Source organism: Paenibacillus sp. Y660 (genome assembly GCF_057221575.1).
Map to the genome: position 1 here is coordinate 1 of NZ_JBXBBJ010000024.1, position 57,671 is coordinate 57,671.

51 protein-coding genes and 1 pseudogene (1 of these 52 running past the window's edge) are annotated in these 57,671 nt (G+C 48.9%); 27 read left to right on the forward strand and 25 right to left on the reverse strand.

Translation table 11 applies throughout. The annotated features are described in order from the left end of the window. Positions 1-570 precede the first annotated feature (570 nt). The 5 genes from AC2TDN_RS21095 (at position 571) to AC2TDN_RS21115 (ending at position 3,876) form a co-directional block, all read left to right on the forward strand. Positions 571-1,023, forward strand: coding sequence for a MarR family winged helix-turn-helix transcriptional regulator (locus tag AC2TDN_RS21095; protein ID WP_482066109.1), 453 nt, complete (start codon positions 571-573; stop codon positions 1,021-1,023). A gap of 161 nt (positions 1,024-1,184) precedes the next feature. Next, positions 1,185-1,586 carry a DoxX family protein gene (locus AC2TDN_RS21100; protein ID WP_482066108.1) on the forward strand — a complete coding sequence of 134 codons (402 nt, stop codon included), beginning with the start codon at positions 1,185-1,187 and terminating at the stop codon, positions 1,584-1,586. 65 nt (positions 1,587-1,651) lie between these two features. Beyond that, complete coding sequence (locus tag AC2TDN_RS21105) at positions 1,652-2,599, forward strand: ring-cleaving dioxygenase (RefSeq protein WP_484690087.1); 948 nt, start codon at positions 1,652-1,654, stop codon at positions 2,597-2,599. Beyond that, on the forward strand, positions 2,599-3,210 hold the full coding sequence (locus AC2TDN_RS21110) for an alpha/beta hydrolase (protein WP_484690130.1): 612 nt from the start codon (positions 2,599-2,601) through the stop codon (positions 3,208-3,210). Before AC2TDN_RS21105 ends, AC2TDN_RS21110 begins: the two co-directional genes overlap by 1 nt. A gap of 51 nt (positions 3,211-3,261) precedes the next feature. Next, entirely contained in the window at positions 3,262-3,876 is a 615-nt protein-coding gene (locus AC2TDN_RS21115; RefSeq protein WP_482066106.1) for a flavin reductase family protein, read from the forward strand. A 68-nt stretch (positions 3,877-3,944) separates the two neighbouring features. Here AC2TDN_RS21115 and phnE (AC2TDN_RS21120) read toward each other — a convergent pair whose 3' ends face one another. From phnE (AC2TDN_RS21120) to AC2TDN_RS21135, 4 genes are all read right to left on the reverse strand, one after another. Continuing rightward, entirely contained in the window at positions 3,945-4,748 is an 804-nt protein-coding gene (gene phnE / locus AC2TDN_RS21120; protein WP_484690088.1) for a phosphonate ABC transporter, permease protein PhnE, read from the reverse strand. Beyond that, positions 4,745-5,536 (reverse strand): phosphonate ABC transporter, permease protein PhnE, encoded by a 792-nt coding sequence (phnE, locus tag AC2TDN_RS21125; protein ID WP_484690089.1) that lies wholly within the window; start codon positions 5,534-5,536, stop codon positions 4,745-4,747. Before phnE (AC2TDN_RS21125) ends, phnE (AC2TDN_RS21120) begins: the two co-directional genes overlap by 4 nt. After that, entirely contained in the window at positions 5,533-6,306 is a 774-nt protein-coding gene (gene phnC / locus AC2TDN_RS21130; protein WP_482066103.1) for a phosphonate ABC transporter ATP-binding protein, read from the reverse strand. The genes phnE (AC2TDN_RS21125) and phnC overlap by 4 nt, the downstream gene beginning before the upstream one ends. Before the next feature lie 120 nt (positions 6,307-6,426). Next, a complete protein-coding gene (locus AC2TDN_RS21135) occupies positions 6,427-7,407 on the reverse strand; it encodes a phosphate/phosphite/phosphonate ABC transporter substrate-binding protein (RefSeq protein ID WP_482066102.1) in 981 nt (326 codons plus the stop codon). A gap of 173 nt (positions 7,408-7,580) precedes the next feature. On the opposite strand from AC2TDN_RS21135, the gene AC2TDN_RS21140 reads away from it, so the two are divergent. Next, positions 7,581-9,170 (forward strand): bifunctional metallophosphatase/5'-nucleotidase, encoded by a 1,590-nt coding sequence (locus AC2TDN_RS21140; RefSeq protein ID WP_484690090.1) that lies wholly within the window; start codon positions 7,581-7,583, stop codon positions 9,168-9,170. Between the two features lie 69 nt (positions 9,171-9,239). Here the strand turns inward: AC2TDN_RS21140 and AC2TDN_RS21145 are convergent, their stop codons facing one another. Beyond that, positions 9,240-10,067: a helix-turn-helix domain-containing protein gene (locus AC2TDN_RS21145; RefSeq protein WP_482066291.1), complete on the reverse strand. Its 828-nt coding sequence runs from the start codon at positions 10,065-10,067 to the stop codon at positions 9,240-9,242. Between the two features lie 120 nt (positions 10,068-10,187). On the opposite strand from AC2TDN_RS21145, the gene AC2TDN_RS21150 reads away from it, so the two are divergent. The 8 genes from AC2TDN_RS21150 (at position 10,188) to AC2TDN_RS21185 (ending at position 22,042) form a co-directional block, all read left to right on the forward strand. Continuing rightward, positions 10,188-12,443 (forward strand): FAD-dependent oxidoreductase, encoded by a 2,256-nt coding sequence (locus AC2TDN_RS21150; protein WP_484690091.1) that lies wholly within the window; start codon positions 10,188-10,190, stop codon positions 12,441-12,443. 69 nt (positions 12,444-12,512) lie between these two features. Beyond that, positions 12,513-14,054 carry a response regulator transcription factor gene (locus tag AC2TDN_RS21155; RefSeq protein WP_484690092.1) on the forward strand — a complete coding sequence of 514 codons (1,542 nt, stop codon included), beginning with the start codon at positions 12,513-12,515 and terminating at the stop codon, positions 14,052-14,054. Between the two features lie 35 nt (positions 14,055-14,089). After that, positions 14,090-15,868 (forward strand): cache domain-containing sensor histidine kinase, encoded by a 1,779-nt coding sequence (locus AC2TDN_RS21160; protein WP_484690093.1) that lies wholly within the window; start codon positions 14,090-14,092, stop codon positions 15,866-15,868. Between the two features lie 218 nt (positions 15,869-16,086). After that, a complete protein-coding gene (locus AC2TDN_RS21165; RefSeq protein WP_484690131.1) occupies positions 16,087-17,019 on the forward strand; it encodes an ABC transporter permease in 933 nt (310 codons plus the stop codon). After that, complete coding sequence (locus AC2TDN_RS21170; RefSeq protein ID WP_169084203.1) at positions 17,013-17,873, forward strand: carbohydrate ABC transporter permease; 861 nt, start codon at positions 17,013-17,015, stop codon at positions 17,871-17,873. The genes AC2TDN_RS21165 and AC2TDN_RS21170 overlap by 7 nt, the downstream gene beginning before the upstream one ends. A gap of 69 nt (positions 17,874-17,942) precedes the next feature. Then, positions 17,943-19,499 carry an extracellular solute-binding protein gene (locus AC2TDN_RS21175; protein WP_482066097.1) on the forward strand — a complete coding sequence of 519 codons (1,557 nt, stop codon included), beginning with the start codon at positions 17,943-17,945 and terminating at the stop codon, positions 19,497-19,499. A 75-nt stretch (positions 19,500-19,574) separates the two neighbouring features. Beyond that, the gene (locus tag AC2TDN_RS21180; protein WP_482066096.1) at positions 19,575-20,384 is read left to right on the forward strand and encodes a phytanoyl-CoA dioxygenase family protein; all 810 of its coding nucleotides are present in this window, start codon (positions 19,575-19,577) and stop codon (positions 20,382-20,384) included. Positions 20,385-20,797: 413 nt separating this feature from the next. Continuing rightward, positions 20,798-22,042 (forward strand): hypothetical protein, encoded by a 1,245-nt coding sequence (locus tag AC2TDN_RS21185; protein ID WP_484690094.1) that lies wholly within the window; start codon positions 20,798-20,800, stop codon positions 22,040-22,042. Between the two features lie 153 nt (positions 22,043-22,195). Here AC2TDN_RS21185 and AC2TDN_RS21190 read toward each other — a convergent pair whose 3' ends face one another. Further along, positions 22,196-22,918 (reverse strand): NPCBM/NEW2 domain-containing protein, encoded by a 723-nt coding sequence (locus AC2TDN_RS21190; RefSeq protein WP_484690095.1) that lies wholly within the window; start codon positions 22,916-22,918, stop codon positions 22,196-22,198. Between the two features lie 730 nt (positions 22,919-23,648). Then, positions 23,649-24,617 (reverse strand): MraY family glycosyltransferase, encoded by a 969-nt coding sequence (locus AC2TDN_RS21195; protein WP_482066287.1) that lies wholly within the window; start codon positions 24,615-24,617, stop codon positions 23,649-23,651. A 258-nt stretch (positions 24,618-24,875) separates the two neighbouring features. Here AC2TDN_RS21195 and AC2TDN_RS21200 point away from each other — a divergent pair, with 258 nt between their 5' ends. From AC2TDN_RS21200 to AC2TDN_RS21215, 4 genes are all read left to right on the forward strand, one after another. Continuing rightward, positions 24,876-25,781: an NAD(P)/FAD-dependent oxidoreductase gene (locus AC2TDN_RS21200; RefSeq protein WP_484690096.1), complete on the forward strand. Its 906-nt coding sequence runs from the start codon at positions 24,876-24,878 to the stop codon at positions 25,779-25,781. A gap of 197 nt (positions 25,782-25,978) precedes the next feature. Next, entirely contained in the window at positions 25,979-26,788 is an 810-nt protein-coding gene (locus AC2TDN_RS21205; protein WP_484690097.1) for a GNAT family N-acetyltransferase, read from the forward strand. A 53-nt stretch (positions 26,789-26,841) separates the two neighbouring features. Continuing rightward, positions 26,842-27,756 (forward strand): helix-turn-helix transcriptional regulator, encoded by a 915-nt coding sequence (locus AC2TDN_RS21210; RefSeq protein WP_484690098.1) that lies wholly within the window; start codon positions 26,842-26,844, stop codon positions 27,754-27,756. Between the two features lie 64 nt (positions 27,757-27,820). Further along, positions 27,821-28,303 carry a GyrI-like domain-containing protein gene (locus tag AC2TDN_RS21215; RefSeq protein ID WP_484690099.1) on the forward strand — a complete coding sequence of 161 codons (483 nt, stop codon included), beginning with the start codon at positions 27,821-27,823 and terminating at the stop codon, positions 28,301-28,303. A 214-nt stretch (positions 28,304-28,517) separates the two neighbouring features. Here the strand turns inward: AC2TDN_RS21215 and AC2TDN_RS21220 are convergent, their stop codons facing one another. The 4 genes from AC2TDN_RS21220 to AC2TDN_RS21235 all read right to left on the reverse strand — a co-directional run bounded on the left by AC2TDN_RS21220 (position 28,518) and on the right by AC2TDN_RS21235 (position 33,382). Next, the gene (locus tag AC2TDN_RS21220; protein WP_484690100.1) at positions 28,518-29,084 is read right to left on the reverse strand and encodes a beta-class carbonic anhydrase; all 567 of its coding nucleotides are present in this window, start codon (positions 29,082-29,084) and stop codon (positions 28,518-28,520) included. 75 nt (positions 29,085-29,159) lie between these two features. Then, positions 29,160-31,310, reverse strand: a complete 2,151-nt coding sequence (locus tag AC2TDN_RS21225) for a YhgE/Pip domain-containing protein (protein WP_484690101.1) — start codon at positions 31,308-31,310, stop codon at positions 29,160-29,162. A 173-nt stretch (positions 31,311-31,483) separates the two neighbouring features. Next, positions 31,484-32,512 (reverse strand): LLM class flavin-dependent oxidoreductase, encoded by a 1,029-nt coding sequence (locus AC2TDN_RS21230; RefSeq protein ID WP_484690102.1) that lies wholly within the window; start codon positions 32,510-32,512, stop codon positions 31,484-31,486. 150 nt (positions 32,513-32,662) lie between these two features. Next, positions 32,663-33,382, reverse strand: a complete 720-nt coding sequence (locus tag AC2TDN_RS21235; protein ID WP_482066082.1) for a 3-ketoacyl-ACP reductase — start codon at positions 33,380-33,382, stop codon at positions 32,663-32,665. 171 nt (positions 33,383-33,553) lie between these two features. On the opposite strand from AC2TDN_RS21235, the gene AC2TDN_RS21240 reads away from it, so the two are divergent. The 3 genes from AC2TDN_RS21240 to AC2TDN_RS21250 all read left to right on the forward strand — a co-directional run bounded on the left by AC2TDN_RS21240 (position 33,554) and on the right by AC2TDN_RS21250 (position 34,600). Beyond that, positions 33,554-33,691: a hypothetical protein gene (locus tag AC2TDN_RS21240; RefSeq protein ID WP_484690103.1), complete on the forward strand. Its 138-nt coding sequence runs from the start codon at positions 33,554-33,556 to the stop codon at positions 33,689-33,691. Between the two features lie 98 nt (positions 33,692-33,789). Beyond that, the gene (locus AC2TDN_RS21245) at positions 33,790-34,218 is read left to right on the forward strand and encodes an SRPBCC family protein (protein WP_484690104.1); all 429 of its coding nucleotides are present in this window, start codon (positions 33,790-33,792) and stop codon (positions 34,216-34,218) included. Position 34,219: 1 nt separating this feature from the next. Further along, a complete protein-coding gene (locus AC2TDN_RS21250) occupies positions 34,220-34,600 on the forward strand; it encodes an ArsR/SmtB family transcription factor (RefSeq protein ID WP_484690105.1) in 381 nt (126 codons plus the stop codon). Between the two features lie 108 nt (positions 34,601-34,708). Here AC2TDN_RS21250 and AC2TDN_RS21255 read toward each other — a convergent pair whose 3' ends face one another. The 9 genes and pseudogenes from AC2TDN_RS21255 to AC2TDN_RS21295 form a co-directional block, all read right to left on the reverse strand. Continuing rightward, a complete protein-coding gene (locus tag AC2TDN_RS21255; RefSeq protein WP_484690106.1) occupies positions 34,709-35,644 on the reverse strand; it encodes an alpha/beta fold hydrolase in 936 nt (311 codons plus the stop codon). Positions 35,645-36,019: 375 nt separating this feature from the next. After that, positions 36,020-36,859 (reverse strand): 1,4-dihydroxy-6-naphtoate synthase, encoded by an 840-nt coding sequence (locus AC2TDN_RS21260; protein ID WP_484690107.1) that lies wholly within the window; start codon positions 36,857-36,859, stop codon positions 36,020-36,022. Beyond that, on the reverse strand, positions 36,856-37,563 hold the full coding sequence (locus AC2TDN_RS21265; RefSeq protein WP_484690108.1) for a futalosine hydrolase: 708 nt from the start codon (positions 37,561-37,563) through the stop codon (positions 36,856-36,858). Before AC2TDN_RS21265 ends, AC2TDN_RS21260 begins: the two co-directional genes overlap by 4 nt. Positions 37,564-37,644: 81 nt before the next feature. Next, positions 37,645-39,012 (reverse strand): TrkH family potassium uptake protein, encoded by a 1,368-nt coding sequence (locus AC2TDN_RS21270; RefSeq protein ID WP_484690109.1) that lies wholly within the window; start codon positions 39,010-39,012, stop codon positions 37,645-37,647. Positions 39,013-39,049: 37 nt separating this feature from the next. Next, positions 39,050-40,645: a histidine kinase N-terminal 7TM domain-containing diguanylate cyclase gene (locus tag AC2TDN_RS21275; protein WP_482066074.1), complete on the reverse strand. Its 1,596-nt coding sequence runs from the start codon at positions 40,643-40,645 to the stop codon at positions 39,050-39,052. A 137-nt stretch (positions 40,646-40,782) separates the two neighbouring features. After that, positions 40,783-43,050: a PAS domain S-box protein gene (locus AC2TDN_RS21280; protein WP_482066073.1), complete on the reverse strand. Its 2,268-nt coding sequence runs from the start codon at positions 43,048-43,050 to the stop codon at positions 40,783-40,785. A 166-nt stretch (positions 43,051-43,216) separates the two neighbouring features. Further along, complete coding sequence (locus AC2TDN_RS21285) at positions 43,217-43,702, reverse strand: hypothetical protein (RefSeq protein WP_482066072.1); 486 nt, start codon at positions 43,700-43,702, stop codon at positions 43,217-43,219. A 231-nt stretch (positions 43,703-43,933) separates the two neighbouring features. Continuing rightward, positions 43,934-44,437, reverse strand: a complete 504-nt coding sequence (locus tag AC2TDN_RS21290) for a hypothetical protein (protein WP_482066071.1) — start codon at positions 44,435-44,437, stop codon at positions 43,934-43,936. Between the two features lie 116 nt (positions 44,438-44,553). Further along, positions 44,554-44,940 (reverse strand): annotated as a pseudogene (locus AC2TDN_RS21295) (multicopper oxidase domain-containing protein); the annotation flags it as partial. Positions 44,941-45,188: 248 nt separating this feature from the next. Here AC2TDN_RS21295 and AC2TDN_RS21300 point away from each other — a divergent pair. After that, positions 45,189-45,686 carry a hypothetical protein gene (locus AC2TDN_RS21300; RefSeq protein ID WP_484690110.1) on the forward strand — a complete coding sequence of 166 codons (498 nt, stop codon included), beginning with the start codon at positions 45,189-45,191 and terminating at the stop codon, positions 45,684-45,686. Positions 45,687-45,793: 107 nt separating this feature from the next. On the opposite strand, the gene AC2TDN_RS21305 is transcribed toward AC2TDN_RS21300, so the two are convergent. Then, entirely contained in the window at positions 45,794-46,132 is a 339-nt protein-coding gene (locus AC2TDN_RS21305) for a hypothetical protein (protein WP_482066069.1), read from the reverse strand. Positions 46,133-46,539: 407 nt separating this feature from the next. On the opposite strand from AC2TDN_RS21305, the gene AC2TDN_RS21310 reads away from it, so the two are divergent. The 4 genes from AC2TDN_RS21310 (at position 46,540) to AC2TDN_RS21325 (ending at position 52,993) form a co-directional block, all read left to right on the forward strand. Then, entirely contained in the window at positions 46,540-46,758 is a 219-nt protein-coding gene (locus tag AC2TDN_RS21310; protein WP_484690111.1) for a hypothetical protein, read from the forward strand. A gap of 153 nt (positions 46,759-46,911) precedes the next feature. Beyond that, on the forward strand, positions 46,912-48,366 hold the full coding sequence (locus AC2TDN_RS21315; RefSeq protein ID WP_484690112.1) for an MATE family efflux transporter: 1,455 nt from the start codon (positions 46,912-46,914) through the stop codon (positions 48,364-48,366). 54 nt (positions 48,367-48,420) lie between these two features. Then, a complete protein-coding gene (locus AC2TDN_RS21320) occupies positions 48,421-50,610 on the forward strand; it encodes a GTP-binding protein (RefSeq protein WP_484690113.1) in 2,190 nt (729 codons plus the stop codon). A gap of 325 nt (positions 50,611-50,935) precedes the next feature. Further along, positions 50,936-52,993, forward strand: coding sequence for a GxGYxYP domain-containing protein (locus tag AC2TDN_RS21325; RefSeq protein WP_484690114.1), 2,058 nt, complete (start codon positions 50,936-50,938; stop codon positions 52,991-52,993). A 92-nt stretch (positions 52,994-53,085) separates the two neighbouring features. Here the strand turns inward: AC2TDN_RS21325 and AC2TDN_RS21330 are convergent, their stop codons facing one another. Further along, a complete protein-coding gene (locus tag AC2TDN_RS21330) occupies positions 53,086-53,652 on the reverse strand; it encodes a hypothetical protein (RefSeq protein WP_484690115.1) in 567 nt (188 codons plus the stop codon). Between the two features lie 1,244 nt (positions 53,653-54,896). Here AC2TDN_RS21330 and serS point away from each other — a divergent pair. Next, positions 54,897-56,177 carry a serine--tRNA ligase gene (serS, locus tag AC2TDN_RS21335; protein ID WP_484690116.1) on the forward strand — a complete coding sequence of 427 codons (1,281 nt, stop codon included), beginning with the start codon at positions 54,897-54,899 and terminating at the stop codon, positions 56,175-56,177. An 86-nt stretch (positions 56,178-56,263) separates the two neighbouring features. On the opposite strand, the gene AC2TDN_RS21340 is transcribed toward serS, so the two are convergent. The 3 genes from AC2TDN_RS21340 to AC2TDN_RS21350 all read right to left on the reverse strand — a co-directional run. Beyond that, positions 56,264-56,728 carry a hypothetical protein gene (locus AC2TDN_RS21340; protein ID WP_484690117.1) on the reverse strand — a complete coding sequence of 155 codons (465 nt, stop codon included), beginning with the start codon at positions 56,726-56,728 and terminating at the stop codon, positions 56,264-56,266. Between the two features lie 261 nt (positions 56,729-56,989). After that, complete coding sequence (locus tag AC2TDN_RS21345) at positions 56,990-57,409, reverse strand: DUF1284 domain-containing protein (RefSeq protein ID WP_484690118.1); 420 nt, start codon at positions 57,407-57,409, stop codon at positions 56,990-56,992. Between the two features lie 106 nt (positions 57,410-57,515). After that, a protein-coding gene (locus AC2TDN_RS21350; protein ID WP_484690119.1) for a DinB family protein crosses the window boundary here: on the reverse strand, positions 57,516-57,671 show its 3' end. 363 nt of this gene lie beyond the right edge of the window; the window shows 156 of its 519 coding nt (coding positions 364-519); its start codon lies beyond the right edge, outside the window — the gene reads right to left on this strand; it ends in the stop codon at positions 57,516-57,518.

The window sequence follows — 57,671 nt, forward strand, 5'->3', positions numbered from 1 at the left end:
TTGATTAATACGGTGCGATGATTTAAACTTCATAGTAGAGCGTCCTCCTTGGATGATAGGTAATAAGGGCTTTGACCCCGTGCAACCCTATCGTACCAGAGGCGCTCCTTTTCATTCAAAGGCTATTTCTTAGCACCTACAGGAATTTTATCTCCATTTAAACGAGGTTAAAATGGTTTTTTTGAGTGAATAGCGGAACCTGAGTCCGCGAACGCTACAATAATTGCTGAATTAGAAAAATAAAGGATTCTCTGTCCGCTGAAGACCTCATTTAAACCACCGTCTCGTTCCTGATTAGTTACAATCGAAGATTTTGGAACCTATTGCTTGCTCATACTGATCAAGCAAGAAACAGGAGTGAAGCACATTACTGCTACAGATTTTCCGATAGCTCAAAGGATTTCTTTGGAGCAGCGTACGTTTATCGCTATTAATATTATTGAAGCTTGCTTAACTCAATCCATTTGGTCACCCATTTAAAAAACAGTTGACAACTGTTTTAAATTGAGTTATCTTTAATTCAAGATAATTAACTTAAAGATAAATGCAGCGCAGAAGGGAGTGATAATCATGACAATCGAAAACCAAAAACAAAATGATTCATTAGATCTCTTCATCGCGCTGTCTAGAGCGACCCAATGGGTGAACGCACATGCGGATCGCGATATACGTAAAAATGGCTTGAACCGGACGGAATTCGGCGTGCTTGAGCTGTTGTATCACAGAGGGCCGCAGCCCTTGCAGCAAATCGGCGAGAAGGTGCTGATGAGCAGCGGGAACATTACTTATGTGGTCGACAAGCTGGAGAAGAAGCAGGCGGTTCGCCGCAGAGCCTCAACCGAGGATAGACGTCTTATCTACGCCGAGCTGACCGATCAGGGCAAGCAATTCGTGGAGGAAGTATTCCCCGCACATCAGGCCACGATCGAGCAAGCGGTGAACGGTCTTACACCTGAAGAAAAGCAAGTGGCAAGCAAGCTTCTGAAGAAACTGGGCAAGTTTGCGCAGGAGAATTACAAGTAGCTGGGATGTTCTAAAATGAGCAGCGATTTCATTCTTTTCAAAGCGAAGCAGGCTGTTATCGTTATAGGCGGAATTAGCCGCTCCTGCTCGTCCTATATCTTAAATTAAAGACTCTTTAATTCACGATAAAACAAAAAACAAAAAAAATGGAGGAATTTAAAATGAGTTTAGCATTAGGATTGTTGGTTGTTCGTGTAGTCGTAGGTTTGTTGTTTGTAGGGCATGGCGCGCAGAAGCTGTTCGGGTGGTTTGGCGGATACGGTCCAAAAGGAACGGGCGGCTGGATGGAGTCGATTGGCATTAAGCCGGGGGTAGCCATGGCCGTCGCAGCCGGGCTGATGGAGCTGGTAGGCGGACTGTTGTTCGCAGCAGGACTGCTTACACCGCTTGCTGCAGCACTCATCGTGCTTGCGATGCTGGGCGCTATTGTGAAGGTGCATGGTCCGAACGGCCTATGGGCTACAGCTAATGGTTATGAATATAATTTGGTGTTAGTTGCCATTGCTATAGGTGTTGCTTTAACAGGTGCCGGCGACTATTCGATTGATGCGCTTATCCGTTAATCTGTGAATTGGTTCGTTACATTACTTTTAAACTAAACTAATATAAAATAGGGAGTGTGTTCGATATGACAACGCAAACGACTGGCATTCATCATATAACTGCTTTTGTAAGAAATCCACAGGTTACGGCTGATTTTTACGCAGGGGTGCTTGGCCTGCGCTTGATTAAAAAAACGATCAACTTTGATGCACCTGAGGTTTATCATCTGTACTTTGGCAATGAAATCGGAAGTCCGGGCACGATCATTACGTTTTTCCCTTGGGAAAACTCACGCAAAGGCAAAGTTGGCGGCGGTCAGGTTGGTTACACGACCTATGTCGTGCCTGCTGCTGCGTTCGATTTCTGGAAAGAACGGCTGGCAAAGCTGAATGTAGCTGCCGTGCAAACGTCGAGATTCGGCGAGCAGTATTTGCAATTCGTTGATCCGGACGGCTTAAAGCTTGAAATCGTTGCCCGTGAGCAAGGCGCGTTAAGCAAATGGGCATTTGGCGGAGTTCCAGCGGATAAAGCGATCAAAGGGTTCGGGGGCGCGATTCTGTACAGTACTGCTCCTGCCCAAACGGCTGAGCTTCTTGTAAAAGTGATGGGTCTTGTGAAAGTCGGAGAAGAGGGCGGCTATGCACGCTTTCAAGCGACAGGAGATCTGGGCAACCTGATCGACGTTAATGTCGAAAGCATGGAACAGGGACATGGCGGCGCTGGCACCGTCCACCATATCGCATGGCGGGCAAAAGACGATGCGGAGCACGCGCTATGGAGAAGCCATGTCGAGAGCAATGGGTTCCAGCCTACGCCAATCGTGGATCGTCAATATTTTAACGCGATCTACTTCCGCGAAGCCGGAGGCATTTTGTTCGAGATTGCAACGGATTCTCCGGGCTTTGCCCGCGATGAAGAGCCTGCGCATCTCGGCGAGAAGCTGATGCTTCCCGCTTGGTATGAAGAGCATCGCACACAAATCGAGCAATTATTAACGCCATTTGATATAAGGGTATTGGAGGAGGATAAATGATGAAGCATCTATTTAAACAAGGAACCGATCAATCCGCGCCAGTATTGCTACTTCTGCATGGCACGGGAGGCACAGAGCGGGATTTGCTCCCGCTCGCAGAGCTTATATCGCCAGAATCATCCCTGCTTAGCGTAAGAGGGAATGTGCTGGAGAACGGCATGACGCGTTATTTCCGCCGATTGGCCGAAGGCGTCTTTGACCTGGAGGATTTGGTGTTCCGCACGAAGGAGCTTAACGATTTTCTAGACAGCTCCGCAGTCGAGTACAGCTTTGACCGCAGCAATATGGTAGCGATAGGCTACTCCAACGGTGCCAATATTGCCGGAAGCCTGCTGTTCCATTATGAAGGGGCGCTGAGCGGCGCGATTTTGCATCACCCGATGGTGCCGATCCGCGGCCTGGAATTGCCAAATCTGGCTGGCGTGCCTGTCTTTATCGGCGCAGGCTCTAACGACCCGCTTTGCACGCCGCAGGAGACCGAAGAGCTTGATCGTTTGCTGCAAGGAGCTGGAGCGCCCGTCACTGTTCACTGGGAGCAGCATGGCCATCAGTTGACAAGCTCAGAAGTGGCAGCCGCTGCCGCTTGGTATAAGGAAACCTTCAAGGTCTAATCGAAGCAGGCAGATATAAGTAAACATCATGCTGTGAAAGGGGAGCTGGCTGTGCTATCCATTGATCCAACGAGCCAAAGCGTGCAGGATAATTACAAGCTGCTGATCGGCAGCATTGTGCCAAGGCCTATCGCTTTCGTAACGACACTTACGAGCGAAGGAGTGCTGAATGCGGCGCCGTTCAGCTTCTTTAATATCGTAACGGCTAATCCGCCGATGGTTGCGGTATCGGTGCAGCGCAAGCCGGGCGGTGTACAGAAGGACACCGCCCGAAATGCTGCCGCCGCAGGCGAATTCGTCGTACATATTTCCGACGAGAGCTACATTGCAGCGATAAATGTGACAGCGGCGAATGTACCGCCCGAGGAGAGCGAAGTGGCTTTAGCCGGACTGACGGCGATAGCGAGTGAACAGATCCGTGTACCTGGCGTGGCCGAGGCGAGAATACGAATGGAATGCGTATTGGAGCAATCGCTCCCGCTTGGCGGTATCGATGCATCGCCAGCATGCGACCTGCTCATTGGGCGCGTTGTACGCTTTCATATCGATGAAGCGCTGTACGAGAACGGCCGGATCAACGCTGAGGCTTTAAAGCCAGTCAGCCGCTTAGCCGGCAGCGATTATGCGAAGCTGGGCGATCAGTTTTCCATTGAGCGTCCTGTTTGATGAAGTATACGAAACAGCCCGTACCTTGTAAACTTTCACTGGTACGGGCTGTTTTTTTGACATGGCAGCTAAATAAGCCGCTTCCGGACCATGCCGGAAATGATATCTATAATCGTAATAAGAATGACGATGCCGAGCAAAATAATGCCGACGCGATCCCAGTTGCGGGTGCTGAGGGCGAAGATGAGCGGCGTGCCGATGCCGCCTGCCCCAATGACGCCGAGAATGGTCGCAGAGCGCATATTAATCTCGAAGCGGTACAGCATATACGATAGGAAGCCGGGCAGCACCTGCGGAATGACGGCAAACCACAAAATTTGCAGCCGATTCGCGCCGGAAGAGATAAGTGCCTCTACCGGTCCTTTATCCATATTTTCCACTTCATCGGCAAACAGCTTGCCCAGCATGCCGACCGAATGCAAGCCCAGCGCGAGCACGCCGGCGAAGGAGCCCGGCCCGACAGCCTTAATGAACATGAGCGCCAGCACAATTTCGGGAACGGCCCGAATGAAGCTGAGCACCATTTTGCCGGAGCCTGACACCATTCTTGACCCGCTTATATTAACCGCAGCCCAGAAGGCAAGCGGCAGACAGAGCAGCGCAGAAATAACGGTGCCAAGGATCGATATAGCAAGCGTCTCAAGCAAGCCTCTCAGCAAATCCTCGCCTTCAGGCAAATAAACGAAATCCCAATCCGGCGAGAGGATGCCGGTTACGATCGAGCTCGTAATTTGAGCGGCGGTATCTTTAAAGCCAGTAAACGGTATGCCTGCAAACGCCCAAATATAGACAGCAGCAAGCGCTAGATAGATCAGCCAGCGGTAACGGTTAGTTTTAGGTTTGTGAACGATCGTGTTCCTGGGTTTAGTCATAGCAGCTTCTCCCGCAGCTTCGTGCTTGAATAATCAATGAGCAAGACGATGGCTAGTGTAAATATAATGATGACGCTCGTTTTGTCATATTCCAAGAAACCTAGCGTAATTTCATAATAATGACCGATGCCGCCAGCGCCTACAAGTCCAAGCACGGCTGCCGCGCGAACGTTAATCTCAAACGTATAAAGCGTAAATGACATGAAATGAGCTTGAATTTGCGGGATAACCGCATATAGAATGCGCTGCAAGCCGGTTGCTCCAACTGCGGTCATCGCTTCGAGCGGTCCGCGGTCGATCGCCTCCAGAGCCTCATAGGTTAGCTTGGCGATTAAGCCTAATGAGAAAATGGTCAGCGCCATCATGCCCGGCAGCGGGCCGATGCCAACGATAGATACAAAGATAGCCGCTAGCAGCAGATCGGGAATGGTGCGGATCAGATTGAGCACGAAGCGCAAAGGATAACGAAGCCACCCGCTCTTCGTGATGTTGCTGGCGCTAAGCAAAGCGACCGGAATGGCGAGTATAGCGCCGATTGTCGTGCCGATGAGCGCCATTCGAATCGTTTCCAGCATCGCGCCGACGATGTTGTCGAAATAGGTCCATTTTGGCGGGAACATCTCCTTAAGCAGGTCGAACATATTCGGAAAGCCTTCAATAAGCTCCCCAAACGTTGCATCGGTCTGGACGGAGCTGCCCCACAGCAGCAAAATAATGATAATAGCCGTTAAATAATGCTTGAGCCTGCTTGGCGCCTTCGGACGATTATGCTCCGTTTGTGTGCTCATGCGTGTCGTTCTCCCAGCAGCTCGGCTTCCTCAATCGGTCGTCCGTATATTTCCGCAAAACGCTCGTCCGTCGCTTCTTCAACTGGGCCGTCAAATACGACTTGTCCAGCGCGCAAGCCGATGATCCGCGTAGCGTATTGCCTCGCCAAGTCCACATAGTGCAGATTAACAATCGTTGTAATGCCCAGATCGATATTGATTTTCTTCAGATCATCCATGACCTGCTTTGTCGTAAGCGGATCTAAAGAGGCAACGGGCTCGTCTGCCAAAATAATTTTCGCTTCCTGGGCGAGTACGCGCGCGATCGCTACCCGCTGCTGCTGTCCGCCGGACAGCTCATCGGCGCGCGAATAAGCTTTCTCGACGATGTTGACGCGATCCAGCGCTTCGAATGCAATGTTCATATCCTTCTCGGGAAATCGTCCCGTTAACGTTCTTAGAGTGGAATGATAGCCTACGCGGCCCGCGAGCACGTTGCGCAGTACGGAAGAACGCTTGACGAGGTTGAAGCTTTGAAAAATCATGCCGATGTTGCGGCGGATCAAACGCAGCTGCTTCCCCTTTGCGCTCGTAATGGATTGTCCTTCGATGAGAATATCGCCCTCCGAAATATCGTGAAGACGGTTTATCGATCGCAGCAGCGTCGATTTTCCGGCGCCGGATAGTCCAACGATGACGATAAATTCCCCTTTTGCAAAACGTAAATTAATGTTGTCTAAGCCTTTTGTCCCGTTTGGGTACAATTTCGATACATTCTGAAGTTCTATCACGGGAGGACCATTCCTTTGCTCAATATCGTCGTAATAAAGGGATAGCCAGTCCGGGCGCAAGGGCCGCGAACTGGCTTTCGGTACACGATAATAGATGATTTTTTTGCGGGGATGGAAAGTCTACTCGGTCTTAACCTTCTCGCCATATTCGCGAACGATATTGAAGATGCTGTCCTCGGATTTCACATAGCCTTGGTGGGAGTAGATGTCAAAAATAATTTTACGGGTAGCTTCTTCACCGCCCAGCGCAATAAAGGCATCCTGAATTTTTGCAATCCATTCTGCATTCATGTCTGAACGAACGGTTACCGTGTCATTCGGAATTTTTTCGGTATACGTCAATACGCGCGTATCTTCGATCACAGTCGGGAAATCCTTCGCTACGATTGTACGGGCATCTTGGAAAATAGCTGCCGCGTCAACATCGCCGTTCAATACGGCAATAACGGCTTGGTCATGGCCTTTTACGGTAACAGCCGTTACATCCTTAAGCGGATCAATTCCAGCTTCGATCAACTTGCCTGCCGGCCATACGAAGCCTGCGGAGGAGGTTACGTTTTGGTAAGCGATTTTTTTGCCTTTCAAGTCTTCAAGCGATTTAATAGGGGAATCCTTCTTCACGATAATCATCGATTTGTAGAAATCAACGAGCTGGTCTGTCGGAGCGCCCGTGTCGTCTTGAACGCCAAAGCGCTGCGCTTGAAGAATAACTTCAGCGGCACCCTTTTCCTTAGCTAATACATAGGCAGTCGGGGGAAGGAAGCCTACATCTACTTTTTGCGAAGCCATCGCTTCGATAATGGTGTTGTAGTCGGTGGAAATGCTTACTTCAACAGGGATGCCAAGCTTGTCGGAGAGCAGCTGCTCAAGCGGCTTTGCCTTTGCTTCCAGCGTATCTGCATTTTGCGAAGGGACGAATTGTACGGTCAGCTTCTCTGGCACGTAACCTTCGGCTTGTTCGGTAGCAGCTGGAGCGATTGTAGCATTTGCAGCAGCATTGTTAGTTGCCGCGGCTTCGTTATTCGTTTTGTTAGCGCCACAAGCACTGAGCAGTGATACGGACAATAGCAATGGTAAAACAAACTTAGCGATTTTTTTCAAACGATAACCCTCCAAAAATTCTAATTTATGGTACTTGCTTAACTATAAGGACGGTTTATTATCAGACCGTAAAACAGGGGATAAGCTTTTGTAAACTTGGGAGATTTTGGTTTGTGCTCCTGGCTTAGCTGTTAAAATAGAAGGATTAAGGCAGGCTGGAGGGAAGTCATCGAATGGAACGAAACGACGTATTTACGTATGAGATGATGGTGACAAGCGATATCCACGGACATATTCAGCCGGTCGATTATCGCACGCGCGAGGAGAGTCATACGGGGCTAGCCAAAATCGCAACGCTTGTAAAAGCGGCAAGGCAGCAGGCGCCGGAGCTGCTGCTGGTGGATAATGGGGACTTGCTGCAAGGCACGCCATTTTCCTACTATTCCGTCACGGCGGGCAAGGAGCTGCCGAATCCAGCTATTGCTGCGCTGAATGAGCTGAACTACGATGCGGCGGTGATCGGCAACCATGAATTCAACTATGGCTTGGAGCTGCTAGGCAAAGCGGTGAACGATTCCAGCTTTCCTTGGCTGTCGGCAGGGATTGTAGATCGCGATACGAATAAGCCTGCATTTGGCAAGCCCTATATCGTGAAAATATTAAGTCAGGGCATAAAAGTAGCTTTGTTAGGCATTACGACACACTACATTCCGAATTGGGAAAACCCTTCCCATATTAGAGGATTAACCTTCATGGATGCGCTGGGCACGGCCAAGGAATGGGTCGCCCATATTCGAAAGGAAGAAGCACCGGACCTGCTCGTCGTCGCCTATCATGGCGGTTTCGAGCGCGACCTAGCAAGCGGCGAGCCGACGGAGAAGCTCACGGGGGAAAATCAGGCCTATGCCATGTGCACGGAGCTGGAAGGAATCGACGTGCTGATTACCGGGCATCAGCATCGTTTTATCGCAAGTGAGCTTGGCGGCGTTGCCATCCTTCAACCCGGCTGCAACGGACAAGCAGTAGGCAAAGTCAGCGTTACGTTCCAGAGAGGGCAAAGCGGATGGACTATTGTTGAAAAGAAGGCGGAGCTGCTGCGATTAGATGAGACGGTTGCCGCTGACCCCGCCATCCTGGCGCTGACGCAGGAGGTGGAGTCGCAGACGCAGCTCTGGCTGGACCAGCCAATCGGGCAAGTATCGGGCGATATGACGATAGCAAGTCCGCTGCTCTGCCGCAGCGCGGATCATCCTTTTATCGAGTTTATGAATAAGGTGCAGATGGCTGCGGCTGGTGTTGATGTCTCGAATGCTGCGCTGCTGAGCAATGAATCCGAAGGTTTCCGCGGAGCTGTGACGATGCGGGATATATTGACGAATTTCATGTATCCGAACACGCTGACCGTGCTGAGGCTTGCCGGAGCGGATGTAAGAGCGGCGCTTGAGCTGACGGCGGCGTATTTCCAAGTGAATGAGGACGGTACATTAGGCGTCAACCCAGCCTATATTGAGCCGAAGCAGCAGCATTACAATTACGATATGTGGGAAGGCATCGAGTACGAGCTGAACGCGGCGATGCCGATCGGCCAGCGGGTCACGAAGCTGCTGCGGAACGGGCAGCCCTTGCAAGAAGACGAGGAGCTGGACGTCGTCATGAACAATTACCGGGCAGCCGGCGGTGGGGATTATGACATGTATCAAGGGAAGCTGGTCGTGCGCGAGGTGCAGATCGATATGGCGGAGCTGGTCGCTCAGTATTTGCAGAAGCATGGCGTAGTCGAGGCAACGTGCAACAACAATTGGCGGGTAATCATTAGATCATAAACAAGGAGCAGCCCGAAGCTGGTAAAGAGCGTTTTGGGCTGCTTCTTCATTTCTTCCGCTGCGTTTGCGCTATACCCGATTCATCCTTCGGTATTCAGAGGGACTAACCTTCACTTTTTTTGAAAATATTCGGCTTAAATAAAATCCGTTGCTGTATCCGCATGCTTGGGCGATTTGCTCTAGTGGCAAATGGGTCTCTGTCAGCAGTGATTTGGCTTTCTCTATTCGAAGAGTGGACAGGTAGTGGGAAGGCGTCAATCCTACGCTCCGCTGGAACCTGCGGCTAAGCTGTACAGGACTAATGCCCAGCTCAGCTGCAAGATTGTGCATGCTTATATCCAGGTAGCGATTCTGATGAATAAAAGCCTTGGCCTGTTCAATAAGCGGATCGGCAAGCCCAGCCTCTTGATTGGCGGGATCGGATTCAGTCAGCCGGCAAAATTGCCAAATATCGTTCAGCATATGATTTTTCCAATAGTGATTCTGATCACCGGTATAAATGGATTGCTGCTTTAGGCTATTCAAGTTATCGGCCAGACGATTTCGGTGCCGAATGCTCAGCTTGTATGCGGATTCGGACAGCTGCTGCTGAACCGCCTGTTCACGTTCATTTATGCCAGGTGCATCGTTTGAAGCCGAGCCAAAAGAAAATCCGATGAAATGAAACGATAACGCATGGATCACGCTGCGATGAAAGCGAAAGCCCGGCGGACAGACGACCACATCTCCCATTCGAGCTGTACCCTCTACTTCCCCTATTCGATACGAGAAGCTCCCGCTCTCCACGGCAAACAGCACCCATAGATCATACGTATCCACGCTTAATTGAAACTGGGATTTGCTATCCCAAAAGATATGATGAGATAGAATAGGATACAGGCCGGAGCTTTGCAGCATCACTTTTCTACACCTCCTCGGTGAAATGAAGTATATGGGTATATGATAGCGTAGTGCATGTTAAATCACTAGCCTCCATATTATGATGAAATCAAATCGATCTAGTGGAGGTATAGCCTGATGAAAATCGAACATGTAAAATCCGATATTACCGTTATTGGCGGGGGACTGGCAGGTGTTTGCGCCGCCGTTGCTGCTGCCCGTCTTGGGCAGACCGTGTCCTTAGTTAATAACAGACCGGTTCTCGGAGGCAATTCAAGCAGCGAGGTACGGGTGTGGGTATGCGGTGCATCGGCGCATGGAACGCAGCGTTATGCAAGAGAAACCGGCATCATGGGTGAAATGTTCGTCGAAAATCAGTATCGAAACCCCGAAGGGAATCCTTATATATGGGATCTTGTTGTTCTGGAAACCGTCCGCGCGGAAAAAAATATTCACTTGTTCCTTAACACAGATGTACATGAGGCGGAGGCGGATGGACCGGAGGATGACCGAGTCATTCAAAGCGTAACAGGCTGGATGATGGGCTCTGAGCGTAAAATTCGTTTCGAGAGCAGCATGTATATCGATTGTACCGGCGATGGCCTAGTTGGCTTCCTTGCAGGAGCAAAATATAGAATCGGCCGCGAGGCCAGGGATGAGTACAACGAGGATTGGGCACCGGAGGTGGCGGATGACATTACGCTTGGCAGCACGCTGCTCTTTTATACGAAGGATGTTGGCATGCCGGTCAAATATATTCCGCCTAGCTTTGCCAAGGACATTACACAAACGACGATTCCGATGAAGCGGGTAATTCGCAGCGGGGACTCCGGTTGTCACTATTGGTGGATCGAATGGGGCGGAGAGCTGGACACGGTCCATGACAACGAAAGGATACGCGACGAGCTGTGGTCGGTTATTTACGGGATTTGGAACTATATTAAAAATTCAGGCCAATTCGATGCGGCAAATATGACGCTGGAATGGGTAGGGTCCATTCCCGGCAAGCGGGAGTATCGGCGTTTTGTCGGGGACTATATGCTGAACCAGAACGATATTATTGCGCAGGAGCCATTCGAGGACCGCATTGCTTTCGGGGGTTGGTCCATCGATCTTCATCCACCGCAGGGCATGTATTCGGAAGAGAGCGGCTCGAAGCATCTATTCTCGGACGGCGTCTATCACATCCCGTTCAGAAGCTTGTATTCCAGCAATGTTCGCAATATGTTGTTTGCAGGCCGCGACATTAGCGCGACACATGTTGCTTTCGGCACGACAAGAGTGATGGCAACCTGTGCCGTAATCGGGGAAGCGGCAGGCAGCGGCGCTGCGCTTTCCGTACAGAAAGGGATTACTCCGCGCATGCTTCATCGCGATTATATGAATGAATTGCAGCAGACGATGCTGCGGCAGGATGCGTCAATCATTGGTATGGCCGGCAATGATCCGGATGATCTGGCGAAATCCGCACGCGTTACCGCATCCAGCACGCTGGAACGAATTGCGATTGAACACGCCGCAACGATACATGCACTCGATCGCGATATCGGCATATTGTTCCCAGTTCATCCCGTGCTGTCATCGGTTGAGCTGCTCGTTGATGCTAAACAAGCCACAACGGTTGAGGTGGAGCTATGGCATACGGGCAAGGGAGAGAATTACGTACCCAAGCAATGGGTAAAGTCGGCTTCCAAGGCCGTCGCCGCGGGCAACAAGCAGTGGGTTAAGCTTGACCTGGATTGGCAGCCGGAGTCGGCCTGCAACGCTTTTGTCATCGTCAAAGCGAATGAGGCTATCACGCTGCACGGATCGGACGAACCGTTAACCGGCGTGCTTTGCTTTGAGAAGGGGCCTAAGCCGGTAGTATCGACTTTGCTTGAGGATCATCAACCCGATCAGCCGGTAGCGCAGTGGAGCATGCGCAAATGGAACCGCCGGCCAGTATGCTTGCGGGTAACGCCAAATACGGAGTCCTATGCGGCAAGCCAAGTTGCAGACGGCTATGTTCGGCCTTATGCGGGTCCGCATATGTGGGTATCTAGGCCATTATCCGCTCATTCACAGGAATGGATACAATTAGTTTGGGATGACGAGCAGGAGATTGGTGAAATTCATCTAACCTTTAACGATGACGTAAATGAAGATTTAATCAATCTGCATCATCATCGAACGCCGTTCGCTGCGATTCCCGAGGTCGTGCAAAGCTATCGCATTCAAGCTTTCATCGCTGGGGAATGGGTAACGATCATAACGGAGCAGGATAATCACAAACGAAAAAAAGTGCATCTCCTCCAAGAAGCGATTATCACTAACCAAATAAAACTAAACATAGAGGCAACGAATGGATGTCCGCGTGCGGAGGTTTGCGAGATCAGAGTCTATGGTATATCTTAATCTATTACTATTGGAATCGCTTACAGCATAGACTGGTATAGATTGGTCGAATGGAAGGGAGAGAGTATCATGGCTGAGAAACCGTTGAACGTCCTAATTGTCGATGACGAGCTTCCGCTGAGGCAGGAGCTTCGCCTATTCCCATGGGAGGACTGCGGCGCCGTCTTAATCGGCGAGGCCGGGAATGGCGAGGAAGCGCTTCAAATGTGCGGGGTCCGCGTACCGGATGTCGTCGTTACGGATATCACGATGCCGATTATGGACGGCATTACACTCATACGGGAGCTTAGGAAACGATATCCTGCCATTCAAATTATTTTGCTGACCTGTCAAAGTGATTTCCATTATGTTCAGGAGGCGCTCCGGCTTGGAGCGCTTGAATATTTATTAAAGGTATCGATGGAAGAAGAGGAAATGAAGCAGGCGATGATCAAAGTTAGAGAAGCGATCGTCAAGGAACGGCGTTCCCTTGATAATGAAAAATCCGAGCGGCGGCTGCTGCAAGCGGCAGCGTTCGGGAAGCTGCTGCGCGGTCATGCGCTTAGTGGCGACGAGTGGATGCCTATCGAGCTGGATGGAGCGAGGTCCTATAGATTGGCGCGCCTGATTCTGGATGCGCCGAATGCTTCCTATATTCCCGCGAGGCAGCGTATTCAACAGACGTTGAATGATAGAGAAAGATCTGACCCCAATTGGCTGACTTGGCTGACAACCGGTGAGAAGGAGTATTTCGTCCTCATGGCGGCACAGCATGCCGAAGCGGAAGCGATTGCCTCGCTTAGCGGAGTCGTACAAGCGTTGGAATGCTGCTTGAAGGAATATGAAGAGCTGCCCGAACACCTTGTAATGGTGCATGCGATTGTCAGTGAACCGTTCACAAGCAAGGAAGAGCTATCGCATTCGCTCACTTATACGACCGAATGGAAGGACGCGCTTTTTTACGATGGCTCGCGTGGGAGCAGCGTATGGATCGGCAGACCGGTTCCTTTGAGAGAGATGACGGATAAGCATGCGAAGCAACTAAATGAGATGCTAAGAATGGCTAGCAAGTCTGCTGCAAGCCTAAAGAGCTGCATTCAAGGGGACTTGCCTGTATGGTGTTCAGCAATACGCATTCGGCCGCAGCAGCTCAAGCAGCGCATGTTGAGCTGGCAGATGGAATGGCTGAAGGTCCATGAGGGTGCTGAGCTTGATGGCCGGGGCATCACGCAATTGATGGGAGCGCAAACCTTGCAGCAAATGATTGGCTGCCTCATTCATAATATCAACGAAATCGAGAGCGGAGGATCGCGCTCGCGTATCGAAATACGCTCCGCGATCCAATGGATTCAAGCGAATATGCAGCAGCCCATTTCGCTTCCGATCCTTGCTGAGCAGGTCGGCTTAAGCCCGCATTATGTCAGTCGGTTATTTCGTGAACAGACGGGCGATACGGTCAATCAATATATTACCCGTCTTCGAATGGAGAAGGCGGTTGAGCTGCTGAAGCGAACGAATAAAAAGGTGTACGAGATCGCGGAAGAGGTCGGAATTCCGAGCTATCGTTATTTTACCGTTACGTTTCGCAATTGGACAGGGGTGTCTCCGACGGATTACAAACGGAATCCTTAAACAGCTGCGAGATCGGATACGGGGGTATGGGGCATATGTCTAAGTTGGTCAATTGGTATAGCAGTCTAGGTCTTGCCACCAAGCAGTTCATCTATTTATTCATCGTGACGCTTCTGCTCGTGATGGTGCTTGCCTATCGCAATCTGAGCGAGGCAGAAAGTCTATTGAAAAATCAAGTCATACGCGATGCCGAGCTGCTTGTAGGCCGGACCAATCAATATATTGATGCCAGCCTCGACAATGTCGAGAATATGCTCCTGCTGCTCTCTACCCGTTACGATCTGTTCGATGAAGGAAACGAGGCGCTTGCCGACGATACGCTGCGCAAATTCGCCGATTATAACAATTCGATAGCCAAGACGCTGTATTTGGTTCGTACCGATGGGAAGGTCTACGCGAACTCGCAAGTCAATTATGATATCATCGGCAATCCGAAGCTGCCGGAGCTGTATGAGCTGGCGCTTCAGAATTATGGGGCAATCAATGTAAGCGAGCCCTATTATTCACCGATGTCCGGTCACACATTGGCCTATGTTTTGCCGGTTACCGATTTGCGCAGACAGGTGAAGGGTGTTGTCGTGGCAGAGGTGAATCTGGATTTGCTTACGGAGCGAATCTCTCCAATGATTTACCAATCGTATGCTTTAGTGACGAAGGACGGGAATATTATTAACCGGCTTGATTCTCGCGATAAAATGCTTCCTTTCCAGGCAGCGGCGTATCCGCCTGTACTGCAGGATAGCTTTCGGAAGCAGCTGGTTTCTCTTAAGGTCGGGGTTAGCCGGATTGAAGGAAATGGTTTGAAACCGCTTGTAGCCGTGAAGTCGACGAAAAACCGGCTGGGCTGGTCCTTAGCGGCATTTATTGAGGAAGACTATTTCTACCAAGACCTGCAGCAGTTAAATTATAATTACCGAACGGCAAGCATCGTGTGGATGATCATTCTGTTGATAAGCGCATTCCTGATGAGCCGCTCCTTCACGAAGCCTATTCGCCGGTTCGTAGAGAAGATGGACCGGTTGAACGATGTGCAGATTGTCGCGAAGCTGCCGGTCACAAGAAAGGATGAGATCGGCCGGCTGACACAAAGCTATAATGATATGCTGGAGCGGATTCAAACGCTGCTGCAAAAAACGAAGTCGGCGGAGGAGCAGAAAAAGGAATATGAGCTGAAAATGCTGCGGAGCCAGATTGCGCCTCATTTTCTATATAATACGTTAGCCTGCATAAGCAGCCTTGCAAAGCAGCAGCGAATTGACGAGGTACGCGATACGATTCGATCCTTGGTTAAGCTGTTAGCCTTCAGCTTCGATAAACAGTCGGAATACGTCTCGATCGAAGAGGAGCTGGAAGGGCTGCGCATGTATATGCACATTCAACAGGTGCGTTATGGCGAGCAATACAAATACCATTTGGATATTGACCCCAGCCTGCTGCAATACCGGATTCTTAAGCTAACCCTGCAGCCGCTTGTAGAGAATGCTATATTTCATGGCATTACACCGCGCAGCGGAGGGCTTATTACGATTAAGGGGAAGCTGGAGCGGGGCATGATCAGGCTCTATGTTCGTGATAACGGCATCGGCCTATCCCGAACCGAAGCTCGCAAAGCGCTGCATGACCATTTCGAGCAGGAACGCTCTAAATACCGTTTTACCGGAATTGGCTTACGCAATGTGCATGATCGAATCCGTATTCATTTTGGCGTGCCCTATGGCTTGCGAATAGGAAGTGCCAAAGGCGTCGGAACCGTCATCCGGGTGGACATCCCCGTTCTTACCGAAAACGATGAGCGTTTAGGAGTCTTGAGCTAAGCGGTTTATCCGAATTAGAGGGCTGTCCCGTAGGACGGCCTCTTTGTTTGTTGGCGCAATTCGAGCAGCCTATACATACTTTCCCGTAATCCATACACTTTTTACGTTTTTATGTATATCGGCAATTTGAGGCACTGCTTATACTTAAAATATGAAAGCGCAATCATAAAAGGAGGGCTTACATGGAAGCCGATCAAAGCCTCATTCCCGCCTCTCGAATGCAGCCTGCTCCGCAAACGAAGCTGCAGTCGGTTTTAAGAACCGTCTGGCGTTTCCGGGCATTATACATCATGCTGCTCCCCGGTGTGCTCTATTTTGTTATCTTCCGATACTTTCCGATGTACGGGGTCATTATTGCTTTTAAAAACTTTGCAATTATGGACGGCATAACGGGAAGCGCCTGGGTAGACCCGTGGTATAAGCATTTTAGAGATTTTTATCAATCCCCCTATTTCAGTCAGTTATTAACTAATACGTTGTTAATTAGCTGCTACAAGCTAATCTTTGGAACATTTCCCCCAATCATACTCGCGCTGCTGCTGAATGAATGCCGCGTTCGTTGGTTGAAGAATATTGTCCAAACGCTCACTTATTTGCCGCATTTCTTATCATGGGTTATTATTTTCGGCATCCTGCTAACCCTGTTTTCCCAGAACGGGGGACTAGTGAATCGATGGATCGTGGAGGCGGGCGGCCAGTCCATCCCCTTCTTGACCTCAACGGACTATTTCCGCAGCATTCTGGTCGGTTCCGAAGTATGGCAAAATCTCGGCTGGGGTGCGATCATCTACTTGGCTGCAATGGCAGGCATCGATCCTACTCTCTATGAGGCGGCAAAAGTGGATGGCGCGAGCCGGCTGCGGATGATATGGCACATATCGCTTCCAGGCATTCAAAGCATCATTGTGCTGCTCTTCATTCTGAAGCTGGGCCATCTGCTGGATGCCGGGTTCGACCAAATTTATATCCTGTACAATATTCAGGTGTATCCGGTTGCCGACATTTTGGATACATGGGTGTACCGAACGGGCTTGCAGCAATTGAACTTCAGCTTGGCTTCGGCAGTCGGATTATTCAAGTCACTCATTGGACTGATACTGGTGCTGGGAGCTAACCGGCTGGCAAAAAGGTGGGGTGAGGGAATATGGTAAAAAGCTTGGACGATAAAATATTCAATGGTGTCGTATATGTTATTCTCGGGCTATGCGGACTTGCTGCCATTCTTCCGATGCTTTATGTCGTATCGGTATCCATCACGCCATTCGGTGAAGTGCTGCGCAACGGCGGATTTATTTTGTTCCCGAGCGAGATCACGTTCTCTGCTTACCGCACGCTGTTAACCGAGTCGAATATACCGAAAGCTTTTCAAATAACGGTCCTCATTACGGTTATCGGTACGGCAGTCAATCTCATATTGACCGGCTTGATGGCTTATCCGCTCAGCCGCAAAAACCTGCCGGCAAGAAGGTTTTTTCTCCTGATGATCGTGTTTACATTGTTGTTCAGCGGAGGACTTATTCCAACCTACCTGGTCGTCAAATCGATGGGACTGCTAGACACGATTTGGGCGATGATTCTGCCAAACGCCGTATGGAGCTTTAACGTGCTCATTATGAAGAGCTTCTTCGAGGGACTGCCCGAGGAATTGTTCGAATCAGCCAGGATGGACGGCGCCAAGGAGTTCCGGATATTGCTCCAGATCGTCACGCCGCTCTCGATACCGGTATTGCTCACTGTCGGATTGTTTTATTTAGTTGGCCATTGGAATGAATTTTTTCAAGCGATCTTCTATGTGACAGACCGAACGCTGTTCCCGCTGCAGGTCATCGTCAGAGAAATTTTGATGCAAAGCCAGCAGCCGCTTGAAAATGCCGAGAACATCATGCCTACCCAGACGATGCAGATGGCTTCCGTGATGATTGCGAGTCTGCCCGTTATCGTGATCTATCCCTTCCTCCAGAAGCACTTTACGAAGGGTATGCTGCTCGGATCGATTAAAGGTTGATCTAGTCGCCGTATGGATAACTGGCCAGCCATACGGACCTATTCAATAGATAGTTTTCAGAAAGGGGATATGAAGATGAGAAAAGTATTTTCATTCTTGCTGACCATTTCATTGCTAGGAGCTTTGCTTGCGGGCTGTTCGGGAGGTGGAGGCGGCGAAACCAAAGATGGCAATACAAAAGATGGCGATACGCCTGGCAATGCCTCTACCGCTAAGCCTAGCAACGGGGAAAGCGACAAACCGATTAAGCTGGAAATTATCGAGAGCGGCAACAACCTGCCTACGCCGGATAAGGATATCATTAAGAAGGAGCTGGATACGGCGCTGAACATTGACCTTAATCTGACCGTCTATCCTTCGAATGATGATTACGCAAACCAATTGAATGTTCGCATGTCCTCCGGCAATTTCCCTGATTTATTCATGGTGAGCCGGCAGCAGCTAATCCAATTTTCCAAACAAGGACTATTGCTGGATATAACGCCTTACATGGATAAATTGCAGCAGACGGTCGACTACATCGGTGAAGATAGCGTCAAGAAAGGCATGGTAGACGGGAAGGTTTACGGCATTTCCAAATCCCCGCAAATCCCTTATAACACGTTATGGATTCGCAAGGATTGGCTGGATAAGCTGAATCTGCAGGTTCCGACAACGATTGAACAATTGAAGGAGGTAGCGGAGGCCTTCACCACTCAGGATCCCGATGGCAACGGCAAACCGGACACGTATGGTTTGACGGGAGGTAAGCTGGGCGCATTTTCACCGGTATTCGGAGCGTTCGGTGTCGGTATGCCAGGAAATTTCTATGAGAAAGACGGGGCCGTTGTTAATGCGCTGTACGACCCGGCAATGAAAGATGCACTGACGCTCATTCAGCAGATGATCGCTTCGGGCTCGGTTGATCCCGAGTTGTTAGCCAACAGCGGGCTTCAGCATCAGGAGAAGGCCATTAAGGGTCAAGCGGGCATGGTCTATATCGATTGGCCGAATATGACGAAGGAGCAATTCGTCGAGCAAATCAAGACCGTTAATCCGAATGCGGAGTGGCTGCAAATGGCTGCGCCGAGCGGACCGGGGGGACAATTTGACGGCTCATGGGATATTGGCTCAGCGCCGGGACGATTTGCTATTCCGAAGGCACTGGAGAAGGATCCGGAGAAGCTGCAGCGCGTCTTCGATCTGCTGAACTATATCTCGAACCCGGACGGCGGCTCAATGCTCGTTCAATTCGGGGTGAAGGACACTCATTTCACGATGGATAACGGAAAGCCGAAGATGACGGATAAGGCAGGCGACGTCGGTTATTCATGGTTATACCAATTCACGGGAAGGCCTGAAATGGAATATTTGCAAGCAAAGTTCACCATGCAGTCTGATGCAATCAAGTTTGCCAACGACCAGCCTCGCATTAAAGTGCTCAATGGATTCGTAGATAATCCTGAAGGCTTTAATCCGGCTGACGCCGATCGGTATATCGAGGAAGAGATCGCGAAATTTATTTATAACAGACGCCCAATAAGCGAATACGATGCTTTTATTAAGACGCTGGAGACATCCATGAATTATAAAGCATTCCTGGATAGCGCTTACGAGCAGCTGAAGGCGCTAGGTTATGGTGGCTAAGGCATTAATTGCTGCGAATGGAATGTGCAAGACAAGTCGGCTAATTACATGTACGCAAGCAGGAGGAGAGGCCTAATGGAAACGACTTCGCTTAATATTTTAGAATTGAAGAAACAGTTTGACGAGCGAGGGTACTTGATTATACCGGATGTTTTATCCGAGGATAAGGTAACCCGTTTGAATGCAGCGATCGATGAAGTGCTCGCAGAGGAGCAGGATACGCTTGCCCATAATATTTATAATAGCGTTTCTCGGCATGCTGAGATTGCTTCGTTAATCGATCATGCAACGATCCTTCCCTTAATCGTGAATTTGCTTGGACATAATATTCAGCTGCATATCTCCCATCTAACGGTGAGGAAGCCTAATCCAAACGATGTGAAAACGGCTACGCACAGCTTCATCGATTGGCATCAAGACGGCCCTCATCCGCAGTTTCCGGTCATTGCAGGCTTAACGGCTACTTATTATATTAAAGTCTGTTATATTTTAAGCGATATGTCGCAGCCAAACAGAGGCAACACAAAGGTCATTCCGGGCAGCCATAAGCAGCCATACAATCCGAACCATAAGGATGTAAGCCAGCAATTGGATGGGGAGGTACAGGTGTGCGGAAAGCCGGGGGATGTGTTTATTTTTGCGCAAAATCTGTGGCATGCCGGCTCGACGAATCATTCCGAGTTCACAAGAAGACAGCTGTTTCTCGGCTACAGTCCGATCTGGATGCGTCCAATCGATTACCATCAGGCAGATGAGAGTCTCTTGAAGGACGCTGATCCGATCCGCCGTCAATTGCTTGGACAAATTAGCGACAATAAATTTAAGTACTATGTTCCTGAAGATGCGATGGTGCCGCTCAAATCGATGTTCATCGGTCATTCTTAACTGGTTGAATCGGGTTCCTATTAAAGCTGAATATTGTTTCGGTTGCGCGGCGAGCGATATTCCCGCAGCGCAATAAGGAGCAGTGAAAAACGAGTAATCGTTTTTCACTGCTCCTTTGTTCTTCATACAGATGAGGAAATTAGATCGCTTTCGCCAGCAGCTCCGCATAAAATTCCGCTCCATGACGCTTCAAGTGGACACCGTCCTTCGAGAAGGGGGCTTCAAAAATTCGTAACAGAACAGTTGCAATCCGGAATCAAATTGGAAACAACAAATTGAAAAATTACAAGCGTAAATAAAGTATGTATGGACGGGCAAAGGGAACTTTAACCATAGAGTGTTTATGTGAGGTAAGCTCCTCTGCATAATGCTCATGCAGCAGGGACAGTCGCATACGTTGGAGGAGATTTTTTATGAAAATGAAACTGATAAGTGTGCTGCTGATGGTTGCTCTTGTCTGGATATCGGGTGGATCAGGAGCTGCTAGCGCGGCAAAGGGCGTTAGCTCGTTTAAGGCGGCTTTTGTACGCAAGGGGGAGCTTTGGCTGAAGGAAGGCCGTCAAGAGAAGAGACTGGTTAATGGGCCGCTCGTACGCAATCCAAAATGGTCGTTCGACGGAAAGTGGATCGCATATACGACGGGGGAGGCGGAGCAAGAGCTGTGGGTGCTGCAGCTGCGTACCGGCCAAAGCAAGCTTGTATCGAGGGAAGGCGGGAGAAATTTTCAATGGGCGCCGCATGCAGAGAAGCTTGCGTACCAGACTGAGGAGCTGCTGCAATATGTCGATGTGAATAAGCCGGAAGAGCCGCTTGGCGCTGCCAAAGGCATCGGCAACTATTCATGGCTGCCGGATGGCAAGGGGTTCTTTGCTTCCTCGCAATCGGAGCTGCTGCCAGACGGATGGACGCCAATCAGTCTTTATCAAATACCGCTAGCTGGATTGTTCGATCCGAGCAAATATGTAACCGTGCATGTGCTGCCAAGCCCTTCGGATGATTTTTTTGCGGTTGCAACCAGCGTGTTCAAATGGTCGGCGGATGGGCGATGGATCGCTTTTCTAGCGAAGCCAACCGCCTCATTATCAGCCGACAGCAACACGCTTTGCGTTATCACAACGGATGGAGTCGTTTTTCGAACGTTGGACGAAATGGCTAATAATGAGCAGTGGTTTGAATGGGCAGAGCGCGGCGACCGTTTGGCGTACATTGCCGGTGTTGGGCGTGAGGCTGCGAGCAACAAGAAGCTTAAAGTGATAGCAGTCACCTCGGAAAAATCGGCCGAGTACACGCCTAAAGGCTTTGTTGATCAAGCCTTTGCATGGCAGGATGAGCAGCACATTGTCGTATCGAGAGCAGCCGAATCTAAGCCCGAGGTTGGCCAAGCTGCACCGGCTTATCCTTATTTAATGCGGGTGGAGCTGGAGAACGGAGAGCAAACGTCCATTACGAAACCATCCAGCAAGCATGGTGCTTATCATCCGGCAGCATTAAAGTCGAAGCTGGCATGGGTGGAGCGTGACCAGTCATCGGCGAACGTTATCGTGGCAAATGAGCGTGGACGCCACGCGGAGCAATGGATTAAAGGCATCGACATAGCAGATTCCTATTATGGACAGTGGTACTGGGATGAGGTGCTGACGTTTTATGAGGCAGGTTGAGACATATGCTTTACTGTATTGGGTATAGTTTTAATTACTTGGAAACTCGTGCTAGCTAAGATGGAATATCTTATATTTAGATGAAAACATTTTCGAGAATTCAAAGAAGCCTACTGATCAAAAAGAAAAGTAGGCTTCTTTATTAGTAATTAATTATTGAAATACTTTGGCTTCAGCTAATACAGGATAGATTGTTTCAAAATCTATTCCTACGTACTCAACTTCTACTTTAAGTTTAAGAACTCCAGTTAAATCTACTTTAACCTGTTGAGGATTATCTCCACCCTTTACTTCTTCGACTGTAAGTAACTCATTATCATCACCAATGAATTTGTATGTTGCTGTTGCTGTAGCATTTTTTGTAAGATCATCAATTCCTACAAAAGCTGTTAAATATCTATATTTACCATTTAAATTAAATTGAATGGAGGCTATGTTAGATTTATTAAACTTATATCCATCTAAACTGAAACCTAAGCCTTTCTGATAACTATTATCTGCTATAGTTATTTTACTCTTGCTTAAGTTTTGATTAAAAGTAATAGAACTCTCCATAGAAGCGTCTAGCCGAGCGTAACTAATATCTGATAAATACTTAGAAGCTCCTTCTTTCTTTCCAATCCAGACCGTATTGTTTTTACTATCATAGTTAAAATCTTTTCCTGAGGATTGTGAAATAAACTTAACAGGTGCATAAAGCTGTCCTTTATATACGATTGCTTTTTCCGAAGAACTTTTTTGAACCCCATCGAACATATATTTTATTGTTTGAAATACAACATCAACTTTTGTTGTATTTGCAGCATATGCTGCAGTGCCTGTTACCATAATCCCGATCAAAAGACCTAAAAATAATCCTTTTACTTTGTCCTTCATTACTGATTCTCCTTAGTATCAAATAGTTATATATACTTATTTGTGTTTCGACAAAAGGTACTAATTCCCTTTTTTTTAAGTGATAGATTAGAATTTATTGTAGAAATTGGGCATTAAGAAACTTATGATAAACAATTTAAGATGCTAGTCAGCACATTTCTGTATGTCGTTGCTGTCCAAATGCAATGGTTACTCATTCGCTGTAATGGCAAATACGAGCTTAGTGCATCGTTTCGAGGTAACTCATACGCCGATTAGGCTCTTTAAGCACGTATGTGTGCTTACAGACCACAAACAGGGGTTACTCATTCGCAATAAGAACCTATACGTTCTTATTACGCCGTTTCGAGGTAACTCATACGCCGATTAGACTCTTTAAGCACGTATGTGTGCTTACAGACCACAAACAGGGGTTACTCATTCGCAATAAGAACCTATGCGTTCTTATTGCGCCCTTTCGAGGTAACTCATACGCTGATTAGGCTCTTTAAGCACGTATGTGTGCTTATAGCCCATAAACAGGGGTTACTCATTCGCAATAAGAACCTATGCGTTCTTATTGCGCCGTTTCGAGGTAACTCATACGCCGATTAGGCTCTTTAAGCACGTATGTGTGCTTATAGCCCCCAAACAAGGGTTACTCATTCGCTGTAAGAGCCTATACATGCTTACAGCCACCCCACATAAAACAAAAAAAGAACCGAGACGCCAAGTCTCGGTTCTTCAACATTTAAATCTGTACAAGCAGCAATATGATGGACGATAAGCATAAGCATGTGCTGATTAAGCAAAGGAACATGACGACCTGCTTATGACTGAGCCCTGCACGCAGCAGGCGATAATGCGCCTGGCTGGCGTCTGCCTGATAGATCGCTTTGCCTTGCAGCATGCGTCTCACGACGACAAACAAGTTATCGAAGATCGGCACGCCCAGCGCAAGAATCGGAATAAACAATGACATGATCGTAGCTTGCTTAAATGCGCCATCCAGCGCAATAACCGCCAAGATGAACCCCAGGAAGGTTGCTCCTGCATCGCCCATGAAAATTTTTGCGGGAGGCTTGTTGTACCTTAAGTACGCAATCGTTACGCCCACCAAAATAATAGCCATAATGGCGGAGTTGGATTGTCCTTTGGCTATGGCGACAATGAACAGCGTAACCGCCGAAATGGCGGAAAGAGCGCCAGCGAGCCCGTCCATGCCATCGGTAAAGTTAATGACCGTCGTAACGCCAAAAATCCATAAAATTGTAAGTGAAAATTGCAAAATGACCGGAAGCACCACATATTCGCCTGAAAACGGATTGAAAAATCCTGTAAACGCTATGCCGGAGGCATAGACGAGAACGGCCGCGGATATTTGCACGATAAACTTGGGGAGCGACGGGAAGTCTTTGCCCTTTGTTTTATACCAATCATCAATCGTGCCAATGATGAGCAGCAGCACACCGCCTAGGAATATAGCGCCGGTCTTTAGTGAAAAGTCCTGTGTGACAAGCAAATAGGTAAGGAAAAAACCGATGAAAATAACATAGCTTGCCGTAAGCGGAATCGGCTCCCGATGGAGCTTGCGTTCGACGTCCTTGCGGGGCTTGTCCACAAAGTCAAGACGGAATGCCAGCCTGCCGAACGGCGGGATTAAGAAATAAACGATAGCAAAGGACAATAGCAAAGCGATAGCGTATAAAATAGTTGTCACCACCGATACATTTTGAACGAACAACAAAATTATACAGTCCAAGCCGAACATTGTCGATTAGAGGAAACTCATGTGAGAAGATATTAATTTTTTAACCTCTGCCAAATGAACGCTGCCCAAGATAGCATAGCTCTCAAATAATCTGAATGCATTCAACCTCGATTTTGTGAATAAGGATAAGCAATCCTTTTTTTAAAATAAGAAGAGAAAGCTGCAAGGAAACTTTTCATATCCAAAATAAAGAGGAGAGATATAGCTATGTGGCTGGATTGTGCCATTATTGGCGGCGGGCCAGCGGGCTTAAATGCTGCGCTTGTGCTTGGAAGATCGCGGAGGAATGTCATTTTATTCGATCATAACCGGCCAAGAAACGCAGTAACGCATGAGTCGCACGGCTTCATTACGCGAGACGGCATAGAGCCGCGCGAGTTCCGAAGGCTTGCCCATGCCGATATTGCCAAGTACCGTTCGGTGACCGTTAAGCCAGACAAGGTGACGGAGGTGTCTCCCAATGGAGCGGGCTTTCAGTTGTCGACGAGCAACGGTGTCATGTATCAAGCGCGCACGATCCTATTGGCGACCGGACTGAAGGAAGTGCTGCCTGCAGTGCCTAACATCCATCACTATTATGGAAAAAGCTTGTTCAGCTGCCCCTATTGCGACGGCTGGGAGCTGAGAGATAAGCCGCTGATCGTTATTTCGGAGGGCTCGAATCTATTCCCTTTGGCCAAAATCGTCTATAACTGGAGCAAGGATCTGCTCTTATGCACGAATGGTGCAAATAACTTAAGCGCCGAGCAAATCGGCAAGCTTAGGCAGAAGGGCATTCAAGTGAGCCAGCACCGGATTAAAGCGCTGCATGGCGAGAATGGACGGCTTAGCCGCGTTGTTTTTGAGAATAACGCGGAAGCAAAGCGGACGGGCGGCTTCGTTTCTCCATCATGGGATCAGGCGGCACCCTTCGGTGAAGCGCTTGGCTGCGCGATGACGCCGGGAGGCGGCTTTGTCACAGATGACTATGGCCGAACAAGCGTCAGAGGTGTGTATGCGGCTGGAGATACCTCTATTATTGCTCCCGCGCAGGTGATTGTTGCGGCAGGTGAGGGAAGCAAAGCAGCGATTGGCGCCAATACAGACATGACACAGCAGGATTTTGGATTCTAGTTGCGCGAAGCGCTGTATGCATGGCATGCTTGAACATATGGCCGCCTAGTCAAGGTGGTTTTTTGCTAAATAAAGAAGAGAATCATAGCGCGTGGTTGTTACAGCGGTTCGCTTTGTGGGTATTGGTGTTGGACGAAAATAATTAGACTATTCTACATTTCGTAGAAAGCTCTGCGGTCAGCAGGAGGAGAGATGATATGCTAGAGAAGCTGCATCCAGATGATTATGTTTTGAACCAGTACCCGTTTATGCGAGATGAGCTGCAATATAATTTGATTCATTTGATTTCCTCAATTGAAGGGGCGACTACTTTGAAAACGCCTGACGGCCGTATGCTGTTTGCGGGCTCGCCGGGACATAATGCATGGCTATGGCTGTCGGAGGACATTGCCGATGATCGAAGGTCAGCGCTGATGCAGGAGCTTATTGCCTATTACAAAGGCACCGATTTGTCCGGCATATGCGGCGCACCGCCTACGGCAGAGCTGTTCGCGAAGCTGTATGCAGAGGCTAATCAACTGGAATATCACGCTTATTTGCTGATGGAAACGTACTCATGCCCAAAGGTAATCAAGCCCTTAAAGGTCAAGGGGAAAATGATCCGGGCTGCTCGGCAGCATTTGGAGCTTGTCGCCGAATTTTTGGCTGGTTTCAACGAGGATGCTTACGGCGCGTCGGTTATACCTGCAAGCCAGCTTCCGGCTGCTGAGGGCATGATCATGAGAGGCGATTTATATTTTTGGACCGTTAACGAGCTTCCGGTATCGATGGCGAACATCGCTCACCGATCTCCCCGGCACGGAAGGATAAATGCCGTCTATACACCGCAGGTGCTGCGAAAGAACGGATATGCAAGCGCTATAGTAGCGGGTCTTTGCTCTATTTTGGAGGAAGAGAACCGAGAGCCGATGCTGTATGCAGACACCAAAAACCCAGACTCCAACAAAGTATACAAAAATGCAGGCTTCGTAGAGAGCGGAACGATTGCCGAAATCCGTTTTAAGTAGGAGCAAGTTCATAGAAAGTAGGGAACTATCTGAAAATCGATCGATTGCTAGCGATGACCGTGCTTCTCCTTAATCGCGGGCGGATTAGCGCGAAGGAACTGGCTGACCGTTTTGAAGTATCCACAAAAACAATCTATCGCGATATGGATACGCTGAGTCAAGCGGGCGTCCCAATACTCGCTCATCAAGGCACAACTGGCGGGTTCGAGATTATGGAGCAGTATACGATATCGCGTCAATATTTATCGTTAGGAGAAATCTCATCTATTATTGCTGCTGTTAAAGGAATAGGCACTGCCATGGATGATGCATCCTATGCGAGCTTGCATGAGAAGGTCAAGACGCTGCTGCATCAATCGGACAAGCACCAAGAAGGCAACACGGGAGAGCGCTTGGTCTTCGATCTCAACCCATGGGGACAGGGGCCGGAAGCGCGCCAAAAGGTGAATGTGTTAAAGCGGGCTATCGATGAAACCCAGAAGGTGCAGTTTAGCTACATCAATATGAATGGCTCGGAGTCGGAGAGAATGGTCGAGCCCTATGCATTGCTATTGAAGGCAAATGTATGGTACTTGCAGGCGTATTGCTTGCTCCGCGAGCAGTTTCGCGTATTTCGTTTGTCTCGCGTGCAGCAGCTTCAAATGCGCTCTGATCCGTTTGAGCGTCGCCAAGTGCCTTCGTTGGATGGCTACGCATGGGATTTGGAATGGACAAAAAATGCGGATACGGAAGTAACGCTTCTCTTCCGCCCGCAGGCGCGCTATCGTGTCGGCGATTCCTTTCATTCGGATCAAGTGACGGTTTTGGAGGATGGGTCCTTGCGTGTAGAAAGTAAGTTTACGGTAGATGAATGGTTTTATGGCATGATTCTCAGCCACGGCGATGCAGTGAAGGTGGAGCATCCCGCCTACTTGGCAGAACAAGTGATACAGCGCGCCAAAAATATTATTAGCCGTTACGAGAACTAGGACAGACAGCTGTCCACTTTCCCCAAGTACAATAAGACCATATTCAAGAAATGGGGAATGATGGATGAATACGAATCTTATTCAAAAACCAGCAATAAAGTTAATTGGAGTAGCCGCGCGGACGACAAATGCGGAGGAAGCAGGTCCTAACGGGCGGCTGCCTGCGTTATGGAACACTTATTTCGCAAGCGGTATCGCCGAGCAGACGCAGGTCAGCAACAGCCATTTGATCTATGGTCTATATACCCATTACGAGAGTGATGCAAGCGGCGCTTACACCGTTGTTGTCGGGCATGAATGCGGTGACGCTTCGGTTGATGTACCGGAGGGCTTCGTGCAGGCAACCATTCCAGAAGCGCAGTATATGGTATTCAGGACGAAGAGAGGCCCTGTTTTCGAGGTTGTAGTGCAAGCGTGGAACGAGATTTGGGCATATTTCGAGCATTCTTCGATTAAGCGTACCTACACAGGCGATTTCGAGCTGTATGATGGCCGAAATATGAATCCAGCGGATGCAGAGGTCGACATCTATATCGCGGTAAAATAAAGCCAGCAAACGGCAGTCGTACAAGGCAAAGCGAGCCTTGTATGGCTGCCTTTTGCTTATTGACGGGATAGTTTGTCTCGAACTATTCGCTTCTGACTCAATCGTTCAAACCGTATGCTTACGGTCGTATTTCGCCCATCCGCACACGTCGAATGACCGCTTTAAGCACATAAAAAAAAGCACTCCAACCTAAAGTTGAAGTGCCTGCTGGTGACTAATCCTCGCGGTAATCCTGTACGAGAACATCCAACGCGCCCGTCTCCGGGTCGATGACAAAGCCATGAACCGGAATATCCTTCGGGAAGAGCGGATGCTTGCGGATGAGTTTCACGCTGTGCATAACGCCTTCCTCGGCGCTTGAGAAGCCCCGTAAAAACTTATCCATGCGAATGCCTGAATTTTCGAGCGTCTCCAGAACGAGCGGGTCGATGCCATGATCAGCGAACTTGCTGACCATGCCAGCTGTGTCAAGATTCGTCATGCCGCAGCCATGATGGCCGATGACAAGCACCTCGCGCGCCCCAAGCTCATAGACGGCAACGAGAATACTGCGCATCGCGCTTCCGAATGGCTGCGTCAGAATGGCGCCAGCATTTTTAATAAATTTGGCATCGCCATTTTTTAAGTTAAGTGCTTTGGGCAGCAGCTCGACGAGCCGCGTATCCATGCAGGTAAGAATGGCTACCTTTTTATCGGGAAATTTGTCGGTTAGATAGGCTTCATATTGTTTCTCTTCTACAAACTGCTTGTTAAATTCCAACATGCGGGGAATGATGGACATAAGATTTCCTCCTATCGAGCTTTATATCTATTTATTTTATTATTCATAAAAATAGGGAGGGAGTCAAATGATCTTCTAATGAATTAATCCGCTTTGCTTCGCTTTTTCCACCATTTTGGCAGAATAGCGGTTGATCCATTTTTTCAGCGCAAGCCCTAGAAGCAGCGCGATACCGGCGAAAATCGCAAGAGCGATCAGATCTCTGGCGACGATATCCCATAAAATACCGCCTACCGCTTCGCGCATCATGCTGATGGCATACGTGAACGGCAGGAATGGATGTATCGCTTGGAAAAACGGCGGCGTCACCTGAATAGGAAACGTACCGCCCGATCCGGCTAGCTGGAGCACGAGCAGGACGATTGCCATCGCTTTGCCGACATTGCCGAATATCGATACGAGCGTATACACAATGAGCATAAATACGGCACTAAGCACGACGCCAAACAGCACAAACCACATTTTATCAGCGACAAACGCCTTGAGCAAATAAATATCGCCTAATGTTACGAGCAACGACTGCACGATGGCAATCGTCAGGAAGGTGAGAAAGCGTCCGAAATAAATATGATAGCTCCGGTACGTATGGTCTGGGTGATGAACGTCCACGGTCAGCAAGGAGACGAGCAGCAGCGCTCCGACCCATAAGGACAATGTTGTAAAAAAGGGCGACATCGCCGATCCGTAATTCGGTATCGGGAACAGCCGGTTTTCCTTCAATACGACAGGCTCCGCGAAAAAAGCGCCCTCGCGCTCGGCATCGTTTTTGAGCAGGTCAACGAGCTCATTCAAATTGCCTTCCTTCTCAAGCTCGCGAATACGCTGTGCGAAGTCTTTAATCTTTTGCTCCGCGGCAGGCAAGTTTTTCTGGATTTTCGCCAGCTCCTTGCCGCCTAGCTCAAGCCCCTTCGCCGCATCATCCACCACCTGCAGGGCGCTCGGAACGAGCTTGTTTGCCTCCGATAATACCGACTGAGCCTTTGCTGCCGCCTGCTTGGCTTTGTCCGCCGCTTGCTTAATGCGCGGCAAGATTTCACTATCGTAGCGGCCTAATACGTCCGTTAGAATCTGAGAGGTTTCCTTGGACAAGCTGCTTAGGCGGTCAATAAGAGTCTGTGCAGGCTGCTCGCCTCGCTCAATGGCCGATTGAATCTGCTGCACGAGCGCAAGCTGCTGCTTAAAGCGGCTATTTACCTGCTTCAGACGGTCAATCGTAGACGACAGCAGCTTGCCTTCAACCGTCTCGTTTAAAGGTTCAAGCAGATTGATCATCCCGCCCGTCACCGTAACAGCGTTCGTTAAGCGCTTCTCGGCAAGCGCCAAGGTGGACTTTATAACCTCTGGATCAATCGAGCTGTCCTGCAAAATACCGGTGAGCGCCTGAGCCGCGTTGGCCGTCTCAAGAAGCAGCTGCAAATCCTGCTTGATGAGCGGACCTGCCGTATCGAGCGTCGCTCCGCTTTGGTCAAAAAAAGTGCCGAGCTGCTTCGTAAACGCCTCGCCGTCCTTGGCGAGCTCGGCTGCTTTCGGCAGCTCTGTTTGAACGGTTGCTACGATTTTTTTCGATTTGTCGATATCTGTTGAAGCGAGAGCAACAGCTTCGTTCATTTGCGGAATTAGCGCCTCCAGCTTGAATACGGTATTGCGAACCTTCTCGATCGCAGGCTGATTAGCTTCCAGCTCTATGCCGATCTGATTGAAGATGCGAAAAATCGTTTCATTAGCGGTTTTGACGAAGCTTGCACGAACCTCTTCAATAATGCCGCTCGCGCCTTTCTGGGCGATTTTTGGCGATACCGCATTAATTTTCTCGTTTACGGCATAGTCGAGCTCCGCTTGCTGCAGCTTGTCGGTCAGCACGGTTGCCATTTTGGCCGAGAAATCGGCTGGAATGGTAATGCTGGCATAGTAGTCGCCATGCTTTACGCCCTCGATCGCCTGCTTCTCCTCGACAAATACCCAGCCTATCTTTTTGTTTTCCTTCAAGGAGGCAATGATCTCATCCCCAACCTGAATCGGCGTGCCGCGCAGCTCGGCGCCTTCGTCATTATTCACGACAGCAATGGCGAGTGAGCTGGTCTGGCCGTAAGGATCCCAGGACGCTTTGATGTTGAACCATGCATATAGGGAAGGTAGAAAGGTGAGCCCTAGAATAATGATGGCAGCTGCGATGTTTCGAGAAATATGGCGAAGATCCTTGCTGTAAATGGCCCAGATATGTCCCATGTTCCCACTCCCAAAAAATGTTTTTCTTAGTATTGCTGAATAAGCCAAAATCTACACAACGGAATTGTTAAAGATAGTGTGCTAATTCAGCTGGAGTAGGGAGAACAGTTCATCCGAGCATCAAGAAAAAAAACAGCAGCACAAGGTTATTCCCTTGAGCTGCTGCCTATTCGTTATTGCTGCACGGCTGCGGAACGACTCTCGTTTACAACCTCGGCAAGCAGCTCGTAGGAACGAAGACGCGCTGCATGATCGTAGATTTGGCTGACGACAATAAGTTCATCGGCCGCCGTCTGCTCAATGATCGAGCTTAGCTTGTCCTTGACGGTTGCTTTTGTGCCCGCAATCGTGAAGCTGAGCTGCCTCTCCACCATCATTTTCTCCTGCTCGCTCCATAGTCCGTCCATACTGTCGACAGGAGGATTAAGCTGTCCCATCCGTCCGCGGATAAGGTTTAGGAACGCTTGCAGCTGCGAGGTGGCGAGAAAGGCTGCGGCTTCATCCGTATCCGCGACAATGACGTTTAAGCCAACCATGGCATAAGGCTTATCAAGTACTTCGGATGGCTTGAAGTTATCGCGGTACAGCTTCAAGGCAGGGAGCAGGAAGTCCGGCGCAAAATGGCTGGCAAACGCAAACGGCAGGCCATGATGTCCGGCAAGCTGAGCGCTAAAGCCGCTTGAGCCAAGCAGCCAGATCGGAACGTTTAATCCCTCGCCCGGAACGGCCCTTGGCATGACGCCGCGCGATTCTGCGCTGGGATTGAAATAATGGCGAAGCTCGCTAAGCTGCTCGGGAAAATCCTCGCCGTTGCTGCCGAGTCCGCGGCGAAGCGCGCGCGCCGCAACCTGATCGGAGCCTGGCGCTCTTCCTAGGCCAAGATCAATACGGCCAGGGTACATCGACTCCAGCGTACCGAATTGCTCCGCAATGACGAGCGGTGCATGGTTCGGCAGCATGATGCCGCCGGAGCCGACGCGAATTTTCTGCGTGCCTGCGGCTACGTAGCCAATGACAACAGATGTTGCGGAGCTGGCGATACCGGGCATATTGTGATGCTCAGCGAGCCAAAATCGATTGAAGCCCCATTTCTCGGCATGCTGGGCAAGATCAAGCGTGTTGCGGAACGAGTGAGCCGGCGTGCTGCCGGCAACGATTGGAGCAAGATCTAATATGGAAAAGGGGATGTTAGAAATAGTCATAGCGGGTTATACCTCCTAGGTAGAGCGTAAACGGAATAATTGTCGTTTCGCAGAAATGGATTCGCAGCATAGAGCAAGTATGGCTAGCAGACTGAACCTAAACGCAAAACCCCAGCGCCAGCAAGGGCGAGGGGCTGCATAAAATGGCGTTTATTGCGGATTTGTTGTCCAAATACCGGCCGTTCGGATAAACACGCGGTCAGGCAGCTTGAGCGCTGCCAGAACCAGCTCGGCTACATCCTCAGCTTGCATCATGCGGTCTTCGTCGCCGATTTTGAGACCGGCATTCGAAGCGAGCTCGGTGTTCACTGTACTTGGAGTCAGAGCGGTAACGCGAATGTTCGATTTGCGAACCTCCTGCATAAGCGCCTCGGTCAAGCCAATGACGGCGAACTTGGATGCGCAGTATGCGGAGCCGGTTGCAAAGCCGCGCTCGCCTGCGGTCGAAGCGATGTTGATGATGCTTCCGCTGCTTTGCTCAAGCATCGTTGGAAGCGCGGCGCGAGTCACATAATAAGTGCCCATCACATTGGTCTGAATGATGCGCTCCCACTCACCCGGGTCCATATCCAGCACAGTGCCGAACGATGCGATTCCGGCGTTATTGATTAGAATATCAATAGAGCCTAGGTTTTCCTTCAGAGCGGCAACAGCTTGATCGACATCCGATTTGACGGATACATCCGCTTTGGCAATGGCGACTTTTATGCCGTATTGGTTCGCGAGCTCAGCCTGCAAAGCCTCCAAATCGGAGCTTGTCCGAGCGATCAAACCAAGGTTTACGCCCTCTGCGGCGAGCGCGATTGCAACCGCTTTGCCGATTCCTTTTCCAGCACCAGTAATGATAGCTGATCTATTTTTTAATTCCATGTTAATCTCTCCTCTGCTTGCAGTTGTTTTCTTGATTCGTATGACGCGACATAGGTATGATATCCTTTTAACAAGGAATCAATCATCATGTCTATTATTATGATATTTCGTACTTATTGCAAGTACCAACTTTTAAGTAAGATAGTATCTTTTTTATACTAAAGGAGTCGTTTGCATTGGGAGATCAGCATTCATGGTATACTTGGACTTGAAATCAACGATGAAGCGGCATGCTGCATTGTACTGGTCATATTGCAAAGCTTGCTGCTTGGCGTAACGATGCTCGGAGCTATTATTGTTCTCATTTGACATGAAATCTAAGGGTGTCCTATAATGAAAATATGAAACCAAATGGTTTCGTATTATCGCAAATAGAAGATATGGACAATATTGATGGAGGTCATCAAATGGGAAACAACAATACGCAGGGTGCATTGCCGGATATCCGACAAACGCTAGTACTTAACGCGCCGATTCAGAAGGTATGGGATGCGGTGGCCACGTCTGAAGGGATCGCGGCATGGTTCATGCCAAATGATTTTCAGCCTGAGCTGGGCTATGAGTTTCACTTGGAAGCAGGGCCATTCGGTAAGTCACCATGTAAAGTAACAGCGCTTGATCCGCCTAGCCGCCTTACGTTTGAATGGGGCAAGGACTGGTCGTTGACATTCGAGCTTATCGATTTGGAAGGCAAAACGGAATTTACGCTTATTCATGCAGGCTGGGATGCAGCCAAGGTTACTGAATTCGGACAGACTCATGATGAGGTTCGAAGCAGAATGTCGGGAGGCTGGGTCGGTCTCGTGGAAAAACTCAGCAAGTATGTAGAGGCTTAAGATGGCAGACGCCGCACCGAAGCATGATGTGTTTCAAGCGATTGCCGATCCGACCAGACGCAGGCTGCTGCATCTGCTAGGCGATGAGGAGCTGCCGGTCACCGTTTTAAGCGGTCATTTTACGATGAGTCGAACGGCGGTATCCAAGCATTTGCGTGTATTGGCGGATGCGGGACTGGTGAAGGACCGCAAGGTTGGACGGGAGACGCGCTACCGGCTTGACCCGGAGCCGCTGCTTGAGCTCAAGCGTTGGCTGGCCTATTACGAGCGCTATTGGGAAAATAAACTAATTGCGCTTAAACGCTTTGTTGAATCAAGCGACACCGCAGATGCAGAACCATTCGGCCCGCTTGCTTTGACAGATCGGGATTCCAGCGAATAAAAGCCAGATCAATCAGTTAATGAAGCAGGAGCTGTCTAACGAGGTATTAGACCTTGATAGACAGCTCCTTTTTTTGTCGCTTTTTTGCGGCTTTTTTTAGGGAACTTATCATTTTATCTGTTCCATAAAGCTCCTAAAGTTTTCAGCGATTTCTTTTGATTTGGTATGGTGTAAATAATGTCCTCCTTCAAAGGTCATCATTTTCCCATGTACAGAATCTTTTATCTGTTCTTTATGTTTGGGTTCCCAGCCTTCAACATCCGTATTATTTGCTTGTAAAAAGAAAATAACAGGAAGATTTTTAGGGAATTTTAAATCTTCGGCAGCTTTAAAATTATTTTTTAAATTTTCTCCTTCGCTTAAGATGTTTGGATTCATCGTGTTTTTGAGAGAAATCATTCTAATTTGCTCTCTTGTTTGATCATCTACTTCTGGTGCAACAAGTTGGTCAGGACTTAATATCATTAGCAATCGGAAGAAACCTAATTTTTTGAGCACGCTATAGCTATCTGATGGAAATTCATCCATGCCGCCTTGTGTTGGAACACTGGTATCAATCCCAACAAATGCACGGACTTCGTTTTCATAGTTGTTCACATATTCTAGTGCATAAATGCCGAATATGGAGTGACCCATTAGCGTATATCGATCAATATTTAGTTTTTGCAAACATTCATGAATTTCTTTTACAATATTATCAATGCTTCGCTCTTTTTCAGTTACATCACTTAATCCATAACCAAAAGGCTCAATGACAACTACTTTGTAATAGGGTGATAACTCTTCCACTAGCGGCTTAAAATCAATACCTGGCGCTCCTGTTCCGAAGCCTGGCAGCAGCACTATCGTTTCTTCGCCCTTTCCTTGAATCGTCACATTCATATTTTTTCCATCTACAGGTACGAGCTGCCCATAGGACTCTATTTTTCCTTTATCCAATTTGTTGCAGATCATATTAACTGTAAAAGCAATGACTAGAAAAATGGCTATTGCAATAAGGATTACTGCTATCGATTTAAGCAAAAATTTATACATTCTTTTCATTATTCTGTTCCTTTCCTGTTGCTTCGTATAATTTGTTTGTCAAAATGCACCGACGATTGTTTGATTGGGCTCATGTATCCCGTATCCATGCTTTTGTCTACCTCATTTTAACAAGCCAGACTTAGATCCTGTATAACAGAGCGTTAACTGAGCCTTAAATCTTATCCGAAGCTAGAGGGAACAATTAAGCTTCCATTAAGGTAACGATTCTTACACGCCAAAGTAATCGTGGTATGTTGACAGGAGCACCTACCGTGAGAAACTATGCTGAAATATGACATCAGAAGCAATAAAATGCCCCCAATTCCGCAGAATTGGGGGTCATTTTGACGATTATGATATTAAGTCGATATAGCTGGAGCTTGTGGCAGTACGTTATCGCAGCAGCGTAAGGTCGAAGCTTGGGACAAGGCCTTCCTCAGCTGCGCGGCCAAGGAGGGCGGTAATCGCGGCGTAACCGTCCTCGCCTAAGTTCGCAGTGAATTCATTGACGTATAGATCGATGTGCGCTTGAGCGACATTTGTCGAGAGCTCTTGTGCGTGCATCATAATATAGGCTTGCGAAGCCTCTGGGTGAGTCCAAGCGTAATCAACGGATGCGCGAATCCAATCGGTAATCGCATCGGTATCAAGCGAGCGCCGGGCAATGATAGCCCCGAGCGGAATAGGCAGCCCCGTATCGGACTCCCACCAGCTTCCGAGATCCGTCATCATGCTTAGCCCGTAAGAAGGATAAGTGAACCGCGCCTCATGGATAACGAGTCCGGCGTCGATTTGACCGTCTCGCACGGCAGGCATAATTTCATGGAAGGGCATGACGACAATTTCGCCTACGCCGCCGGGAACGTGGCGGGCAGCCCACAATCGAAAGAGAAGATAGGCGGTTGAGCGTTCGCTGGGAACCGCAACTCGTTTACCGGAAAGCGCCGTGGGATTATTCGTTTCCTCGCCGCTGCCGTTCGTCAATACGAGCGGGCCGCAGCCTCTGCCGAGAGCGCCTCCGCAAGGCAGCAGCTTGTAGTCTTCCAATACCCAAGGCAGCGCTGCGTATGAAATTTTCATCACTTCGGGGCCTTTTGATTCGGCGGACCAATTATTCGTTATATCGATATCTGCATAGGTCACGTCCAGTTCAGGCGCGCCGGGGATCAGACCGTGCGTCCAGGCGTGGAAGACAAATGTATCATTTGGGCATGGAGAGAAAGCGATATTCAATGTAAGACCTCCCGTATTGCTTTACTTGCCGCTTCTAATGCAGCTAATGCTTCACCGATACGCCATGCGGCGCGGTCACGCGGACCGACCGCATTCGAGATGGCTCGAATTTCAGCAACGGGAATACCGAGCTTGGAAGCGGCGACAGCAACGCCATGCCCCTCCATCCCTTCGGACGCTGCGCCGTGGATCCGCTCAGCAAGCGCAGCAGTGGTCTCGGCGGTGCCGGTTGCAGTCGTAACGGTGAGAACAGCGCCGCTGCTAACCGATAATCCAGCCGATTCAATAGCAGCAATCAAACGTTTATTCCAATCAACGTTTACCTCAACGCGCGCAGTGCCGAATCCGAGCTCATCTACACTGATAAACCCAGCCTGCGACTCTGCGCCTAGATCGGCCGCGACGATAAGATCGGCAACGACGAGCGAGCCGATCGCAGCTCTTCCAGCAAAGCCGCCGCCAATTCCGGCGCTTATAACAAAGCGATAGTCGGCTGCCGAAGCGAGCGCGAAGGCTGTACCAGCAGCCGCAGCTGCCGCTCCTACTCCCGCCGCGATAACGTCAACGCCCGCCATTCCTTGCAGGCCGCGAAGCACGGCATCGCGCTCGGCGTCAACGGCGGTCACGATCAGAACACGCTTCCCGCTTATGACAGGCTCACTACCTGTTGCATGAACAGAATCGGTATTTGAATGTAATGGCATCCTTACATAATCTCCTTTAATAACCTGTCAGCTTGCTTATTACTATCGTATCACTCGCTAGTTTGCAGATGCAAATGCCGCTTAGCCGATTGTGATTTTACCTTCAGGGTAGCGATAAAGCTCCTTCTTCGAGCGAGTGTTGAGCGCGAAAGCCAGAGTGACCGGTCCAAGGCGTCCGACAAACATCAGCAAAATGATAATGATTTTGCCGATTTCGCTTAGATGATTCGTTAATCCCGCCGACATGCCAACGGTACAGTAGGCGGAGGTCGCCTCGAACAATATGGCAAGAAAGGAACCGGTCTCTGTTATGCTGAGAAGCATCGTCGCCCCGCAAATAATCGAGAAAGCTATCATCGTAAACATAATAGCCTGATGAATTTGCTGCTTGGCAATGCGGTAGCGGAACAGCACGACATCGTTTTTTCCGCGAATCATCGCAATGATCGCTCCGATCAGGATCGCGAAGGTAGTCACCCGTATGCCGCCGCCTGTTGAGCCCGGACCCGCGCCGATAAACATAAGCAGGATGAGGAAAAACTGCGTAACCTCTCTAAGCATGCCAGGATCGAGAGTGCTCAGACCAGCCGAACGCGCCGTAACCGATTGAAACAAAGAGCCTAAAACTTTTCCCATGCCGGATAACGACTGGAGCGTATTTGGATTGGAGAACTCAAGCGCAAAAATAACGATTGCCCCAAAGGCAGTAAGCCAGCCGGTAACGGACAATACGACTTTACTATGTAAGCTGAGCTTTCTATTTTTCGGATAGGTGACGAGCTCGGAGATGACGATAAAGCCAATCCCTCCAAAGAAAATGAGCAGCATGGAGACGATGTTAACGAACGGGTCCTCTACATAATGGATGAGACTGCTCGCCCGATCGGGAAATTGGGAGAACAAATCAAAGCCCGCATTGTTAAAGAACGAAATGCTATGGAATATGCCGAAATAAATCGATTTCCCTACAGGCATTTCCAACATGAAATAGCTGCTTAGCAACAGCGCTCCTGACAATTCGATGACTAAGGCATAAAGCAATACTTTGCGGATTAGGCGTACGATGCCTTCTGTAGAGCCATAGTTCATCGATTCCTGAAGCACAAGGCGCTCGCGGAACGAAATGCGCTTCCGGAACAGCAGTGCAAACAAGGTTGCCATCGTCATAAAACCTAATCCTCCGATTTGGGCGAGTGTGATAATAACGACTTGTCCAAAAGTAGAGAAATGCTCTCCGGTGCTAAGAACGGTCAACCCTGTCACGCATGTGGCGCTGGCAGACATAAATAAAGCGTCAAGAAACGAAATGGATTTGTCGCCGGTAAACGATATCGGCCTAGATAGGAGCTGAGCTCCAATCAAGATGATCAAAATGAAGCCGAAGGTCATCACTTGCGGCGGACTTGGCCGAAATCGCAATTTGTCGCGCAGGGATGCTTTATTTGGCATGAAGTCAACTCCACCTGTCTCTTTCGTGCTAGTATGGTTATTTTTTATCGATTGCATGTGATTGCTCAGCGTTTGCCAGATGAACAGCGTTTCGTCCGCTATTTTTCGAGCGATAAAGGGCAATGTCCGCCTCGCTCAGCAGCGCTTCCAGCGGCACGTCAGCCGTTTTGGCCTGCGATACCCCGAAGCTGGCTGTGATCGTGATGGCTTTGGCAGAGCTGTACATCGGATTCCCGGCTATTGCCTTGCGGAGCTGCTCCGCAACTTTTCCAGCCACGGCAAGAGTAACACCCGGTAAGCCGATAGCGAACTCCTCACCGCCGTAACGTCCAAACAATGCGCCCTTAGGGAGCAATTGCTGGCATATCGAGACGATATGCTGAAGTGCAAAATCGCCGACGCTGTGGCCATAGCCGTCATTAATCTGCTTGAAATGATCGATATCGAACAATATAAAGGAGATCGGCCGCCCTGCTTGATGAGCGGCGTTAAGCAGCTGTCTGCTTTTTTCCATAAAAAAAGTACGATTATAAATAGATGTCAGTCCATCAATCTCGGCTAGATAGCGCAGCTTGTTCTGAAGCAGTGTATGCTCCGTTACATCGATCATAACGATTGTTTTACCTGCAAGCTGACCATTCGGCCTTAATAGGTTTGATGCTCTTATCCTATAATAGAACGTTTCTCCGCCTCGTATCCATTTGAGCTCTTGCTCATGCAATACCGATGGGTCTACGCCAAATGAGAAAGCGCCGGATTCGGCGCCGCGCTTCCAAATATCCTCCAGCTTTTGACCAATCGCCGATGGAGTAAGCGCTGGTATGATTTGTGATGCGGCACCGTTAAAATCCAAAATCTGATTTTCTAAATTAAGCACCAGCACGCCATCGCGCATACTCTCGAAGATATGCTCGCGTGCAATGGGGGCCACGGTTAACAGAGAAGTCGAGAATATGGACACGAGGTAAAGCGCCGACGTTACGCACATCAGAAGCGGAACCGGATCCATCCCAAGCGGGGTGAGACCCAGCACATAAATGAGGGAGCCCAGTAGTGGAAGCGATATGCCGATAGCGAGCGTAATCATTTGTTTGCGATAGACCGATTTCGTCTTTCTCAAGTAGCGTGCCAAAATAAAGAGGCTGGCAAATATAGCTCCGGATGAATAGCTGCCATGTATGTAGTACCAGATGCCAGGAACAACGTCAGCCATTGGCGTTGGAACAAGCGGTCTCAAATAAAGCATCTTATAGAACAAATGATGATAATCATTGGTCGTGACCATCAGCAGCGTGATGGCTGGAAAGACGAACAACCCCCAAGTTTTTTTGGGAGTGATGAACTTATCTAGCCCAACATAATGTATGACCATCAGCAGACAGCAAGGAGCGATAAATGGCATGCCAACATATTCAATATTTATCCAAAAACGAATTTCGCGAATCGTATCGCTTGCCAGCTCAAAGGCATAGGCAAAGGTATATACGGCGGACAATACGGTCGACCACAAAAATACTTTCATGCCTTTGAAGCTTGTCTTGTTGTAGTAAGCATATATGGCAAGCAGCACGCTAAGAACGCCGGAAATAATGACAAAAATAATATATTGTGAAATTGGGGAATTAAACGTCATCGACATAAGTGGCTCCCGAGTGTAGCGGAATTAGTTGTTACTTCTCGCAGTACAAGAACAATGGCTACGGACACAGTTTACCATAGTAGCTTGTACTTCTTCAAAATATTATGAAAGCAGGCAGTTGGGTGATTTCCCTAGCTGCCCGTTGGTAGAGAAACTTCAACGCAGGTTCCTTTGCCAAGCTCGCTGCGAAAGACGATTGAGCCCTTGTGTGCGGCAATAATTTGTTGGCTGACCATAAGGCCAAGACCGTTGCCGTTCGCTTTTTTTGTAAAGAAAGGCTCCCCTAAACGGTGAACGTCATCTTCGGCAATACCGCAGCCGTGATCAATAAATTGCAGCGTAAGCATATTGTCCGCGGCATGCTCAAGCTTCACGGTAAGCTCGCCGCCGCCCGGCATCGCTTCAATACCGTTTTTCATCACATTGACGAAAACCTGCTTTAACTGATTAGCCTCGCCAATAACCTCAGGAAGATTGGGATCAGCGATCAGGGCAAGCTGGACATTGCTCATTTTTGCTTCTGAATCCAGAAGCATCATAATATCGCCAACAATGCTGAGCACGTTTATCGGCTGATGCAAGTTAGCTTGCGGCTTGGCGAATACGAGAAACTCGCTTACGATCATGTTGATTTGATCAAGCTCGCCAAGCATAACCTTGAGATGGTCGGCAGAGAGAGAGCCGGTCTGCTGCTGCAGCTGCACGAAGCCGCGAAGCGTAGTAAGCGGGTTGCGAACCTCGTGCGCGACGCCTGCCGCAATTTGGCCGACGACAGATAGCTTCTCGGAGCGCCTAATAATCTCTTCCGTTTGCTTCCGGGATGTAATATTTCTAGAAATAGTAGCTATCGCAATGATCTCGCCTAGTTCGTCTCGGATTGGCGAGATCGTGATGCTTAGATCAATGAGCTTGCCGGATTTGCTGTATCGAACGGTCTCGAAATCGGTAACGGAGCCGCCTTGAAGTACAGTGTCTTGAAGCTCATGGTGAGAGCCGAGATAGTCGTCTGGCACATTGTCCAGCGGCTTGCCTAAAGCCTCTTCCTCCTTCCAGCCGTACATCGTCTCGAAGGCTCGATTGACCTGAATGACATCACCCGCTAAATCCGCTACGTGAATCGCATCGGATGTGTGATTTACGAAGGATTCCAAATACTGCTTCGTGCTTCGCAGCTCTTCGGCTGCATCCTTCAGCTGCGTTGTATAGCTGTGCAAATTGCTGCCCATCGTATCAATGCGCGATGCGAGCAAGCCGAATTCATCATTGCTGCGAATGGTGATGGCCTCACCGAAATTTCCTGCTGCAATCGCATTAACTTTGCTCAAAATTTGATTCAAGCCGCGAATCATAAAGCCTGCAATGAAGTAGCTTGCTACCAGCGTGACGAGAACGAGTCCGAGCGAGATGAGCGATTGAATGAGAAGCTGCCGATTGAGCGGCTTTAAAATAGAATTTTGATCAAAGCTGATACAGATGACATACGTTTTATCGATCTTAATCGGGATAAATGTTTTCATGACACGCTTGCCCATTAGAGCGCTTTTTACCGTAACGGCTTTGCCGCTTTTCAACGCGTATTGGATGTTGACGGAATCATTCTCTTGATCCTTATAGGTGTATTGCCCAAAGGGAATGTCGCGAACGTCCAGGTTGTAGACGGGAATTCCCTTTTTAATTTTTATAATCGGGCTTTTACCAAAAAATTGAGGATCAAAGCCGGTAATTTCAAGTATATCCTGTTGATCTGCAATGATTTTGTTAACGATGGCATCCGTCCCGATCGTAAAGTCGAAATCAAGCAGCACTTGCGCGTTCACGTACGGATTGATGATGTAGTTAGTCGTGCCGTCGTTATAGCTGCCCCATTTTCTAATCTTTTTGGGATCTGAGGTGGAGAAATTAAACGGACCCGACCAATAGTTTTCAAGCTTCTGCCCCTCGGGAATGGTAACGTTGTGGTTTTCGAATAGCTGAAGAAACGCACGGTACCAATAATCCCATGTTTTGGAGCTTAGATTAATTTCGTTTGGATCGGATGATTTAAGAGCGATTACGTCATCTCCGATTTTTTTCCAGAGTGTAATATGATCGACGCCAAGCTTATGGCTTAACTCTACCAGCTGCTCGTTTTTGACATTATCGATATCGGGGTCAAGCTGCTCCTTTGCTGCGATCGCAGCCATCCGAAGCTTCTCGCCAATCATATCCTCCATAGACTGCCTTGCACTTTCCGATGCTTCAAGCGTGAGACTTATTTGCTTTGCTATATTGTTTACCTGCTGCTCAAGGCCAGATTGTACCTCGGCTTTGGATGAAACATAGTAAATCGATATATAGAGAGCCAGAATAACGGCGACAATAATAGAAATTGAAAAAGATAGTTTAACTTTGATGGACAACAGGATCTCCCTCCCTGAATCTAAGGTGCACATACTACAATTTGACACGGGTCGACAAAAATCCTGTATGCTTGCCAATAAAAAAATGGAGAAACATAAATATGTTTCCCCATCGGTATTTACTGTTTATACGCACGGTTTGGCGAAAATGGTTCGTACTGCTCCGTTATGCGCGCGAGAACTGCTCTTCTTTTAAGTACTGCTCCGCTTCCTCGTAAGTCTCGAAGGCGGATTCCAAATTTAAATCGGCATACAAATACCAGAGATCCTCTTCAAACAGAAGCGTTAAAACAGCATTGTTTGGCCCGATCCAGCGCTCCTCCTGCGGAGTGTTGCGTTTTTTCTTTTTCTTCGATTCGGGCTTATCCGGCGGTGCAATCGCAAGGGAGCTGATCGATTTCTCGATAAGCGAGCGAAGCTCCTCTTCGCTGAAATCCCGGATATTGACGAGTCCTTTATCATCGGTTGCGACGCCTTTCACCAAGCCGGCGAATACATAGCCATTTCCGTTCGGGTGCAGATGGTGCACGACCGATTTTTTCTCGTGGGCGCTTTCTTCATAATGGAAGTTCGTGCGGCCGAGAGAAACATCCTTTCGCTGCAATTCGGGAAAGGATTCGATTATAGCAAGCTTTTGTTCAAAAGATAGCATCGGTTGATTTTTCCTCCTAAAGGTTTGCGATAGCAAACCACTTCGTAAGCATCAGCTTAAGTTTGCGATAGCAAACCACTTCGTAAGCATCAGCTTAAGTTTGCGATAGCAAACTACTTCGTAAGCATCAGCTTAGGTTTGCGATAGCAAACCACTTCGTAAGCATCAGCTTAGGTTTGCGCAGCAGCTGTTGCGATGCTTGTGATTATACCACACAGCAGGAGGAAGCTGCTAAATATCCTTCTTCTTCATCAGCAGCATGATAGCGCCGGCGAGAATGAGCACGATGGCGAAGATTGGCTGGCTAAGCACGAACTTGTTGTAGATGGAGCCTATCGAGAAGACTGCAAAGAAGAGAAGCGAGAGCACGGTCAAAATGTTGACCGGAATAAGCAGCCATTTGTTTCGGTTGCCGAACCAATAAAATTCGAACAAGCCGACAGCAACCGCAAGGATAAAGCCGGGCCACATGTAAACCCAGTTATTGAAGAGCATCGCGATCTGGCTTACTAGGCCTGCTGTGAGCAAGATGCCGCCAGGTATCAAGACGCCAACTCCTTTTCTGCCGATCATGACGAAGTACAGCCAGTGGAAAAATAGTCCAAGCGGGATGACGAATATCGATGGCCAGAAGTAAGCAAATATTTTGCCTGGACCAAAAGCTTCGCCTTGATTCAGAAATAAACATGCACCGAGCAGCAGGAGGACGAGCCCGCCAATTGTTCTTAAATTCATTGTTTTAATACACCCCAATCTTCGTTTTATTAGCTGCCTTCAGCATAGCATACAAGGAAAATAGCTGTCCTCCTGCTGCAGGTAAAAAGTGGAACTGGACTAAAGTCCAGTTTTACCTACTCCGGATGATTGTGGGTAGCCGTGCCGACCTCGAAGGGCGATGTAACGCCTTCATACATAAGATGCATGGTCATGCCAGCAGACGCGTGGACCAGGTTGTGGCAATGATCCATCCAGATACCGGGATTGTCGGCGCGGAAGGCGACCTCATACACCTCGCCCGGTGCAACATCAAGCGTATCCGACCACCACAGGCTGCCGGTAACCGGCTCTTCGTTGCGGGATAATACGAGCATATGGTGGCCATGCAAATGCATCGGATGCTCTACCGAGCTGCGGTTGACGATCGTTGTTTTCACAAGCTCGCCCTCCTTCACGACGAACATGGGGGTATTCGGAAATACTTCGCCATTAATGGTATCGTAAGCTGCAAATCCTCCGTTTAATGCCATTAATCGTTTATAAATAGTAATGAGTATTTAAGTGTTAATGACATTATGGGTTATTCAGAAGAAATGCAATAATTTAAAAAAGTTCATGATTTAAAAATATTGTTTTTCTTAATTTACCAAATTTAGTGAAAAACTAATTTCGGAAAATACCAATCAAGTTTGCGTTGCTATCATTCAGCAGAAATAGTATGGTATTCATTGGGTTTAAATTAGTAACAAAATAGAAGGAGAGATAGAAAATGAAGAAAAAAGGATATTTGACTTCTTTGGCTGCGGTCGCTTTACTGGCGACAGTTTCGGTACAAGGGGTTTCAGCAGCGGATCAAAACAATACGGGATCTGTTCCAACGCCGCCTTCAGTAACTCAACAAGGTAATAATTTTGGAGGTATTATCACTCCTTTTACTATTGGTAACAATTGGTCTGGTACTACATCAGGTGCTAAACAAACCAGCTCTTCATTTGTAGTGCCAGGAACTTATGGACATGTAAAGTTGTATTTTCTTAATAATGGAACAAGCGATACTATAATATCTGTAACGCATGTTGATACTGGCCTGGTGTATTTTACAACAACAGTTAATGCAAGTAAGTCTTTTACTTGGAGAAGCACTGCAAAATTCCCACAAGGTATGCGAAGTGGTGATTATACCGTTACCTATAGATCTTCCTCTGCTAATGTAAATGTTGCTTACTCTGGATTTGCTTCTAACAATGCGGAAGAAGTGGAAGGGTAAAACAACCTCAACAACAGATGACTTTTATTAAATACGAGACTGTATAAGAAATAAAAAAAGGAACCGCAGGGGGGCTTATTCCTCATATGGTTCCTTTTTTTTATTTCCTATACGCTTGCCAATTGCTTATCAACCTTGAATAAAGGTATCCAAAAAATAGAAGCTATTACCTTGCTTAGGAGGAGTAAAACTTGCCGGAGCTCAAGGTCACGGACTTCTGCTGCGCGGTTAGCGTAAACTTGCGACTTGCGCATTCTAGGAAAGGAGCCAAACCAAATAAGGAGGACAGGGAGTACGGCAAGCGGTGTTCGAATGAGCAGCCGGTCCATCCAAAACAATGGATGAGCGGTTGCGGCCAGCATCGTATCGGCTGTGGCCACCGCAGCGGCGAGCAAGCTAAGGCTGATCGACCAGAAGAGCAGCTTGCGGGTTTTGCGGTAAAGCATTTTCTCCGTATTAAAGTATACGAGCTTGGATGCTTTTTCCAGCGGCTATAAAAGAGAAAACAACAAAAAGCATTAAGGCGCCGAGCTCCAAATTAGTGAGTAGTGAATACATCTTACTAAGCCTCCTGAGCGTGGGATTATTTATGCCTCTGCGTGCAGTATGAGAAACCGTTTACTAGTCGTTATTCATCTTATCTAGTTCACTAGCTGTGCAAAACCGCCGTAAGTCGGAACGCAGTCCTAGACCTCTGGCGGGGAGTCTTTGGGAAGTCTTGGTCGAAGAAAAGCGAATGAACTCGAATGCTACAAATTGCGGAAATAGTTCCTATGAAACGACATTTTACACCTCTTGTTTAGTTCTATGAAAGCGCTACAATTAAGGTATTAAGAAGTAGGAGGTGAATGATATGAGCCAAGAAGAAGAAGTAGTTCAAGAAGGCGCGGAGGAGTCCGTGGAACTAATTTCCGAAGAGGCTCCAGCGGAAGAAGCGGTAGAAGCTGTTGAGGCTGAATTGGAAGAGGAAATAGAAGAAGCGGCTGCTGCGGTTGAGGAAGAAGCTGCAGAGGAAGCGGAAGAAGAGGCGGCTGAGGAAGAAGCTGCTGAAGAAGAGTCTGAAGAGCAATAATGATATCTATCATTTTAAACAATAAAGAGGAAGACTGTTCTGAGGTCGTTTACTAGCGATCATAGCACAGTCTTTTTTTATGCGCTTTCATAGATATTGCCATCATTTAGTGCATGGAAATAAATAAAACACGCGTGCAATAGACAGCCCAATATGCTACGATACCTTGTGCTTTACTTTTCCAATTTAGAAGAAGGTGACATCATGGCAACGGCAGAGGCCGGTAGTGCACAAGGGCAGCATGAGCAGAAAGGATTGAATCTATTTTTTCTGACATGGCCTATATTTTTGGAAATCTTTTTGTTTATGCTTATGGGAATTGCGGATACGCTGATGCTGAGCGCGATTTCGGATAATGCGGTATCCGGCGTCGGAGCATCCAATCAATATTTGCATATTGCGATTTTGCTGCTAGAGGTAATCGGTAACGGGGCATCGATCGTAGTCGCGCAATATATCGGTTCAAGGAAGTTTATAGAAGCGGCGAAAATATCAGCGCTGGCCGTTACGCTCAATCTCGTAGTCGGACTGATGATCAGCTTAATGTTCGTGCTGTTTGGCGGGCATTTGCTGCAGATGCTGAATTTGCAGGGCGAGATACTCATTCATGCCAAAAGCTATCTATCAATCGTAGGCGGAATGATCTTCCTGCAAGCGATTATTAATTCTATTTCTGCCATCATACGCGTGCATGGATTTACGAAGGAAGCAATGTACGTATCGCTCGGCATGAACATCGTTCATATCGTGGGCAACTATCTGCTTATTTTTGGGAAGTTCGGCTTTCCTGAGATGGGCGTTCAAGGCGCAGCGATTTCGTCGGTTATCAGCCGTGCGCTGGCGCTGGTCGTCTTCTTCTGGCTGCTGTATCGGATTATGTCGGTGAGAGTGGAGCTGCGCTACTATATCTCGCTATCCAAGGAGTATGTTTCCAAAATATTGAAAATAGGTATTCCATCAGCGCTTGAGCAGGTGATGTACCAAGCATGCCAAATCATGTTCTTATTTTATGCGACCTATCTTGGCGAGGCTTCCTTGGCAGCCAAAAACTATGCAAACAACATTTCGATGTTTACGTATCTATTCGCCTTCGCCATTGGCATGGGGACGTCGATTATCGTCGGCAGACTTGTGGGTGCGGGCGAGCAGGCGACAGCCTATCATCGCGTGTGGAAAAGCGTGCGCTGGGCAAGCGGCGTAACCTTGTTCGCGGTCCTGCTCGTTATTGCATTCCGCGAGCCGCTTATGCGCATGTTCACGGATGATGAGGAAATTATTCGGCTGGGTGTAAACGTGCTGCTGCTTAGTATCGTGCTGGAGACCGGACGAACGATCAATATCGTGCTCGTCAACTCGCTGCGGGCAACAGGGGATGCGAAATATCCGCTCTGGATCGGCATGGGCTCTATGGTGGCAATGAGCTTGCCGCTCGGTTACTTTTTTATTTTTACGCTGGATTTGGGCTTGGCGGGCATTTGGCTTGCGATTGCGGCCGACGAATGGCTGCGCGCGGTTATTATGTTTTTCCGCTGGAGGAGCAGAGCGTGGGAGAAGCATGCGCTGGTCAAGCGCGAGAGCAAGGAAAAGGCGTCAGTCCTGCATTCGTAATAGGATGACAAGTATTCATAGTAAAATATATAAGGATGTCTAAGTGTCGGAGACGTGAGCCTGCATGGCGTGACGCGTACCGAGAAGTTTGCCGTTAGCTTCGAAGGCGCTGGCAAGGACCCTTGGGGCAAAGCGCCTATAGAAAACGGCTCACCGTGCAATGCAGCGGTGAGCCGTTTTTTGTTGCTGTTATGCGCTTTCAGAGTTACGATAAAGAAAGGAACAGCAAGTAAGGAGATATGCAGGATGGAGCTTAATGAGTCAAAACATATACGAAATATCGGCATATTCGCCCATGTCGACGCAGGGAAGACGACGACAACGGAACAGATTTTATTTCGCAGCGGTCGCATCCGATCACTTGGCAGCGTGGACGCGGGTACGGCGCAGACGGATTTTTTGGAGGTTGAACGCTCCAGAGGGATTTCAGTAAGAGCGGCAGCGACGCGTTTTGCTTGGCAAGGCGCTACGGTCAATTTGGTCGATACGCCGGGACATGTCGATTTCCTCTCTGAGGTCGAGCGGTCGCTGCGCGTGATGGACGGAGCGGTGCTCATCCTTTCGGCGGTTGAGGGCGTGCAGGCGCAGACGGAGGTCATTTGGCAAGCGTTGCGGGAGAGAAATATTCCGACGCTTATTTACGTAAATAAGATGGACCGGATTGGAGCCGATCCGCTTGGGACGATAAAGCAAATTCGTCGTTTGCTTTCGCCTCAGGCAGCGCCGGTACAGGCACCGCTTGGCGTGGAGGATAGTTTTAGCGGCGCGGTGAGCGTGCTGGATGATGCAGCTGGCGATACAGGAGAGGTGCAGTCCTATTTGCAGCTGCTGGAGGAAACGGTGGCCGAGCAGGATGAGTCGCTGCTGCTTCATTATTTGGACAGCGGGACGCTGCCGAAGGCGGAGCTGAATCAGATGCTGCGCTCGCTCACACAGAGCGGTGAGCTGTTTCCGATTTTATTTGGCGCGTCGAATCGAGGAATCGGCATCGAGCCGCTCATGCAAGCGATGGTTGCGCTGCTGCCCCCGCCTGCGGTTGTGCTTGAAGGACCGGTATCGGGCGTCGTCTTCCGCATCGAGCGTGATGCCGTGATGGGGCGAATCGCTTATGTGCGCTTGTATAGCGGCGTCATTCGCAACCGCGACTCCGTTCGGAATGAGACGCAGCAAATCGAAGAGAAGGTTACGCAAATCCGCAAAATCGATGGGCAGAAGGCCGAGGATGTTGGGCTTCTTGCAGCAGGTGATATTGCGGCTGTGTGCGGCTGGAATCAGGCGCGCATTGGCGATATTGTCGGCTGCGGCGATTATGTTCCCGGCGAGACGCGGTTGGCCGTGCCGCTCCTAACAGTGCAGGTGCGCTGGAGCAACGAGGCCGAGTATCCGGCAGTTGTAGTTGCGCTGCAGGAGCTGGCTGATGAGGACCCGCTGCTCGATTTGCAATGGCTGCAGGAGCAGCGGGAGCTGCATCTCAAAGTGATGGGGCCCATTCAGATCGAGGTGCTGACGCATGTTCTGCACAATCGCTATGGCTTGAAGGCTGATTTTGGCGAGCCGTCGGTTATATATAAAGAGACGCCTGCACAGGCAGGAGAGGGCTTCATCGCGTATACGATGCCGAAGCCGTGCTGGGCGATTCTGCGGTTTCATATCGAGCCTGGCGAACGAGGAAGCGGAATAACCTTTAGCTCCGTTGTACGCTCGGAACGACTGCTCGATCGCTATCAGAATGAAGTAGCCAGAACCGTTCCCGAGGCGCTTCAACAGGGGCTTTTTGGCTGGGAAGTAACGGACTTGAAGGTGACGCTTGTTGAAGGGGAGCATCATGTGTGGCACACGCATCCGCTTGATTTTGCGGTTGCAACGCCGATGGGCATCATGGATGGATTATCTCGCATAGGGGTGAAGCTGCTGGAGCCGATGCTGTCGTTCCGTATCTCCGTTCCGGAGGAGACGGGCGGCAAGCTGATGAACGAGCTCATTCTTATGCGCGGGGAGTTCGATACGCCGGTTGTCAGGCAGGAGAGGATGGAGATTGAAGGCACGCTTCCGGTAGCTACTTCGCTCGATTTTCCTGCACGATTCGGCTCGCTGACGAATGGGAGAGGCGCCTTGGCAACCTTATTCGCGGGTTATCGTGAATGTCCGCCAGATGTGAAAGCGGAGCGGGTACGCCGTGGCGTAAATCCGCTCGATCAATCCAAATATATTTTATCTGTTCGCAAGGCGCTTGCCGGCTCGTAGCCGCAGGCGCTTTTTTTCTTTATGGCAAGGAGAGTGGTATATTTGTTATGTATAATATATACAATTTTCGAAGATAAAACCTGTGATTCGTCCCACTTGATACAGGATATTTTGACTAGGTATACAGATGATGTCTGTATAAAGAGACTCAAATTGATGGGGGAAGATGAGAGCTTTTGTCGAAGTGGTTGTAATTATATTATCAATATAATAAATATATATTTGTGAGGAAGTGAAATGATGCTGCCGAGTAAAGGAGGCTTAGGGGAAAACGCGCGCGTCAAGAGGCTGTCCTCCAAACCACTATTAAACTGAGGTGTAGACCATGTTGCGTAAGCTTACCGTTATCGGACTTGCTGTCGTTTGTACGTTGTCCATGTCATTAGGTGCATCTGCCGCTGAATCCAAGGAGAAGCCGCAGGCGAGCACGATTGCTTGGCCAGAAAAGCAAGCGCTTCCAAGTTTTTCGAAGATTAAGCAATTGGACGTGGCGGATATCTATGATGCGCCAGGCGATATAAAGATTCTAATGGCAACCTTGCAAGGTAGTGTTAATCGTGTCGAGCCCCGCATTTATTTGCTGGAGAACAAGGAGGAAGGCAAGTACACATGGCTAAATGACTTAGATGTGACCTACAAGGTGAGAGACGATTATTGGCAGATCGTCCGTAAATACAAGAACGAAATAAACGGTATTGTTATATACGATCCGAACGTACCGGACTCCGTTAACGTGGCTACAACGTTAGCTGGTTTGAAAGGCGGCGTGGTTGCGAGCCCTGAGCTGGCGGAGAAGCTGCAGGCCGAGCCGTACAGCTTGAAAGTGCTGGACGATCTTCAAGGGAAATTCAAGGATAGGCTGGACGCTTACACCTGGCAGTATGATAATCTATGGAGCCAGACGACGCATCGGATGCTTGTCGGTCTTAGTCCGGACACGTCGATCAGGCTTCCGGCAGGCCAAGAGGATCTGTTCAAAGTCATTGCGCAAGATACAACGCAGGAGCGTGACGGTGCCAATAGGAAGGTGTATGATCTTGATCTAAGCTCGAGCCTTGGCAAGTCGGACGTATATCTGCGCTTCGACGATGCATTCTTGCAGGACGGCTGGGGAACGGCTGTGCATGAGGTAACGATCCTGGCGGACGGCAAGGCCATTGCGAAATTTATCCCGGGTACACCGGAAGAAGAGCCGTTCTTGTATGATCGGCAGAGCTCTCAAGTGTCTGAGGGCAACGGCGGACATCGGTTTGCCGACAACAACCGTTACTTCATCTATAAATTTACTCCGCCTGCTGGTACAAAACGGCTGACGGCTTCCGTCGATATGTGGAATCAATATAAGGTTTCCGTTGGCAATGAACAGCCGGTATCCTCCGAACAGAAGGAGCCTTACGGCTACTTGCGTGATTATGCCGTAGCAAATAAAGCGATGGTGTTCTGGCTCGATTCCAACGTGCCTGAGCAGAAGGCGCTCTTCGAGAAAATTTTAGCGGACGTGAAGCCGGGCACGCCATACCTAGGCTGGTTCAGCAATGACGTAGACGGCGAGTTCAGCGGTGTCGAGATTTTGTCCAATCACGGCGTCTATGTGCTAGCAGCCGATTGGTTCAGCAACCTGACGGTATTCTCCGGAACAAAGGCGAACGCTGTCAAAGCAAAGGCGGCGAAGACGCCGAAGCTGGAGAACAAAATTTATGTAACGTATACGTTCAGCGAGGGTGACAACTTCCAATACAATCAGCATAGAATGCGTATTCTATGGGATGATCCAAGCCGCGGCAAAGTGCCGCTGAACTGGACATCCAGCCCGCTGCTCTATGATGGCGCACCTGCGATGTTGAATTACTTCCAAGAGACTGCAACAGATAATGACCTGCTTATCGCAGGACCATCCGGCGCAGGCTACTTCTATCCAAACGCATGGCCAGCGGAATCGTTTGCCGCTTTCTTGAAGCAGTCCTATTCGTACATGGAGAAGACAGGCATGACGATTCCTTACGTATTAAACCGCGTCGACAGTAAAAATGTACCGCTGAGTGACGAGCATGCTGCAGCTTACATCAAAGAGTACAAAGCTCAAGGGCTGTTCCTAAGCTGGGAAGATCGCTATGGTGTAGAAATTGTCGACGGCAAGCTTCCTGTCTCGACGATTCAAGGCATCAGCACTGTACAGGACGGACAGAAGATTCTTGCCGACGCCAAGGCTAAGTGGGACGGAAAATCGCCGTTGTTCGTTTCCTTAGGTCTACTTGCGTGGAGCCTCACGCCTTCTGACATTGCCGAGCTGCAAGCTTCGCTTGGATCTGAGTATGTTCCGGTTCTCGCCGATCAGTACTTCTCGCTGATTCGCAGCGCGAATGGACTGCCAGCTAAGCCATAAAGGAAAGGACGCCAGCGCGTTCGCTGGCGTCTTTATTTTGGTGTATGGGATTATGGGAAGCAAAGATGCGATATTTAATTTTGGTTTAGTGATTAATTCGTTGTGAGGGCGACATCGGGATTAACGGCAATGATGCCGTACACTTGAGGTTCCTGTGCGGATGCGCCGAACCAAAGCTGGCCGTTTCCGACCATAACGCCTTGATCTCTAACAAAAAGATCATCAACCTTTTGCGCGGCCAGTGCGTCTTTTACAGGCTTCGTCATAATCTGGTCATAGTTCTCTATAAATTCCTCTTTCGACTTAATTTCCATAGGGGACTTTCCATTGACCTGAAGCGGGAGCAGGATCAGCTCTGCGACAGCGGCTTTCTCATCTGCGGCAACGGCTGCCTTGGCAAGCTCAAACATTTTGATAAACGCTTTGGGATCGTTAATGCCAGCAGCTTCGAAAGGATTATCCTCCTCGCTCATCGCATTCGTCGCTTCAGCTTGATTCGCAGGGGCAATGGTGGCTTTGTTAGCGCCAGCGTCCCTATTGCTTGTCCCCGTTTGTCCGCAGCCTGCCAATAAGGTCATTGCTATGCCAAATGCCGCAAAAGCGGCAAAACCTTTCTTCTTGCGTTTAGCGTATGGTAAAACCGTCATGCTGTTCAACATGTTGAACCTCCTATAGGATTGGCGGGTACGTCTGACCCATCCATTAATTCTCTTTACTATCTTAAACCTATCGTTCTGTTTTCAATCATGGCCGGTGTAGATTGTTCAATGACAGCTTTTAAGCACGCATATGTGCTTATAGAGTGAATTCGGCGTGTGCGGGAGTGAGAAAGAAGGCAGTAAGAACATATATGTGCTTAAAGAGGAGTAAGAGGCTGAGTTTGTTGTCAGTAAGCACGCATATGTGCTTATGGCGTGAAATCGGCGTGTGCGGGAGTGCGAAAGAAGGCAGTAAGAACATATATGTGCTTATAGAGGAGTAACATGCGGTGATTGTTGTCTTTAAGCACGCATATGTGCTTATGGCGTGGAATCGGCGTGTGCGGGAGTGCGAAAGAGGGCAGTAAGAACATATATGTGCTTAAAGAGGAGTAAGAGGCTGAGTTTGTTGTCAGTAAGCACGCATATGTGCTTATGGCGTGAAATCGGCGTGTGCGGGAGTGCGAAAGAAGGCAGTAAGAACATATATGTGCTTATAGAGGAGTAACATGCGGTGATTGTTGTCTTTAAGCACGCATATGTGCTTATGGCGTGGAATCGGCGTGTGCGGGAGTGAGAGACGGTTGTAAAAACATATATGTTCCTACAGTAGAGGAGTAAATCGAGTTTGACAATTTGATAGCCCTGCGCGCGGCCGACCTGATCAAGCCAAGGCGCCACAGCAGCTGATATACGTGAATTAGGCGTCAGCTGCTCATTGTCGAAATGCAGGCTGCGGACAATAAAAAACGAGATCTAACCGAAGGAGAGGCCTGTTACCTCAAGCGGCCTGCCTAATACAGTGTCCAGCATGTAATTAAGATCGTTATCCTATTTGTACTATTCGTGAATGGGCGCTGCAAAACCTTTTAAGCCGCCTAAGATAGCATTCCGCTCTGGCAATAAGTTGTTTTTCTCCAAATAAGCACACTTGTATTTCTTATGATGAATATGTTATATTACTACAAAATTAATTATCGGATCACGCCAGTGAAGAGAATCCAACTCGGAGGCGTTCTCGTCAAGGGAAGGGAAGCACCCTCCCCCTAAGTTTACCGGGCCCGCCCGTTATCGCGGAACAAAGAGGATCAGGCAGTGCGTCTGTTTGGTCAATTTGGGTGGCACCGCGAGTAAAAAACGCTCCTCGTCCCATATGGGATGAGGGCGTTTTTTCTATTTTTCCAAACGAAAAGGAGCGCGGTGACATGTTGGACATGAGATGGTTGAGGCAAAATGACGAGCAGGTTCAGTCGGTGGCAAATCAGAAGGGGATCAACGTTTCCATTGCTGAGCTGCTTTCGTGGGATGAGAAGAAGCGGCTGCTGCTGCAGGAGACGGAGGCTTTGCGGCAAATTCGCAATAAGCTCTCGCATGATATCGGCACGCTGCTGGGTCAAGGTGCTAAGCAAGTAGCAGAGCAAACGAAGCAAAGCGTAAAGGAGACGAATGAGAAGCTTTGTGCTGTGGAAGCGGAGCTTGCAAAGGCCGAGCGGCATGTAGCAGAGCTGATGGCACTTGTTCCGAATATTGTATCGCCAGATACGCCGGACGGTCGCTCGGATGCCTACAATGTGGAGCTGAGACGCGTTGGCGAAGCGCCAAGCTTTGCGTTCGAGCTGAGGGATCATATGGCGCTCGGTGAGCTGCATGATATGGTGGATGTGCAGCGAGGTGTGAAGGCTGCGGGCAGCCGCAACTACTTTTTGAAGGGAGCGGGCGTCCTGCTCCACCGCGCTGTACAGCAGCTTGCCCTTGATCTGCTTTTGCAAAAAGGCTTCACGCCGCTGGATGTCCCGTTGATGGTTCGTACCGATGCGATGAGCAATACCGGATTTTTCCCGCTCGGCGAGGACCAGAGCTACCGGATTACAGGCGACGATAAATGGCTGGTCGGCACCTCGGAGGTGCCGATGATTACCTATTACGCGAACGAAATCGTAGACGCAGAGACGCCGATCAAGCTTGCAGCCGCATCGGTCTGCTTCCGCAGCGAGGTAGGCTCGGCAGGCAGAGACGTTCATGGTTTATACCGGGTACACCAATTCGCAAAGGTCGAGCAGGTCATTCTGTGCAAGGCCAATCCCGAGCTGTCGGAAGCTTTGCTGCAGGAAATAACGGCGAACGCCGAGGAGCTGCTGCAATGCCTGGAGCTGCCTTACAGGGTTATGGCGGTATGCACAGGCGACATGTCGCAAAAAACGTATAAGCAATACGATATCGAGACATGGATGCCAAGCCGCCTTGCTTACGGGGAGACACATTCGTCGTCGAACCTGCATGATTTTCAGGCGCGCCGCTCGAATATACGATATCGTGCCGAGGACGGCGCGTTAAAGTTCTGTCACACGCTCAACAACACGGCTGTGGCAAGCCCGCGCATCCTCATTCCGCTTCTCGAAAATCATCAAGAGGAGGACGGCTCGATTCGCATACCAGCAGCGCTTCAGCCTTATATAAACGGAATGAAGCGGCTAACGATCCAATAGATAAAAAATGCGGCAAGGAGCAGTGCTCATGCACCTCCTTGCCGCAATGTCGAAATCTATAAGTACGGAGAGAGTAGAACTTACAATTAAGGGATGGAATGATAGATCTTTATTTGGGTTACGATCCCTTCTTCTACCTCAAATCGTAAAGTATTGGACTCTTCATCATTCAGTTCGGCGGTTCTTCCTTCATCCGCTATTTTTATATCCGGATATGCGTTCTTAACTTCCTGAATCGTGCTGCCCCATTCGACTCCTCTTGAGGTTGTGTAGCCTTTTTTGGATATCGTCATGGTCATAATCCAAAAAGTTTTGCCATCCTTAGGCGAGAATAAATCGATTTCAAGTCCATCGTACGTAAGCTTTTTTAAAAATGAGCCTGTAAAGCCATCTCCTTGTAATGCTTCAATATTCTCAGAGATGGGTTTTCCCAATACTTCTTCTAAGTTGATTTTATACTCCCACGTTTTAAGTGAAATAGCGTTCCCGTTTGAATGAATGGAGAACAAGTCTGTTTGATTTATCTCAGAATTTTTCACAAGATTGTTCACGGCTTCCTCAGGCGATGCTGCGTTTATAGAGTTACTATTCGCATTCTGACAGCCCATTGCAGCAAATAAACTCAAGAGCAATAGGAAGATAAAGCATTTTCTCATTTACTCACCTAATTCCCAATATTTTCTTGATTCAAGTGAATAGACGTAAATGGCTCGTTTTAGTTGCGCTATGATTTGATTTCAATTATTTCGAATCTCTTAACATGCATATTTCCTCAAGAAACTACAAGCGCCATATGGAAAGGACAACCCATTTCAAGCGCCTACTTTAGGCAGCGGCTTGCCATCCACAATCAGTCCTACTCCCTCTGCGCAAACACCATACTTCTCCCACGGGCAGGTTACGCAAAGATGGCTGATGTCTTCCGGCACCATAGTAGCAGCTACACGGTCGCAGATGGATTGCCAGCTGCCGCGCTCGCCTGCTTTCAGTCCAAGCTTCGAGAGTACGTCCGCATCCAATTCATACACAGCCCCCTCGCAGTGATTGGTTTTGTCCGCTGGATAGGCTCTGCACACGTCGTCGGGACCAATTATAATCTCAATCTCGGTTTCTGGCTCCGACCGCAGCTGTTCATATATCGCAGTCATATTGACGCAAAAATCATCCGAATACCCCATGCCTCGGTAGCCGAGCAAACAAAGCAGATGGTGACCGCGCAAACGTATTGTCATCGCATTACCGCTCCTTATAAGAAAAAATCATGTGTGTTAACCATATTATCATATCAATAGGTTTACATACATGATTTTATGAGAGGAAGCTATAAGCAATAATTGCCTACTTCACTAAATATCTATCTTGAATGATGTTCAGATGATGAATCTCATGCCCTGCGATGATATAAGCTAGCGCATTAGCCGTAATGTCGGCTCCGTTAGCTACGCCGTAGCGAAGCCATGCTGCTTCCGATAAGCCGCGCAGCAAGGTGAGTGT

Coding starts and splice junctions, on each gene's coding strand:
- AC2TDN_RS21175 (WP_482066097.1), top strand. CDS start 17,943: ATGAAGATGAGAAAAGTATTTTCATTCTTGCTGACCATTTCATTGCTA.
- AC2TDN_RS21180 (WP_482066096.1), top strand. CDS start 19,575: ATGGAAACGACTTCGCTTAATATTTTAGAATTGAAGAAACAGTTTGAC.
- AC2TDN_RS21200 (WP_484690096.1), top strand. CDS start 24,876: ATGTGGCTGGATTGTGCCATTATTGGCGGCGGGCCAGCGGGCTTAAAT.
- AC2TDN_RS21095 (WP_482066109.1), top strand. CDS start 571: ATGACAATCGAAAACCAAAAACAAAATGATTCATTAGATCTCTTCATC.
- AC2TDN_RS21230 (WP_484690102.1), bottom strand. CDS start 32,512: ATGACTATTTCTAACATCCCCTTTTCCATATTAGATCTTGCTCCAATC.
- AC2TDN_RS21145 (WP_482066291.1), bottom strand. CDS start 10,067: ATGCTGCAAAGCTCCGGCCTGTATCCTATTCTATCTCATCATATCTTT.
- AC2TDN_RS21100 (WP_482066108.1), top strand. CDS start 1,185: ATGAGTTTAGCATTAGGATTGTTGGTTGTTCGTGTAGTCGTAGGTTTG.
- AC2TDN_RS21225 (WP_484690101.1), bottom strand. CDS start 31,310: ATGGGACATATCTGGGCCATTTACAGCAAGGATCTTCGCCATATTTCT.
- phnE (WP_484690089.1), bottom strand. CDS start 5,536: ATGAGCACACAAACGGAGCATAATCGTCCGAAGGCGCCAAGCAGGCTC.
- AC2TDN_RS21190 (WP_484690095.1), bottom strand. CDS start 22,918: ATGAAGGACAAAGTAAAAGGATTATTTTTAGGTCTTTTGATCGGGATT.
- AC2TDN_RS21210 (WP_484690098.1), top strand. CDS start 26,842: ATGACCGTGCTTCTCCTTAATCGCGGGCGGATTAGCGCGAAGGAACTG.
- AC2TDN_RS21220 (WP_484690100.1), bottom strand. CDS start 29,084: ATGTCCATCATTCCCCGCATGTTGGAATTTAACAAGCAGTTTGTAGAA.
- AC2TDN_RS21105 (WP_484690087.1), top strand. CDS start 1,652: ATGACAACGCAAACGACTGGCATTCATCATATAACTGCTTTTGTAAGA.
- AC2TDN_RS21245 (WP_484690104.1), top strand. CDS start 33,790: ATGGGAAACAACAATACGCAGGGTGCATTGCCGGATATCCGACAAACG.
- AC2TDN_RS21150 (WP_484690091.1), top strand. CDS start 10,188: ATGAAAATCGAACATGTAAAATCCGATATTACCGTTATTGGCGGGGGA.
- AC2TDN_RS21110 (WP_484690130.1), top strand. CDS start 2,599: ATGAAGCATCTATTTAAACAAGGAACCGATCAATCCGCGCCAGTATTG.
- AC2TDN_RS21235 (WP_482066082.1), bottom strand. CDS start 33,382: ATGGAATTAAAAAATAGATCAGCTATCATTACTGGTGCTGGAAAAGGA.
- AC2TDN_RS21170 (WP_169084203.1), top strand. CDS start 17,013: ATGGTAAAAAGCTTGGACGATAAAATATTCAATGGTGTCGTATATGTT.
- AC2TDN_RS21265 (WP_484690108.1), bottom strand. CDS start 37,563: ATGCCATTACATTCAAATACCGATTCTGTTCATGCAACAGGTAGTGAG.
- AC2TDN_RS21310 (WP_484690111.1), top strand. CDS start 46,540: ATGAGCCAAGAAGAAGAAGTAGTTCAAGAAGGCGCGGAGGAGTCCGTG.
- AC2TDN_RS21325 (WP_484690114.1), top strand. CDS start 50,936: ATGTTGCGTAAGCTTACCGTTATCGGACTTGCTGTCGTTTGTACGTTG.
- AC2TDN_RS21270 (WP_484690109.1), bottom strand. CDS start 39,012: ATGCCAAATAAAGCATCCCTGCGCGACAAATTGCGATTTCGGCCAAGT.
- AC2TDN_RS21255 (WP_484690106.1), bottom strand. CDS start 35,644: ATGAAAAGAATGTATAAATTTTTGCTTAAATCGATAGCAGTAATCCTT.
- AC2TDN_RS21160 (WP_484690093.1), top strand. CDS start 14,090: ATGTCTAAGTTGGTCAATTGGTATAGCAGTCTAGGTCTTGCCACCAAG.
- AC2TDN_RS21275 (WP_482066074.1), bottom strand. CDS start 40,645: ATGACGTTTAATTCCCCAATTTCACAATATATTATTTTTGTCATTATT.
- AC2TDN_RS21285 (WP_482066072.1), bottom strand. CDS start 43,702: ATGCTATCTTTTGAACAAAAGCTTGCTATAATCGAATCCTTTCCCGAA.
- AC2TDN_RS21185 (WP_484690094.1), top strand. CDS start 20,798: ATGAAAATGAAACTGATAAGTGTGCTGCTGATGGTTGCTCTTGTCTGG.
- AC2TDN_RS21140 (WP_484690090.1), top strand. CDS start 7,581: ATGGAACGAAACGACGTATTTACGTATGAGATGATGGTGACAAGCGAT.
- AC2TDN_RS21290 (WP_482066071.1), bottom strand. CDS start 44,437: ATGAATTTAAGAACAATTGGCGGGCTCGTCCTCCTGCTGCTCGGTGCA.
- AC2TDN_RS21315 (WP_484690112.1), top strand. CDS start 46,912: ATGCTACGATACCTTGTGCTTTACTTTTCCAATTTAGAAGAAGGTGAC.
- phnE (WP_484690088.1), bottom strand. CDS start 4,748: ATGACTAAACCCAGGAACACGATCGTTCACAAACCTAAAACTAACCGT.
- AC2TDN_RS21250 (WP_484690105.1), top strand. CDS start 34,220: ATGGCAGACGCCGCACCGAAGCATGATGTGTTTCAAGCGATTGCCGAT.
- AC2TDN_RS21205 (WP_484690097.1), top strand. CDS start 25,979: ATGCTAGAGAAGCTGCATCCAGATGATTATGTTTTGAACCAGTACCCG.
- AC2TDN_RS21165 (WP_484690131.1), top strand. CDS start 16,087: ATGCAGCCTGCTCCGCAAACGAAGCTGCAGTCGGTTTTAAGAACCGTC.
- AC2TDN_RS21305 (WP_482066069.1), bottom strand. CDS start 46,132: ATGCTTTACCGCAAAACCCGCAAGCTGCTCTTCTGGTCGATCAGCCTT.
- AC2TDN_RS21215 (WP_484690099.1), top strand. CDS start 27,821: ATGAATACGAATCTTATTCAAAAACCAGCAATAAAGTTAATTGGAGTA.
- AC2TDN_RS21155 (WP_484690092.1), top strand. CDS start 12,513: ATGGCTGAGAAACCGTTGAACGTCCTAATTGTCGATGACGAGCTTCCG.
- serS (WP_484690116.1), top strand. CDS start 54,897: ATGTTGGACATGAGATGGTTGAGGCAAAATGACGAGCAGGTTCAGTCG.
- AC2TDN_RS21300 (WP_484690110.1), top strand. CDS start 45,189: ATGAAGAAAAAAGGATATTTGACTTCTTTGGCTGCGGTCGCTTTACTG.
- AC2TDN_RS21345 (WP_484690118.1), bottom strand. CDS start 57,409: ATGACAATACGTTTGCGCGGTCACCATCTGCTTTGTTTGCTCGGCTAC.
- AC2TDN_RS21330 (WP_484690115.1), bottom strand. CDS start 53,652: ATGTTGAACAGCATGACGGTTTTACCATACGCTAAACGCAAGAAGAAA.